This is a genomic window from Rhodococcus sp. UNC363MFTsu5.1 (genome assembly GCF_000686785.1).
GTDB lineage: Bacteria > Actinomycetota > Actinomycetes > Mycobacteriales > Mycobacteriaceae > Rhodococcus_G > Rhodococcus_G maanshanensis.
Map to the genome: position 1 here is coordinate 1 of NZ_JMLO01000024.1, position 57,671 is coordinate 57,671.

54 protein-coding genes and 2 riboswitches (1 of these 56 running past the window's edge) are annotated in these 57,671 nt (G+C 70.1%); of the genes, 37 read left to right on the forward strand and 17 right to left on the reverse strand.

Annotated features, from left to right (window positions below; translation table 11 throughout):
* The 4 genes from qcrB to ctaE form a co-directional block, all read right to left on the reverse strand.
* Nucleotides 1-1,075: cytochrome bc1 complex cytochrome b subunit (gene qcrB, locus BR31_RS0118150; RefSeq protein WP_037177185.1), on the reverse strand; the 1,075-nt coding region annotated here is incomplete at its 3' end.
* Entirely contained in the window at nt 1,072-2,208 is a 1,137-nt protein-coding gene (gene qcrA / locus BR31_RS0118155) for a cytochrome bc1 complex Rieske iron-sulfur subunit (protein WP_027502218.1), read from the reverse strand. The genes qcrB and qcrA, both read right to left, overlap by 4 nt.
* Nucleotides 2,205-3,056, reverse strand: a complete 852-nt coding sequence (gene qcrC, locus BR31_RS0118160) for a cytochrome bc1 complex diheme cytochrome c subunit (protein WP_081830564.1) — start codon at nt 3,054-3,056, stop codon at nt 2,205-2,207. Before qcrC ends, qcrA begins: the two co-directional genes overlap by 4 nt.
* A 64-nt stretch (nt 3,057-3,120) precedes the next feature.
* Nucleotides 3,121-3,732, reverse strand: coding sequence for an aa3-type cytochrome oxidase subunit III (gene ctaE, locus BR31_RS0118165; RefSeq protein WP_027502220.1), 612 nt, complete (start codon nt 3,730-3,732; stop codon nt 3,121-3,123).
* 126 nt (nt 3,733-3,858) lie between these two features.
* Between ctaE and BR31_RS0118170 the strand changes: the two genes are divergently transcribed.
* Entirely contained in the window at nt 3,859-4,341 is a 483-nt protein-coding gene (locus tag BR31_RS0118170; protein WP_037177187.1) for a hypothetical protein, read from the forward strand.
* Nucleotides 4,342-4,388: 47 nt separating this feature from the next.
* Nucleotides 4,389-5,423, forward strand: a complete 1,035-nt coding sequence (trpD, locus tag BR31_RS0118175) for an anthranilate phosphoribosyltransferase (RefSeq protein ID WP_027502222.1) — start codon at nt 4,389-4,391, stop codon at nt 5,421-5,423.
* Between the two features lie 58 nt (nt 5,424-5,481).
* Here the strand turns inward: trpD and BR31_RS0118180 are convergent, their stop codons facing one another.
* Entirely contained in the window at nt 5,482-5,757 is a 276-nt protein-coding gene (locus BR31_RS0118180; protein WP_027502223.1) for an Lrp/AsnC family transcriptional regulator, read from the reverse strand.
* Between the two features lie 97 nt (nt 5,758-5,854).
* Nucleotides 5,855-7,567, reverse strand: a complete 1,713-nt coding sequence (locus tag BR31_RS0118185; protein WP_027502224.1) for a DEDD exonuclease domain-containing protein — start codon at nt 7,565-7,567, stop codon at nt 5,855-5,857.
* Between the two features lie 195 nt (nt 7,568-7,762).
* On the opposite strand from BR31_RS0118185, the gene BR31_RS29165 reads away from it, so the two are divergent.
* From BR31_RS29165 to BR31_RS0118210, 5 genes are all read left to right on the forward strand, one after another.
* Entirely contained in the window at nt 7,763-7,975 is a 213-nt protein-coding gene (locus tag BR31_RS29165) for a hypothetical protein (RefSeq protein WP_442970225.1), read from the forward strand.
* Between the two features lie 126 nt (nt 7,976-8,101).
* Nucleotides 8,102-8,266: riboswitch (cyclic di-AMP (ydaO/yuaA leader) on the forward strand.
* 15 nt (nt 8,267-8,281) lie between these two features.
* Complete coding sequence (locus tag BR31_RS0118195) at nt 8,282-8,848, forward strand: NlpC/P60 family protein (protein ID WP_027502225.1); 567 nt, start codon at nt 8,282-8,284, stop codon at nt 8,846-8,848.
* 230 nt (nt 8,849-9,078) lie between these two features.
* A riboswitch (cyclic di-AMP (ydaO/yuaA leader) is annotated at nt 9,079-9,217 on the forward strand.
* Nucleotides 9,218-9,230: 13 nt separating this feature from the next.
* The gene (locus tag BR31_RS0118200; protein ID WP_027502226.1) at nt 9,231-10,283 is read left to right on the forward strand and encodes a C40 family peptidase; all 1,053 of its coding nucleotides are present in this window, start codon (nt 9,231-9,233) and stop codon (nt 10,281-10,283) included.
* A gap of 77 nt (nt 10,284-10,360) precedes the next feature.
* Entirely contained in the window at nt 10,361-11,647 is a 1,287-nt protein-coding gene (locus BR31_RS0118205) for a hypothetical protein (protein WP_231496552.1), read from the forward strand.
* 59 nt (nt 11,648-11,706) lie between these two features.
* On the forward strand, nt 11,707-12,834 hold the full coding sequence (locus BR31_RS0118210; protein ID WP_027502228.1) for a glycosyltransferase family 4 protein: 1,128 nt from the start codon (nt 11,707-11,709) through the stop codon (nt 12,832-12,834).
* A gap of 68 nt (nt 12,835-12,902) precedes the next feature.
* Here BR31_RS0118210 and BR31_RS0118215 read toward each other — a convergent pair whose 3' ends face one another.
* Nucleotides 12,903-14,702, reverse strand: coding sequence for an AMP-dependent synthetase/ligase (locus BR31_RS0118215; RefSeq protein WP_027502229.1), 1,800 nt, complete (start codon nt 14,700-14,702; stop codon nt 12,903-12,905).
* A 116-nt stretch (nt 14,703-14,818) separates the two neighbouring features.
* On the opposite strand from BR31_RS0118215, the gene BR31_RS0118220 reads away from it, so the two are divergent.
* From BR31_RS0118220 to BR31_RS0118245, 6 genes are all read left to right on the forward strand, one after another.
* Nucleotides 14,819-15,211 carry a hypothetical protein gene (locus BR31_RS0118220; RefSeq protein WP_027502230.1) on the forward strand — a complete coding sequence of 131 codons (393 nt, stop codon included), beginning with the start codon at nt 14,819-14,821 and terminating at the stop codon, nt 15,209-15,211.
* Nucleotides 15,212-15,319: 108 nt separating this feature from the next.
* The gene (locus BR31_RS0118225) at nt 15,320-15,757 is read left to right on the forward strand and encodes an SRPBCC family protein (RefSeq protein WP_027502231.1); all 438 of its coding nucleotides are present in this window, start codon (nt 15,320-15,322) and stop codon (nt 15,755-15,757) included.
* Nucleotides 15,758-15,798: 41 nt separating this feature from the next.
* Nucleotides 15,799-17,013 (forward strand): ArsA family ATPase, encoded by a 1,215-nt coding sequence (locus tag BR31_RS0118230; RefSeq protein ID WP_269321360.1) that lies wholly within the window; start codon nt 15,799-15,801, stop codon nt 17,011-17,013.
* Nucleotides 17,010-17,402, forward strand: a complete 393-nt coding sequence (locus tag BR31_RS0118235; protein WP_027502233.1) for a hypothetical protein — start codon at nt 17,010-17,012, stop codon at nt 17,400-17,402. Before BR31_RS0118230 ends, BR31_RS0118235 begins: the two co-directional genes overlap by 4 nt.
* A gap of 2 nt (nt 17,403-17,404) precedes the next feature.
* Complete coding sequence (locus BR31_RS0118240) at nt 17,405-18,379, forward strand: ROK family protein (protein WP_027502234.1); 975 nt, start codon at nt 17,405-17,407, stop codon at nt 18,377-18,379.
* Nucleotides 18,380-18,498: 119 nt separating this feature from the next.
* On the forward strand, nt 18,499-19,236 hold the full coding sequence (locus BR31_RS0118245) for a lysophospholipid acyltransferase family protein (RefSeq protein WP_027502235.1): 738 nt from the start codon (nt 18,499-18,501) through the stop codon (nt 19,234-19,236).
* On the opposite strand, the gene BR31_RS0118250 is transcribed toward BR31_RS0118245, so the two are convergent.
* Nucleotides 19,233-20,471: a glycosyltransferase 87 family protein gene (locus BR31_RS0118250; RefSeq protein WP_231496559.1), complete on the reverse strand. Its 1,239-nt coding sequence runs from the start codon at nt 20,469-20,471 to the stop codon at nt 19,233-19,235. The genes BR31_RS0118245 and BR31_RS0118250 overlap by 4 nt on opposite strands.
* Nucleotides 20,472-20,645: 174 nt before the next feature.
* On the opposite strand from BR31_RS0118250, the gene BR31_RS0118255 reads away from it, so the two are divergent.
* The 4 genes from BR31_RS0118255 to BR31_RS0118270 all read left to right on the forward strand — a co-directional run bounded on the left by BR31_RS0118255 (nt 20,646) and on the right by BR31_RS0118270 (nt 24,363).
* Nucleotides 20,646-21,137 (forward strand): polyadenylate-specific 3'-exoribonuclease AS, encoded by a 492-nt coding sequence (locus BR31_RS0118255; protein WP_027502237.1) that lies wholly within the window; start codon nt 20,646-20,648, stop codon nt 21,135-21,137.
* 51 nt (nt 21,138-21,188) lie between these two features.
* Nucleotides 21,189-22,574, forward strand: coding sequence for a class II 3-deoxy-7-phosphoheptulonate synthase (locus tag BR31_RS0118260; RefSeq protein ID WP_027502238.1), 1,386 nt, complete (start codon nt 21,189-21,191; stop codon nt 22,572-22,574).
* A gap of 138 nt (nt 22,575-22,712) precedes the next feature.
* Entirely contained in the window at nt 22,713-23,471 is a 759-nt protein-coding gene (locus BR31_RS0118265; RefSeq protein ID WP_027502239.1) for a VOC family protein, read from the forward strand.
* Nucleotides 23,472-23,538: 67 nt separating this feature from the next.
* Nucleotides 23,539-24,363: an HAD family hydrolase gene (locus tag BR31_RS0118270; protein WP_027502240.1), complete on the forward strand. Its 825-nt coding sequence runs from the start codon at nt 23,539-23,541 to the stop codon at nt 24,361-24,363.
* A gap of 112 nt (nt 24,364-24,475) precedes the next feature.
* Here BR31_RS0118270 and BR31_RS0118275 read toward each other — a convergent pair whose 3' ends face one another.
* Both BR31_RS0118275 and pknB read right to left on the reverse strand, forming a co-directional pair.
* Nucleotides 24,476-25,354 (reverse strand): esterase/lipase family protein, encoded by an 879-nt coding sequence (locus tag BR31_RS0118275; protein WP_051637555.1) that lies wholly within the window; start codon nt 25,352-25,354, stop codon nt 24,476-24,478.
* A 163-nt stretch (nt 25,355-25,517) separates the two neighbouring features.
* On the reverse strand, nt 25,518-27,557 hold the full coding sequence (pknB, locus tag BR31_RS0118280) for a Stk1 family PASTA domain-containing Ser/Thr kinase (protein ID WP_027502242.1): 2,040 nt from the start codon (nt 27,555-27,557) through the stop codon (nt 25,518-25,520).
* A gap of 167 nt (nt 27,558-27,724) precedes the next feature.
* Between pknB and BR31_RS0118285 the strand changes: the two genes are divergently transcribed.
* The gene (locus BR31_RS0118285; protein ID WP_027502243.1) at nt 27,725-28,093 is read left to right on the forward strand and encodes an Rv2175c family DNA-binding protein; all 369 of its coding nucleotides are present in this window, start codon (nt 27,725-27,727) and stop codon (nt 28,091-28,093) included.
* A 79-nt stretch (nt 28,094-28,172) separates the two neighbouring features.
* On the opposite strand, the gene BR31_RS0118290 is transcribed toward BR31_RS0118285, so the two are convergent.
* The 4 genes from BR31_RS0118290 to BR31_RS0118305 form a co-directional block, all read right to left on the reverse strand.
* Nucleotides 28,173-29,120 carry a phytoene/squalene synthase family protein gene (locus BR31_RS0118290; RefSeq protein ID WP_037177189.1) on the reverse strand — a complete coding sequence of 316 codons (948 nt, stop codon included), beginning with the start codon at nt 29,118-29,120 and terminating at the stop codon, nt 28,173-28,175.
* A gap of 1 nt (nt 29,121) precedes the next feature.
* Nucleotides 29,122-30,726, reverse strand: coding sequence for an alpha-(1->6)-mannopyranosyltransferase A (locus BR31_RS29170; RefSeq protein WP_051637543.1), 1,605 nt, complete (start codon nt 30,724-30,726; stop codon nt 29,122-29,124).
* 154 nt (nt 30,727-30,880) lie between these two features.
* Nucleotides 30,881-32,425 carry a phytoene desaturase family protein gene (gene crtI / locus BR31_RS0118300; RefSeq protein WP_156042540.1) on the reverse strand — a complete coding sequence of 515 codons (1,545 nt, stop codon included), beginning with the start codon at nt 32,423-32,425 and terminating at the stop codon, nt 30,881-30,883.
* The gene (locus BR31_RS0118305; RefSeq protein ID WP_051637556.1) at nt 32,425-33,540 is read right to left on the reverse strand and encodes a polyprenyl synthetase family protein; all 1,116 of its coding nucleotides are present in this window, start codon (nt 33,538-33,540) and stop codon (nt 32,425-32,427) included. The genes crtI and BR31_RS0118305 overlap by 1 nt, the downstream gene beginning before the upstream one ends.
* Nucleotides 33,541-33,674: 134 nt before the next feature.
* On the opposite strand from BR31_RS0118305, the gene metF reads away from it, so the two are divergent.
* Nucleotides 33,675-34,598, forward strand: a complete 924-nt coding sequence (gene metF, locus BR31_RS0118310) for a methylenetetrahydrofolate reductase [NAD(P)H] (protein ID WP_051637544.1) — start codon at nt 33,675-33,677, stop codon at nt 34,596-34,598.
* A gap of 58 nt (nt 34,599-34,656) precedes the next feature.
* Here metF and BR31_RS0118315 read toward each other — a convergent pair whose 3' ends face one another.
* Genes BR31_RS0118315 through BR31_RS29175 form a run of 3 tightly spaced genes read right to left on the reverse strand, consistent with a single transcriptional unit; the run spans nt 34,657 to nt 37,638 of the window.
* Nucleotides 34,657-35,355: an LppM family (lipo)protein gene (locus BR31_RS0118315; protein WP_051637545.1), complete on the reverse strand. Its 699-nt coding sequence runs from the start codon at nt 35,353-35,355 to the stop codon at nt 34,657-34,659.
* A gap of 57 nt (nt 35,356-35,412) precedes the next feature.
* A complete protein-coding gene (locus BR31_RS0118320; RefSeq protein WP_027502249.1) occupies nt 35,413-36,990 on the reverse strand; it encodes a phytoene desaturase family protein in 1,578 nt (525 codons plus the stop codon).
* Between the two features lie 9 nt (nt 36,991-36,999).
* A complete protein-coding gene (locus BR31_RS29175; protein WP_051637546.1) occupies nt 37,000-37,638 on the reverse strand; it encodes a GNAT family N-acetyltransferase in 639 nt (212 codons plus the stop codon).
* 266 nt (nt 37,639-37,904) lie between these two features.
* Between BR31_RS29175 and BR31_RS29180 the strand changes: the two genes are divergently transcribed.
* From BR31_RS29180 to BR31_RS0118415, 18 genes are all read left to right on the forward strand, one after another.
* Entirely contained in the window at nt 37,905-38,309 is a 405-nt protein-coding gene (locus BR31_RS29180) for an SAV_6107 family HEPN domain-containing protein (RefSeq protein WP_051637547.1), read from the forward strand.
* A gap of 166 nt (nt 38,310-38,475) precedes the next feature.
* Entirely contained in the window at nt 38,476-38,904 is a 429-nt protein-coding gene (locus BR31_RS0118335; RefSeq protein WP_027502250.1) for a DUF3040 domain-containing protein, read from the forward strand.
* Between the two features lie 462 nt (nt 38,905-39,366).
* A complete protein-coding gene (gene mraZ, locus BR31_RS0118340; RefSeq protein ID WP_027502251.1) occupies nt 39,367-39,798 on the forward strand; it encodes a division/cell wall cluster transcriptional repressor MraZ in 432 nt (143 codons plus the stop codon).
* Between the two features lie 168 nt (nt 39,799-39,966).
* The gene (gene rsmH / locus BR31_RS0118345; RefSeq protein WP_027502252.1) at nt 39,967-40,983 is read left to right on the forward strand and encodes a 16S rRNA (cytosine(1402)-N(4))-methyltransferase RsmH; all 1,017 of its coding nucleotides are present in this window, start codon (nt 39,967-39,969) and stop codon (nt 40,981-40,983) included.
* Nucleotides 40,980-41,720: a cell division protein FtsL gene (locus BR31_RS0118350; protein WP_027502253.1), complete on the forward strand. Its 741-nt coding sequence runs from the start codon at nt 40,980-40,982 to the stop codon at nt 41,718-41,720. Before rsmH ends, BR31_RS0118350 begins: the two co-directional genes overlap by 4 nt.
* Nucleotides 41,717-43,588 (forward strand): peptidoglycan D,D-transpeptidase FtsI family protein, encoded by a 1,872-nt coding sequence (locus BR31_RS0118355; RefSeq protein WP_027502254.1) that lies wholly within the window; start codon nt 41,717-41,719, stop codon nt 43,586-43,588. Before BR31_RS0118350 ends, BR31_RS0118355 begins: the two co-directional genes overlap by 4 nt.
* A gap of 192 nt (nt 43,589-43,780) precedes the next feature.
* On the forward strand, nt 43,781-45,391 hold the full coding sequence (locus BR31_RS0118360; protein ID WP_027502255.1) for a UDP-N-acetylmuramoyl-L-alanyl-D-glutamate--2,6-diaminopimelate ligase: 1,611 nt from the start codon (nt 43,781-43,783) through the stop codon (nt 45,389-45,391).
* On the forward strand, nt 45,388-46,947 hold the full coding sequence (locus BR31_RS0118365) for a UDP-N-acetylmuramoyl-tripeptide--D-alanyl-D-alanine ligase (protein WP_027502256.1): 1,560 nt from the start codon (nt 45,388-45,390) through the stop codon (nt 46,945-46,947). The genes BR31_RS0118360 and BR31_RS0118365 overlap by 4 nt, the downstream gene beginning before the upstream one ends.
* A complete protein-coding gene (mraY, locus tag BR31_RS0118370) occupies nt 46,944-48,023 on the forward strand; it encodes a phospho-N-acetylmuramoyl-pentapeptide-transferase (protein ID WP_027502257.1) in 1,080 nt (359 codons plus the stop codon). The genes BR31_RS0118365 and mraY overlap by 4 nt, the downstream gene beginning before the upstream one ends.
* 2 nt (nt 48,024-48,025) lie before the next feature.
* Nucleotides 48,026-49,492 (forward strand): UDP-N-acetylmuramoyl-L-alanine--D-glutamate ligase, encoded by a 1,467-nt coding sequence (murD, locus tag BR31_RS0118375; RefSeq protein ID WP_051637548.1) that lies wholly within the window; start codon nt 48,026-48,028, stop codon nt 49,490-49,492.
* Nucleotides 49,489-50,940, forward strand: coding sequence for a putative lipid II flippase FtsW (gene ftsW, locus BR31_RS0118380; RefSeq protein WP_027502259.1), 1,452 nt, complete (start codon nt 49,489-49,491; stop codon nt 50,938-50,940). Before murD ends, ftsW begins: the two co-directional genes overlap by 4 nt.
* Before the next feature lie 98 nt (nt 50,941-51,038).
* The gene (murG, locus tag BR31_RS29185; RefSeq protein ID WP_231496563.1) at nt 51,039-52,142 is read left to right on the forward strand and encodes an undecaprenyldiphospho-muramoylpentapeptide beta-N-acetylglucosaminyltransferase; all 1,104 of its coding nucleotides are present in this window, start codon (nt 51,039-51,041) and stop codon (nt 52,140-52,142) included.
* Nucleotides 52,139-53,620, forward strand: a complete 1,482-nt coding sequence (gene murC / locus BR31_RS0118390; RefSeq protein WP_027502260.1) for a UDP-N-acetylmuramate--L-alanine ligase — start codon at nt 52,139-52,141, stop codon at nt 53,618-53,620. The genes murG and murC overlap by 4 nt, the downstream gene beginning before the upstream one ends.
* A complete protein-coding gene (locus BR31_RS0118395) occupies nt 53,617-54,417 on the forward strand; it encodes a cell division protein FtsQ/DivIB (protein WP_331281144.1) in 801 nt (266 codons plus the stop codon). Before murC ends, BR31_RS0118395 begins: the two co-directional genes overlap by 4 nt.
* A gap of 233 nt (nt 54,418-54,650) precedes the next feature.
* Entirely contained in the window at nt 54,651-55,868 is a 1,218-nt protein-coding gene (ftsZ, locus tag BR31_RS0118400; RefSeq protein ID WP_027502262.1) for a cell division protein FtsZ, read from the forward strand.
* Nucleotides 55,865-56,593 carry a peptidoglycan editing factor PgeF gene (gene pgeF / locus BR31_RS0118405; protein ID WP_027502263.1) on the forward strand — a complete coding sequence of 243 codons (729 nt, stop codon included), beginning with the start codon at nt 55,865-55,867 and terminating at the stop codon, nt 56,591-56,593. Before ftsZ ends, pgeF begins: the two co-directional genes overlap by 4 nt.
* A complete protein-coding gene (locus BR31_RS0118410) occupies nt 56,586-57,320 on the forward strand; it encodes a YggS family pyridoxal phosphate-dependent enzyme (protein ID WP_027502264.1) in 735 nt (244 codons plus the stop codon). The genes pgeF and BR31_RS0118410 overlap by 8 nt, the downstream gene beginning before the upstream one ends.
* 44 nt (nt 57,321-57,364) lie before the next feature.
* Nucleotides 57,365-57,671 carry the beginning of a cell division protein SepF gene (locus tag BR31_RS0118415; protein WP_027502265.1) on the forward strand. 311 nt of this gene lie beyond the right edge of the window, so the window shows 307 of its 618 coding nt (coding positions 1-307); the start codon lies at nt 57,365-57,367; its stop codon lies off the right edge, out of view.

Below are 57,671 nucleotides of genomic sequence, written 5' to 3' on the forward strand. Positions count from 1 at the left end.
TCTCGATCCACGGGTAGGCGATCAGCACCGTGAACACCAGGCCCATGATGATCGCGACCGCGAACACCGCCGGGATCGTGTAGGTGCCCCACAGGTAGATCTCCCACGCCGGCCACAGACGCGCCATGCCGTCGGTCCACATCATGTAGATGTCGGGCTGCACGCCCGCGGACACCTGGGACGGGTTGTACGGGCCGAGGTTCCAGATCGGGTTGATCTGCAGCAGGCCACCCATCAGCGCGAGGATGCCGAAGGTGAAGGCGAAGAACGCGCCACCCTTTGCCGCGAAGACGGGGAGGATGCGGACGCCGACGACGTTCTGCTCCGTGCGGCCGGGGCCGGGGAACTGGGTGTGCTTCTGGTACCAGACCAGCGCCAGGTGCGCGCCGATCAGGGCCAGGATGATGCCGGGCAGCAGGAGCACGTGCGCCACGTACAGGCGCGGGATGATCAGCTGGCCGGGGAAGTCGCCGTCGAAGACCAGCCACTGCATCCAGGTGCCGATCACCGGGATGCTCAGCGTGATGCCGGACAGCGCGGCGCGAAGGCCGGTGCCGGACAGCAGGTCGTCGGGGAGCGAGTAACCGAAGAAGCCCTCGAACATCGCCAGGATCAGCAGCAGGCAGCCGATGACCCAGTTCGCCTCACGCGGGCGTCGGAACGCGCCGGTGAAGAAGATGCGCAGCAGGTGCACGATGATCGACGCCGCGAACATCAGCGCGGCCCAGTGGTGGATCTGTCGGACGAACAGGCCGCCGCGCACCTCGAACGAGATGTCGAGTGTCGTGGCGTACGCCCGCGACATCTCGACGCCGCGCAGCGGCTGGTAGGCGCCGTCGTAGACGACCTCCGCCATCGACGGATCGAAGAACAGCGTCAGGTAGACACCCGAGATGAGCAGGATGACGAAGCTGTAGAGCGCGATCTCGCCGAGCATGAAGGACCAGTGCGTCGGGAAGACCTTGTTGATCTGCCGCCGCATGCCGGCCGCGAGGTGATACCGCGAGTCCATGCTCTCGCCCGCCTTCGCGGCGTGTGCCGCGATCTTGGACTGGCCAACTGTGGTGGTTGTCATGACGGACGCTCCCAAAATCCGGGGCCAAGAGCCTCGACGAAGTCACCGTTGGCGACCAGGAAACCCTCTTCATTCACTGTGATCGGCAGCTGCGGCAGTGCACGGGCAGCGGGACCGAAGATCGGCTTTCCGTACTGGAGAGCATCGAACTGCGACTGGTGGCACGGGCACAGGATCCGGTTGGTCTGCTGCTCGTAGAGCGAGGTCGGGCAGCCGAGGTGCGTGCACAGCTTCGAGTACGCGAAGTAATCGCCGAAGTTGAAGCTCTCCTGGCCCTTGCGCTTGACGGCCTTGTTGGCATCCTCGGTCCGCAGGCGGATGAGCATGACCGGGTTGTCGGCGCGCTTGAGGGCGTGCGCAAGGGCGCGCTCGCTGCCACGCTCGGACTCACGGAACGGGAAGACCGTCTCCATGGCGCCCGCGTCGAGATCCTCGGGGCGGACCAGGACGACGTCATCGGTGCGACCGGTGTAGCGACGCAGGTAGATGGTCTCGCCGGGGAACGTCGGGGTCCAGCCCGAGGTCCACAGGTCGGACTTGTCGCCCTTCGCCCACGGGTTCTTGATCAGACCGCCGAGCGGCATGATCGCCATGATGCCGAGGGCACCCGCACCGAAGCCGAGGCTGCGGGTGATCAGCTTGCGGCGACCGATGGTCGAGGTGTCGAGCGTGTCGCTCAGCTCCGCGACGATCGTCTTGCGGTCCTGCTCCAGGGAGCCGCCGTCGTGGCGGTCCTGGATGGAGACCTCTTCGGGGATGAACTTCTTGGTGAACTGCACCGCACCGATACCGACACCGAGGATCGCGAGACCCATGGTCAGGCCGATCAGCGGCGTGTACAGGTTGTACGCGCTGTAGCCCTCCTCGCCCATGCCCTTGTACTCCCAGGGCCAGAAGAGGTAGATCGCGATGAACGCGAGGGCGGAGATGCCCGCGAGCGTGAACCAGATGGCCACGCTCCGCTCGGCACGCTTCTCCGCCTTGGTGCCCTCGACGGGCCACCGCTCGCGGCGGAATGCGATGTCGACGCCATCGAGGTTGGTACCGAGTTCGACGAGTTCGTCGCGACTCATCGCGGCGAGCTCTTCCTCGGTGTGCTTCTTTGGCGTATCGCCGTGACCGGCGTCGCTCATGACTTTGCTCCGATCCAGAGTGCTGCGCCAACAACCGCAACGATTCCGATGGCCCACATGGCCATGCCCTCGGGGCCGGTGCCGAACCCGCCGAGGCCGTAGCCACCGGGGTTCTTGGACTCGGTCGCGGACTTGATGTAGGCGATGATGTCCCGCTTCTCGTCCGGGCTCAGCTGCCGGTCGGAGAACTTCGGCATGTTCTGCGGACCGGTGGCCATCGCCTGGTAGATCTGCTGTTCGCTCGCCGGCTCGAGCGGCGGGGCGAACTTGCCGGAGGACAGGGCGCCGCCCTTGCCGGTGAAGTTGTGGCACGACGCGCAGTTCAGGCGGAACAGCTCGCTGCCCCTGGCCACGTCGTTGCCGCGCAGCGACGACTGGGCGATCTCGCCGTTCTCGTCGCGGACCACGGTCGGACCGCCGCCGTTGGCCTGAATGTAGGCGCCGAGGGCGTCGGTCTGCTTGGTGTCGAACTTCGGCGGCTTGCGGAGGGCCTGGGCCTCGTTGCGCACCGCGGGCATGCGGCCGGACGACACCTGGAAGTAGACGGCCGCCTCGCCGACGCCGATGAGGCTCGGGCCACGGTCCTGGACACCCTGCAGGTTCGCGCCGTGGCAGGTGATGCAGGACGTGTCGTAGAGCTGCTTACCCTCGCGGATCAGCGCTGCCGAATCGTCGGACGCGGTGGCCACCTGCGGAGTCGGTGTCAGCGCCGCGGCGAGGAAACCGGCTCCGACAAGGCCCATCATCAGGACCATGGCGCCGGTGACGCGCCGCCGGAACTTTCGCTGCCGACGGGCTTTCGTGGCAGACGCGCTACCGGCGGCTGCTGAAGGGGGGGATGAACTCATCTGTATCCCTTTGGTCTCGCGGGACGGACTGAACGGGCTTGGGCTGTGAACTGCGTTCAGCTTCTTAACGGATGAAATAGATGGTGGCGAACAGGCCGATCCACACGATGTCGACGAAGTGCCAGTAGTACGAGACAACGATCGCAGCCGTTGCCTGTGCCGGGGTGAACTTGCTGACCTTGGTACGCGCGATCAGGAAGACGAAGGCGACCAGACCACCGATCACGTGCAGGCCGTGGAAGCCGGTCGTCATGTAGAAGACCGAGCCGTACGAGCTGCTGGCGAGCGTGGTGCCCTCGTGAACCAGGTGGTAGTACTCGTACGCCTGGCCGAGCACGAAGATGATGCCCATGACCAGGGTGATCGTGTACCAGCGGCGCAGCCCGAAGACGTCACCACGCTCAGCGGCGAAGACGCCCATCTGGCAGGTGAAGGATGAAGCCACCAGCACCGCGGTTACGGGCACCGCGAGGCCGAGGTTCAGCTCGGTGGGCTCCGGCGGCCAGTGTCCGTCCGCCTGCGCGCGCGCGACAAAGTACATCGCGAACAGGCCGGCGAAGAACATCAGCTCGCTGGACAGCCAGACAATGGTGCCGACGCTGACCATGTTCGGCCGGTTCAGCGAGTGCACGCGCTGGGTGATTGCGGATCCTTGGGTCCCTACTGCGCTCGTCACAGACAGAAGTATGACGCTTCGTCGTAAGCGAGTACTACCCGGGTCCGTTCTTGGCGCGTCGCGGCCTGCGACCAGTATGCCGTGGTCTGTGATTGTGCAGGTAGTCGGGCATGCGACGCTGGTGTCATGGAACGAGTGCGGTGGTGGCGCAAGCGGTTCGGGCGGCGTCGGGCGGTGCCGCTCGACGTGACGCGGACCGATCTGGTGGTGGTGGCGTCGAGCTTCGACGACGCCGAGGCGTGCAGCAGGGCGCTGGAGCGGGCGGAGGCGTCGGAGCCCGGCTGGATGGCCGAGGCGGACGCCGTCCTGAGGCACCATCTGCTGCTGCCCGCGGATCAGGTGCCAACCGCCGTCGAGCTCGCGGGGCAGGACCGCTACACCGTCGCGGCGCCGGACGCGCCGGTGTCGGGCGGCGGCGACCCGGCCGGGGCGGAACAGGGGACCGAGGAGCTGGTGGCATTGGTCCTGCAGCGGGTGCAGCTACTCGACGCGCTGCACTGCTCGCAGGAGCGCTCCCGGATGGCGGGGCTGGCGCAGCGCGCCGGCGGCCGTGTCCTCGGATGGGATGCGCTGCAGCCGCCGCGGAAACCGGTTGCCCGTACTGACTAAGCTTCGTCCTCGATTGTGCTGACGGCGACGACAATGAGGCGGTTGCGATGGGGAGTTGGCCAGAGGTGCTCGGTGCGCTGACGGACGGACGCGATCTCGATCCGGGGACCGCGGCATGGGCGATGGACGAGATCATGTCGGACAACGCCACCTCCGCCCAGATCGCGGCGTTCGGCATCGCACTGAAGATGAAGGGCCCGACCCCGTCGGAGGTGACCGGTATCGCCGACGCCATGCTCGCGCACGCGCGCACGATCGACGTCGACGGTGACGCGGTGGACGTCGTCGGCACCGGCGGTGACCGGCAGCAGACGGTCAACATCTCCACGATGGCCTCGGTCGTGGTGGCCGCCGCGGGCATCCGGGTGGTCAAGCACGGGAACCGGGCCGCATCCTCGAAGAGCGGCGGCGCCGACGTGCTCGAGGCGCTGGGAGTGCGGATCAACCTGAGCCCGGACGCCGTCGCGCGGTGCGTGCGTGAGGTGGGGATCGGGTTCTGCTTCGCGCCGACCTTTCATCCTGCGTTCCGGTTCACCGCAGGCCCGCGCAAGGAGATCGGCATCCCGACGGTGTTCAACGTGCTCGGACCGCTGACCAACCCCGCGCGGCCGCGAGCCGGTCTGATCGGCTGCGCCTTCCAGGACCTGCAGCCCGTGGTGGCGGGGGTCCTCGCCCGCAGGGGCAGCAGTGCGCTGGTGGTGCGCGGCGACGACGGACTCGACGAGATCACCACCTCGACCACGAGCACGGCGTACGTGGTGTCCGGTGGGCAGGTGCGCGAGGACAGCATCGATCCGACGGCGCTCGGGATCGAGCGGGTGCCGCTGTCGGCGCTGCGGGGCGGGGACGCCGAGGCGAACGCGGTGATCGCGCGGGCGGTGCTGGGCGGCGAGCGGGGCGCCGTGCACGACGCGGTGGTCCTGAACGCGGCGGGCGCCATCGCCGCCCACAGCGGCCTGTCGGATGACCTGGACAGCGACCTGCGCGCGGGCCTCGAACGGGCCGTGCGCGCGATCGACAGCGGCGACGCGGCGGCGCTGCTCGACCGCTGGGTCGCGGTCTCCACCGAACTGGCGGACTGACGCCCGCCCGGTGCGGGAGCCGCCGTCGGCCGAAGCCGAACGGCGGGCCCGCGCCGAATCACTCGCCGATGGAGAAGGCGGCCTCGACGTCGGCGCTGGCGTAGGAGCGGAAGGCGATGTGGGTCGTCGTCTGCACGACGCCGTCCACCTTGTTGATCGCGCCGGTGACGACCTCGGCGATCTGGGCGTGGTCTCGGACCTTCACGATGGCGATCAGGTCGACGTCACCCGCGCACGAATAGACCTCGGACACCCCGGGGATGTCGGCCACCGCCTGCGCGGTCTCCGGGATCCGGTGCGCTTCGGCGTGAATGAGGACGATGGCGTTGATCATCTCGCTCCTTGGCTGCGGTGGCGTCCTATCTATAGGGAGGGCCGCGTGGGTGTCTCCCTATAGATGGGCGTCCGGCTCTGTTCTTTCCCCTGTCACCCTAGGCGGTGCCGGCTGCCGCGGCGGCGCCCCGCGCCACGGCGCACCATTGCAGCCAGCCGCCACCGCCGCGGGCGGGTTCGGCGTAGCCGTGGCTCGCGCGCACGATCCGGACCCCTGGCGTCTCGAGCCAGCCGGCGATGAGCGCGGCCTCGCCCGCCGTGGCGCCCCGCAGCGGTGACGGCTCCTCGATCACGGTCTCGGCCGACAGGGTCAGCGCCTCGACGACCGGCATCGGCGGCACGCCGCGCTCCGCGACCCCGGCGGAGGCGAGCCTGCCTGCCCGGATCACCGCCAGCTCCCATCCGCCGGAGGGGGAGGGGCGCGCGGCGACGAGCTCGTCGACGGCGGCCAGGCTCGCGAGGCGCTGGGCTCGCCGGAGCGAGAGCGCCAGCGCGGTGGTGCGGTCACGAAGCCGCGCCGCGCTCTCGAACAGTTCGGCGGCCGCGAGTTCCTCGATCCGGGTCCGCAGTCCGTGCAGTGGCGCGTCGTCGGTTCCCCGGATGAGCGCGTGCGCGGAGTCCGGCGCGTGGCGGTACTCGGCCGCGCTCTGTGGTGTGCCCCCGGCGGGACAACCGCCGACCGCGCTGTCGGGACAGTCGGGCCCGTGCGGCTGGTCATCGCGAATTCTCTTGGTGCACGTCCTGATTCGGCAGATGTCGGCGATCGTGGCGGCGACCTCCGCCGCGTCCGTCCGTGAACTGAACGGGCCGAGGGCGTCCTCGGTCGCTTTGCGGGAGATCGCGAGCCGGGGGAACGGCTCGGCGGTGGGGGTGATCCACCACGCCCGGCGGGGGAACTTCGAGCGCCGGTTGTACGGAGGTGCGTGCGCGCCGAGCAGCCGGAGTTCGCGCACCGACGCCTCGAGCGCGTGCGCGCACTCGACGTGGTCGACCCTGGTGGCCAGCGCCACCATCTCCTTCATCCGTGCGCGGGTCTCGGATCCCGTGAAGTAGCCACGCACCCGGCGCTGCAGATTGACCGCGGTGCCGACGTAGAGCACCTCGTCGGACGGGCCGCGGAACAGGTAGACGCCGGGGGTGCGGGGGAGGTTCGCGGCGAGCCCGCGCTTGCCGCGCTGCGCCGCGGAGACGTTGGGGAGGTAGTCGACCAGCTCCGCATAGCTGTGCACGCCCAGGTTGCCGACCCGTTCGATGAGCCCGTGCAGCACGTCCACCGTCGCCCTGGCGTCGTCGAGGGCCCGGTGGGTCGGCTTGGTGCTGACGTCGAAGAGGGCGGCGAGGGCCGAGAGCTTGACGGAGGGCGCCTCGTCCCTGCCGAGCACCCGGCGGGCGAGCTTGACGGTGCACAACACCTGGAACGGGGGCCAGGGCAGCTCGCAGCGGGCCGTGGCGGCCTTGAGGAAGCCGATGTCGAAGGGCGCGTTGTGGGCGACGAGGACGGCGCCCCGCGCGAACTCCAGGAAACTCGGGAGCACCCGCTCGATTCGCGGTGCCCCGATCAGCATGGCGGTGGTGATCCCGGTCAGCTCGACGATGTACGGGGGCATCGAGCGGCCGGGATCGACGAGGGTGGACAGCTCGCCGATGACCTCGCCGCCACGGATCTTGACCGCGCCGATCTCGGTGATCGCGTCCTCGCCTGGCGCGCTGCCGGTGGTCTCGAGGTCCACGACGACGAAGGTGGTGTCCCGCAGCGGGGTGTCGAGCTCGTCGAAGCTCAGCTGGACGTTTGGCGGACTCTGCGGGCTCACCCGGCTGAGGCTAGGGGTGGCCACCGACAGGGCCCACCTGCCGCGGTCGTCGCGTCGTCGGTGTCGGACCTGGCCGCTAGTTTCCGTCGCAGAGGCCTCCGAAACGCCGCGAGGCCACCGGTAGAGACGAGGATCACAGTGATTGTCGATTGCAACGACTGCGAGGTTCGTAATACCGCGTGCGGTGACTGTGTGGTGACGGTGCTGCTCGGGCCGCCCGGTGTCCGGCCGGGGGTGCGGGCGGTGGACTCCGCCGGGTCGGCCCGGATCAGTATTGAGCAGGACGAACGGGTTGCTCTGGACGTGCTCGCCGATGTCGGGCTGGTGCCGAGGCTCCGGTTGGTGCGGGCCGTGGATGCCACGCAGACCGGTCGGTCGTTATCTGTCCGTGACCCGGGAGTGGCGTAGCGCGCATTTCTGGGCGATATGTCCGAATCGGCCCACTGGTCGGGCGTGTTGGGTCGACAGGGGCTGGACGCTTTCGTAATCTTCCTGAGACCTAGCGGAGTCTTGCCACACCATCCGGTGCGGCATCGCCAGGTACCGCCTAATCGATCACTCGAGAGAGCGATCGTGCCGGGAACCCAAGTTTCTCTGGGGTGAATCCCGTCGGAGCGCGATATGCGTGCCGCCGGGTAGGGCTGATCTTCCCAGCCCGAACCCGTCAGCTAACTCGGTCGGCGGATGAACGGAAGAAACGGAGTAACCCTTCTCGTGGCTTCATCCACTACCCAGCGTTCCGTGCGCCGCATCGCGGTCGCCAGCGCGCTGACCTTCGGTGCCATCGCAGTCTCTGCCGGTCCGGCGCTTGCCGAGCCCGTCACGATCTCTGGCATCGGAACCTTCGACATTCCGGGTGTGCCTGCCCAGACCATCCAGGTCCCCGGCCTCCCTGTGCTGCCCGGTGCCCCCGGCGCTCCTGCCCCCGCGCCCCTGGTCTCCGCAGGTGACAAGGCCGTCCAGGCCGCCGCGAGCAAGATCGGTTCGCCCTACGTGTACGGCGCCTCCGGCCCGGATGCCTTCGACTGCTCGGGTCTCGTGCAGTGGGCCTTCAAGCAGGCCGGCATCAACCTGCCGCGCACCAGCTACGACCAGGCCTCGGCGGGCACGCCGGTCTCCACCTCCGCCCTCAAGCCGGGCGACGTGGTCTCCTTCTACGGTGGCTCGCACTCGGGCATCTACGCGGGCAACGGCGAGGTCATCCACGCCGCGACCTCCGGTACCCCGGTCAAGCGCGCGCCCCTGTCGTCCATGCCGATGGACGGCGCCCGCCGCTACTGAGCGTCGCGCACGAACCCCCGTGGTGGGCCCGAACCGTCTGTGACCGTTCGGGCCCACCACGTTTTTGTCGGTGGTCCCGCGCCCGTCGCGCGGTGCTCGGCGTGAGCGGAAATTGCCCCCACAGTTCGGGTGGACATCGCCGTATGCCATTCCGTAACCTGTCTGAGACCTTCCGAAATCTTGCCGCGTCACCCGGCGTGGCATCGGTGGTCACCACCACACCGGATCGGGCGCCGCAGGCGCCGATCCGGTACCGGGGACGCAGTTCGCCGGGGTGAATCTCCCGCTCGGACCTCGGTTCGTTGGGCAGGGCTGATCTTCCCAGCCCGACCCGTCAGCCAATCCGGTCGACGGGCAGTGGAAGAACGGAGTACCAGCTTTCGTGGCGTCACAGAGACTGAAGCGATCCACCAGCGCAGTGCTGGCGACGGGCCTGCTGTCCCTCGCGGCTGTCGCGGTCCCCGCGGGTACCGCAACCGCGGATCCCGCGCTGGAGAATCCGACAGCCGCGCTCGAGAAGCTCTCCGAACTCTCCCGCACGTCCGAGCAGACCAACGAGGCGTTGCACAACGCCCAGATCGACCTCGAGTCCAAGACCGCCGTCCAGCGCGACGCCGAGGCCAGGCACGCCGCCGACGAGCACCTGTTGACCGAGGCGAAGGCCAGGATCGCCCAGTTCCAGCCCGCGGTCGACAAACTGACGACGGCCAGCTACCAGGGCGCCCGCGTCAATCGACTGTTCGCGGTGATGATCTCCGATTCCCCGCAGCAACTCCTCGACCAGATGTCCACGCTCAGCGTGCTCTCCGCGGACACCGCGGCCCAGGTTGGTCACTTCAAGCAGGCCACCGATGAGGCCGCGACCGCGGCCGAGGCCTCGCGTCAGTCCGCCGATGCCGCGCGCACCGCCACCGAGCAGGCCAGGTCGATCAGCGACGACCTGCAGAACAAGCAGAGCGACCTGCAGGCGCAGATCGCGCAGGTCACCCAGGCGTTCGGCGCGTTGAGCAGTTCGGAGAAGTCCGCGCTCGCGGGCACCCCCTTCCCTCCGGGATTCGATCCGCAGACCATCCTCAAGGGGCTCACTCCCGGGTCGAACTCCGGCGCGCTGCAGGCAGGCATGACCCAGGTCGGTAAGCCGTACGTCTGGGGTGCCACCGGTCCGGACGGGTACGACTGCTCGGGCCTGATGGTGTGGGCGTACAAGCAGATCGGCAAGACCCTGCCCCGCTCGAGCCAGGCCCAGGCCGCCGGCGGCGTGCCGGTCTCGCGCTCGGAGCTGCAGCCGGGCGACCTGGTGCTGTTCTACCCCGACATCTCGCACGTGGGCATGTACGCAGGCAACGGCAACATCCTGCACGCGTCCACCTTCGGTGTTCCGGTCAAGGTCGCGCCGATGGACGCGTACCCGTTCTACGGCGCCAGACGGTACTGAACGCCGTACCGGACGTCCCGCCGCGGCAGCCACGGCGTCGGATCCGGAAATGGGAGGCGGCTGCGCTCGGGGGGTTGGTGCTCGCCGTCGTCGCGGTCGGCGTGTTGACGGCCCGGTCGCAGCCGGCGGAACCGGAGCTGCGTGGCTCCGGCGGTGCCGCCAGCGTCAACCCGTACGAACAGGCGCGCCGCGCGGGCGTCCAGGACCTCCTGAACCGATGGGCGAGCGCGGTCAGGGACGGTGACACCGCCGCGCTGGCCGCGTTGTTCGACCGCGCCGCCGCGCCCGAGTTCCTCGCCTCCGAGATCCGCCGCAGTGAGCATCTCGCCGACGTACCGTTGGCGGACTGGGGCTACGAGATCGGAACCGACCCCGAGACCCCGGTCCCGACGGACCTGGCCGAGCAGCTCGACGCCACCGACGTGTGGGCGGTGCCTGCGTACCTGCGCTACGCCATCGAGGGCGCGGACACCGGTTCCACGCGCAAGCCGGTCGCGCTGATCGTGGCCAGGCGAGGGGAGAACTGGACCCTGGTGTCCGACCGGTCGCTGCCCGAGTACGGGCGCCACACCTGGCGAGGCCCTTGGGATTTCGGTCCGGTGGTGGTGCGCGAGGTGGACACCGGCTCGCATTCGTCGGTGGTGCTCGGTCACTCCGATCAGGAGGAACTGATCGACGCGATCGCGGCGGATCTCGCGGATGCGGTGTCCTCGGTGACCGAGCTGTGGGGCCAGGACTGGTCGCAGCGGGCCCTCGTGGTGGTCAGCTCCTCCCAGGACGAGTTCATGGAACAGGTCGGAGCAGACCACAGCGGGTCCGATATCGCCGCGGTCGCGGTCTCGGACGTCGTCGAACCAGGGGCCGACTCCGCGACGGGCCAGCGCGTCGTGTTCAGCCCGGCCGCGTCGGAGCGGCTCAACGATGAAACCCGGCACTCGGTGCTGCGACACGAGCTCACCCACGTGGCCGCCCGCGTCGCGACCACCGACGGATCGCCGATGTGGATGCTGGAGGGCTTCGCCGACTACGCCGGTCACCGTGACGCCGATGTCCCCGTCGGTCGGGCCGCGCCGATTCTGGCGGCGGCGGTCGTTGCGCACGGGCCACCGACGCGGCTGCCCGTCGACGCGGACTTCACGGCGGGCGGGGAGCGCGCCCAGGCCGCGTACGAGCTGGCCTGGTCCGTATCGGCCTATGTCGCCGACCGTTTCGACGAGCGGACGCTCCGCGAGCTGTACGTGGACCTGGCGACGGGACCCGTCGACAGCCACGAGCTCGACGAGAAGCTGCATGAGGCCGTCGGGCTGTCCGCTTCCGAGTTCGTGACCAACTGGGGCCGCTGGGTTGCCGAGGGCCTCGACTGAGGGCCTGCCGACTCGACCCTGCGCAGCGGCCGCCCGCGCCCGGCAATTACGGTGGACGTATGCGCCGAACCCTGTTGGTGACGAATGATTTTCCGCCCCGACCGGGAGGCATCCAGTCCTACCTCCAGTCCTTTGCGAACGCGCTGCCCGCCGACGAGTTGGTGGTGTACGCCCCGCGCTGGCGCGGTGACAGCCACAAGAAGTTCGACGCGCGTCAGCCGTTCGAGGTGGTCCGCCACCCCACGACGCTGATGCTGCCGACGCCGCTGGTGGCCCGCCGGGCGGCCAAGCTGGTGCGGTCGCGCGAATGCGACAGCGTGTGGTTCGGCGCGGCGGCCCCGCTGGCACTGCTCGCGCCCGGGCTGCGCCGGGCGGGCGCCGAGCGGGTCGTGGCCAGCACGCACGGCCACGAGGTCGGCTGGTCGATGCTGCCCGGTGCCAGGCAGGCGCTGCACCGGATCGGGAACACCACGGACACGGTCACCTTCGTCAGCAAGTACACGCGCGGCCGGTTCGCGTCCGCGTTCGGGGCAGGGGCCGCGCTCGAGCACCTGCCGCCCGGTGTCGACACCGAGGTGTTCCGACCGGACCCGGCGGCAAGGGCGGAGCTGCGGGCGCGATACGGACTCGGCGATCGCCCGACCGTGCTGTGCCTGTCCCGGCTGGTTCCGCGCAAGGGTCAGGACGTGCTGATCCGGGCGCTGCCGCGGATCCGGGAGTCCATCGACGGCGCGGTGCTCGTCATCGTCGGTGGCGGCCCGTACCAGAGCAGGCTCCACGCGCTGGCGAGGGACACCGGCATGGAGGAGCACGTGGTGTTCACGGGCACCGTCCCGTCCGCCGAGCTCGCGGCACACCACACGATCGCCGATGTGTTCGCGATGCCGTGCCGGACCAGGGGAGCGGGCCTCGACGTCGAGGGGCTGGGGATCGTGTTCCTCGAGGCCTCGGCCTCGGGTGTCCCCGTGATCGCCGGTCGGTCCGGTGGCGCGCCGGAAACGGTGCGGGAGAACGAGACCGGGCATGTCGTCGACGGGCGGTCGGTTCGGCAGGTGGCCGATTCGGTGATCTCGGTGCTCGCCGACCGCGATCGCGCGGCGGCGATGGGTGCCGCAGGCCGCGCGTGGGTGTCCGAGCAGTGGCGCTGGGACGCGCTGGCAGCCAAGCTCAGCGGCCTGCTTCACTAGGCGTTTCGCGCCTGTGAGTCTTTCTGGTCCGTCTAGGGACCAGAAAGACTCACAGGCGGCGGAGCCGCCTACTTGGCGTAGATGGCTTCGATGTCGTCCGCGAAGCTCTGGTGGATGACGTTGCGCTTGAGCTTGAGGGTCGGCGTCAGCTCGCCGGTCTCCTCGGTGAAGTCCACCGGCAGGATCCGGTACTTCTTGATCGACTCCGCGTGCGAGACCAGCTTGTTGGCCTCCGCGATGGCCGCATCGACCTCGGCGACCAGGTCGGCATCGGCGATCAGGTCGGCGACGGTGGCCCCGGCCGGCTTGCTGTTGCGCTGCTTCCAGCCCGTCCACGCCTCGGGATCGACAGTGATCAGGGCGCCGATGAACGGCTTCTGGTCGCCGACAACGAGCGCCTGGCTGATCAGCGGATGCGCGCGGAGCTGGTCCTCGAGCTGCGCGGGCGCGACGTTCTTGCCGCCCGCGGTGACGATGATCTCCTTCTTGCGTCCGGTGATCGTGATGAAGCCCTCGGTGTCGACCGAGCCGAGGTCGCCGGTGTGGAACCAGCCGTCCTCGAGCGCCTCGGCGCTGGCCGCCTCATTGCGCCAGTAGCCGCCGAAGACCACCGGACCGGAGAGCAGGATCTCGCCGTCCTCGGCGATGCGAACCGCGTTGCCGGCCAACGGCCTTCCGACGCTGCCCACCTTCTGGTTGCCCGGCGTGTTCACCGCGACCGCAGCGGTCGTCTCGGTCAGGCCGTAGCCCTCGAAGATGGTCACGCCGATGCCGCGGAAGAAGTGGCCGAGCCGGGCACCGAGCGGGGCGCCGCCGGAGATCGCGAGCTGGCACTGTCCGCCGAGCGCGGCACGGAGCTTGGAGTACACCAGCTTGTCGAACACCGCGTGCTTGATCTTGAGGCCGAAGCCGGCGCCGCCGGCGTCCTGGGCCTCGCTCCACTCGATCGCGACCTCGGCGGCATTGTCGAAGATCTTGCCCTTGCCCTCGGCGTGTGCCTTCTGGCGAGCGGTGTTGAAGACCTTCTCGAACACCCGGGGCACCGACAGGATGAAGTCGGGCTTGAACGTGCCGAAGGTGGGGACCAGGTTCGGGATGTCGGAGGTGTGGCCGACGGTGGCGCCCGCATCGAAGGCCGCGAGGGAGACCGCGCGGGCGAGCACGTGCGCCAGCGGCAGGAACATCAGGGTGCGACGACCAGGGCGCAGCAGCTCGCCGAATCCGGAGGTGCTGATGCCGCGCGACTCCGCGATGAGGTTGGAGTGGGTGAGCTGGCAGCCCTTGGGGCGACCGGTGGTGCCGGAGGTGTAGATCAGCGTCGCGGGGTCGCTCGCCTTGAGCGCGTCGGCGCGGGACCGGACCTCCTCGTCGCTGACGTCGGCGCCGAGTGCGATCAGCTCAGCGACCGCTCCTGGGGCGCCCTCGATCTGCAGCACCTTGCGCAGCGCGGGGGACTCGGCCGCGACCTTCTCGAGTTCCTTCGCGCGGCCCTCGTTCTCGACGAACAGTGCGACGGCGGCGGAATCCTCGAGGATCCACCGCACCTGCTCGGGGGCGGAGGTCTCGTAGACCGGCACGGTGACACCGCCCGAGGCCCAGATCGCGAAGTCGATCAGCTGCCACTCGTATCGGGTCGACGACATCAGGCCGACCCGATCGCCCGGCTGCACACCGAGCGCGATCAGGCCCTTGGCCACCGCGGTCACCTGGTCGGCGAACTCCGCCGCGGACACATCGGTCCACGTGCCGCCGGTCAGTCGCGTGAAGACGGCCAGGCCGGGCGTGTTCGCCGCGTGGGTGAACACCGAGTCGACGGCGGACGCGTCCTCAGGGATGGTGAAAGTTGACGGAACGCTGAATTCACGCACGAAGACCTCCGGCACTGCGGGTGTACTGACGAGTAGGTTTTGCTGCGGTTCCACTTTAACCCGTGTCGATCGGCCCTGGCCCGCACCCGCCACGCGGAGTGTGTGAAGCTAATCCGGTGAGCAGCATTCAGGTCTCGGACCAGACCTTCATCGCGGCGCCGCCGGCATCGGTCGCGGAGTCGATCGGCGTGGTGTCGAAATGGCGTCGCTGGTGGCCGGATCTCCAGATCACCGTGCGGGAGGACCGAGGCGAGAAGGGGATTCGCTGGACGGTCGCGGGCGCGTTGACCGGAACCATGGAGGTCTGGCTGGAGCCGGAGCTCGACGGCACGATCGTGCACTACTTCCTGCACGCCGAGCCGACCGGAGTCGGCCCCGCGGAACTGGCCGAGCTCGATCTCGCGGCCCTCACCCGGGCGCGCCGCGTCGCGGGCAAGGTGATGACCTTCGGCACCAAGCGTGAGCTCGAGGCGGGCCGGCCTGCGGGAGAGTCGCCGACCGCCAGGTGATCGCCCGACCGACGGTGCCGTCGGTCGTTGTGCGCGCACGTCGGTTTCGTGTGTGATGGGTTCGAGTGCATTCGTGGCCGTCCTGGAGTGAAAGGAAGCGTTGGTCGTATGGCCGACAAGACCAAGAGGTCGATCAGCATCGCCGCTCCCTCGAGTCGGGTGATGGACGTGATCGCCGATTACGACGCGTACCCCGAGTGGGTGGCCGCGGCGAAGTCAGTCGAGGTGCTCGCCCGCGGGTCGAACGGTCGCGCGCGACGGGTTCGGTTCGTGCTGGACGCCGGGATGGTCAAGGACACCTACGAACTCGACTTCGACTGGGCGTCTGACGGGAAGTCCGTGCGCTGGTCGCTGGCCTCTGCCGAGATCCAGAAGTCGCAGGACGGCTCGTACACCCTCGAGGACCTGCCGGACGGGACCACCACGGTCACCTACGAGCTGACCGTCGACCTGAACATCCCGATGATCGGGTTGTTCAAGCGCAAGGCAGAGAAGGCGATCACCGACACCGCCCTCAAGGAATTGAAGAAGAGGGTCGAAGGCTGACCGGGCGCGGCTCCGATGCGAACACCCAGATCCGGTTCTTCATCGGTAAGGGTGGCGTCGGGAAGACGACACTGGCGGCCGCGACCGCGATTGCGCTGGCGCGCACCGGAGACCGGGTCCTGCTGATCTCCCTCGATCGGGCGCACTCGCTGACCGATGTGCTCGCGCTGGACCGGACGGCCGCAACGACGGGGACGGGAATCGTCGCCGTGGCGCAGGGGCTCGAGGTGCTCGAACTCGACACGCTGACCCTGCTCGAGGATCGACTGGTCGCGCTGTCGGCGCTGATCCCGAGCGGCGCCGAACACGAGCACGGTTCTGCGCTCTCGCTGCCCGACCCGCAGGAACTGACGGGGTTGCCAGGCGCCGAGGAGTTGCTCGGGCTGGCCGAGGTCGCCCGGCTCGCGCACGGAGGGGACTGGGACGCCGTGCTGGTCGACTGCCCGCCGACCGGTGATCTGCTGCGCCTTCTCACGGTTCCCGACATGGTGCACGACTACCTCGAGCGGATCTGGCCCCGGTACCTCAGGGCCACGGTGCCCGGCGCGCAGCGCTCGCAGGCGATCGCCGCGCTGCTGGTCGACCGTCTCAGCGACTTCACCCTTCCGGTCCGGGCGATGCTCGCGGACCGCCAGAACACCTGTGCGCGAATGGTGCTCACCGCCGATGCGGTTGGCGTGGCGCAGGCGCGGCGTATCGCGGCGGCGATGTCCGTGCTCGGCGTGCGAGTCGACGGCGCGATCGTGAACAAGGTTCTGCCGCAAAATGATCCGGGGTCGGACGCCGGCACGGACCATCCGGCACTGCGCTGGTATGCGGAGCGTGCGGAGCGCGAGCGTGCGCAGCTCGATTCGCTGGCTGCCGCGCTCGGCGGGCTGCCGGTCCGCACGGCCGACGAGAATGCCGTCGAGCCGGTAGGGTTTGACTCTCTTGCCGCGCTCGCCGATGCGCTGTATCCGGCCGGGGTCGATCCGCTGACCGCCGCGGACGACGATTCGACGGCGGCGAGAGTGGAACTGGAGTCAGGGTCGGGGGTGGAATCGGTGTACGCGCTGCGTCTGCGCATGCCGCTGGTCGACCCGTCCACGTTGACCCTCGGCAGGGTCGAGGACGATCTGGTGGTCGGCGCGGCAGGGGTTCGGCGCAGGGTCAGGCTGGCGTCGGTGCTCCGCCGCTGCACCACGGTCGGCGCCCAGTTCGAGGACGGCGACCTCGTGGTCCGGTTCCGGCCCGACCCGCAGGTCTGGCCGCTGTGAGCGACGATCACGCGGACCTGGTCGCCGAGCTGCGGGCGCTCACGCACGCGGCATTCGATCGGCTGGAGCCGCTGCTGCAGAAGGCGTCCGAGGCCGCCGCTGCCGCCGCGAGCCCCGACGGCGGCGAGCCGGGGCCGTACGGGTGCAGTTGGTGCCCGGTGTGTGCGCTTGCAGCGCTGGCACGAGGGGAGCAGCACGACCTGATCACGCTGCTCGGTTCGCAGGCCGCGGTGCTGCTCGCCCTGCTCCGGCAGATCCTGGACGAACACGGGGCGCATCCCGACCCCGACGGCGGGCCAGACGGGTCGACGGCCGGTCCCGGCGCAGACGCGCAGGGCGCTCGCCCGAAGTTCGTCCCGATCTCGGTTCAGGTCGAGCACAATCGGTGACCATGGGCACGCGCACCGGCGGTCGGACCGCTCTCACGATCGGCATCGACGTCGGCGGAACCAGCATCAGGGCGGCGGTGGTCGACGCCGACGGTCAGGTGCTCGACTCGGCCTTGGCGCCGACCCCGCGGTCGGCGCAGGCGCTGGAGGACGGGCTCGACCGCGCGGTCAGGGAGCTCTGCGCGCGGCACGAGATCGCCGGGGTCGGCCTCGCGGTGGCGGGCTTCATCACCCCTGACCGGTCCACGGTGCGTTTCGCGCCGCACCTGCCGTGGGTGGACGCCCCGGTCGCGCGCGACCTCAGCGATCGCCTCGGCATGCCGGTGATCCTCGAGCACGACGCCAATGCGGCGGCGTGGGCGGAGTACCGGTTCGGTGCCGCGGCAGGCGGCCACAACGTGCTGATGATGTCGATCGGGACCGGGATCGGTGCGGGCCTGCTGATCGGCGGCGCGCTCTACCGGGGCAGCCACGGGGTGGCACCCGAACTCGGTCATGTGCAGGTGATGTCCGGTGGACGGCCCTGCGCCTGCGGCAAACGCGGCTGTTGGGAGCGCTATTGCAGCGGCACCGCGCTGGTGGACACCGCGATCGAGTTGCTGGCCGCCAATCCCGCCGAGTCGACGATCCTGGCCCGCGAGGTGGCCGGGAACCCGGGGGGCCTGACCGGTCGCCGAGTCGCGGGCGCGGCACAGGACGGCGACAAGGTGGCGATGGCGACGATGGCGGAGTTCGCGCGCTGGCTGGGTGTCGGGCTCGCGATGGTGAGCGATGTCTACGACCCCGACCTCGTGGTGATCGCGGGCGGTGTCGCCAGTTCGGCTCCGCTCTTCCTCGACGATGCGCGCGATCACTACGCCACGCTCATCACCGGATCCGGGCATCGCCCCTTGGCCCGGATCAGGCCGACCCAGCTCGGCGAGGCGGCGGGGATGATCGGCGCTGCCGAACTCGCTCGCGAGGCGCTGGAATCCTGACCCCGCTCGCGACGACACCGGTGGCCGGGTGCCCCTCCGGTGGCCACATCAACCTGCCGTGAGTACAGTCATCACACGAGAAACATAGCGTGAGCACGGATGACTTCGGGAAGGGTGCCATGTGGTACTGGCTGGTCAAATACATCTTTCTCGGGCCGATCCTGCTGGTGCTCGGGCGCCCGACTATCGAAGGCGCCGAACACATTCCGACCAACGGTCCGGCGATTCTCGCGAGTAATCACCAGGCCGTGATGGACTCGTTCTATCTGCCGCTGAAGTCGCCGCGCCGGATCACCTTCCTGGCCAAGAGCGAGTACTTCACCGGTACCGGACTCAAGGGCAGATTCCAGCGCTGGTTCTTCTCCGCGGTCGGCCAGGTGCCGATCGACCGGACCGGTGCCGACGCGGCACAGGATGCGCTCAACGCCGGTATGAAGGTGCTCGGCGACGGCAAGCTGCTGGGGATCTACCCCGAGGGCACCCGCTCCCCGGACGGCCGGCTGTACAAGGGCAAGACGGGCATGGCGCGGATGGCGCTGCAGTCCGGCGTTCCGGTCATCCCGGTCGCGATGATCGGCACCGACAAGCTGAACCCGATCGGCTCGCGCTTCCCGCGTCCCGCGAAGATCGTGATCAAGATCGGCGAGCCGATCGACTTCTCGCGCTTCAACGGCATGGGTGGGAACCGCTTCGTCGAGCGCGCGGTCACCGACGAGGTCATGTACAAGCTGATGGCGCTGTCCGGTCAGGAGTACGTCGACATCTACGCGGCCACGCTCAAGAACAAGCCCGCCGAGACGGCGACGGCCGCACCCGCGCCCGTCGCCGACCGGATCCCGGACACCCGGGCCAGCTAGGCAGGGGCGGGCACCCTCGACCGCTCGTCTGCGGCGATCCGCCTCGCCCTGCCCGTGACGCCGACCGTGGCGACCAGCACCAACGTCACCAGGCCCCACCACACGTACGACGAGGCCAGGAACTGATCCCACAGCGGCCAGCCGAGGCCACTGGTCCGGCCGGGCGCCAGCCGCCAGTGCGGGGCCACCACGAACAGAGCCACTCCGCCTGCGACCCACACCGCCCAGCCGAGGCTGCGTCGCGTGTAGGCGAGGTGCCCCAGGATCAGCAACGTCGGGACCACCCAGACCCAGTGGTGTGACCACGACACCGGGGAGGCCAGGAGCCCGAACAGTGCGGTCATGGTGAGCGCGAGGGCAGGCATGCCAGCGGCCAGCGCCCGGCGTGCGGCCAGGACCGTGACGATCAGAACCGCCGCGCTCGCCAGGATCCACAGCGGGGTACGCAGCGAGGGGTCGAGGCCGAGGCGGGCGAGCATGCCGGTGATCGACTGGTTCGCGGGGTAGGCGGGCCTGCCGATCCGGTTGGAGTCGATGAGGGTGTCGGTCCAGTACTGCTTGGAATCGGTGAACGAGACCGCGAAGCCGATGGCCGTGCCTGCGAGGAAGCTCACCGCCGTGACCGCGGTGGCCCGGAAGTCCTTGCGCAGCAGGAAGTAGAGCACGAACACCGCGGGCGTGAGCTTGACCGCGGCGACGAGACCGACCAGCGCGCCGCGCGGCCACGGCGTCTTCTTGAGCAGGCAGTCGGCGGCGACCAGGGCCATCAGCACGATGTTGATCTGGCCGTAGTCGAGGGTGGAGTACACCGGCTCCAGCGCCATCGCACCGGCGAACGCCGCCCCGGCCGTCCACAGCAGGGTGCGCTCCGGCAGCACCCCGATGGAGGTGAGGGTGACGACCGCGGTCGCGAAGAGCAGTACGAGCGAGAGCGCGGTCAGGGCGGTGCTGGCTTCCCCGAGGCTGATCGCGGACATCGGACTGAACACGATCGCGGCGAGCGGGGGATAGGTGAACGGGAGCGACTTGCCGAGGGCGGTCGGCGGCATCTGACCGTAGAGCGCGACGCCGTTCGCCAGCGCGGTGCCGCCGATGCGGTACACGTCGAGGTCGATCCGGTAGTAGCTGCCGAGGTGCCGCAGGCCGGGGAAGCCGACGAGGTTGTAGATCACGCCGATGGCCGCGGCGATCAGGATGCCGACGCGGGCCGCCGGCCCGTCGACGAGGCGACGGATTCGCGCCGCTGAACCATCCGGCTCTCGATCGGCGCCTGCCGCCGCTGTTTCGGCTGCCGTTGTGTCGGTGCTCACGTGCTCGCGGGGAGCGGTCTGATCCTGGCCAGGCACCAATCGTCCTTCGGGTCGGGGGCGGTGGTCGTGGGGAAGTGCCGGGCGGCATAGTCTGCCCGGGTGCGCTACTTCTACGACTGCGAGTTCATCGAGGATGGTCGCACAATCGACCTGGTTTCGATCGGCGTGGCCGCCGAGGACGGCAGAGAGTTCTACGCCGTCTCCACCGAGTTCGACCCCACAAAGGCGGGCAAGTGGGTGCGGGCCAACGTCCTGCCGAAGCTGCCGCAGCCGTCCTCGCCGCTGTGGCGCTCGCGCGCCCAGATCCGCGACGACCTGCTGAAGTTCCTGGTTCCGCGCCCCGGCGTCACGCCGGAGCTGTGGGCCTGGATCGCGGCATATGACCACGTCGCGCTCTGCCAGTTGTGGGGGGACATGACCGCGCTGCCGCGCTCGCTGCCGCGGTTCACCCGCGAGTTGCGTCAGTACTGGGAGGACAGCGGGTCGCCGGCCCTGCCGTCGGCTCCCGCCGACGCGCACGACGCGCTGGCCGACGCCAGGCACAACCTGGTCAAGTACGAGGCGATCCGTGCTTCGCTCACGATTCGCTGACTAAATGGCCCCTTTGCGCACCGCGATCGGCGTAGCGAATATCCTGTACTGGTGAACTGGACTGTCGATGTTCCGATCGACCGCTTGCCCGAACTCCCGCCGCTGCCCGCTGCGATGCGCCAGAAGCTCGACGAGGCGCTGAGCAAGCCTGCCGCTCAGCAGCCGACCTGGCCCGAGGACGTGGCCGCCGCGATGCGCACCGTGCTCGAGAGCGTCCCGCCGATCACGGTCGCGAGCGAGGTGGAGGCGCTGCAGAACAACCTCGCCGAGGTTGCCCGCGGCGAGGCCTTCCTGCTCCAGGGCGGTGACTGCGCGGAGACGTTCGCGGACAACACCGAGCCGCACATCAAGGGCAACATCCGCACCCTGCTGCAGATGGCCGTCGTGCTCACCTACGGGGCGAGCCTGCCGGTCGTCAAGGTCGCGCGGATCGCCGGCCAGTACGCCAAGCCGCGTTCGTCGAACATCGACTCGCTCGGGCTGCAGTCGTACCGGGGCGACATGGTGAACTCGCTCGTCGCCGAGGAGTCGGTGCGGGTCCACGACCCGTCCCGGCTGGTCCGCGCGTACGCGAACGCCAGCGCGGCGATGAACCTGGTGCGCGCGCTCACCGGCGCGGGCATGGCCGATCTGCACAAGGTGCACGACTGGAACCGGGAGTTCGTCGCCTCGTCCCCCGCGGGTGCCCGGTACGAGGCGCTCGCCGCCGAGATCGACCGCGGCCTGCAGTTCATGAACGCGTGCCGGGTCACCGACCCGAGCCTGCACCACGCACAGATCTTCGCCAGCCACGAGGCGCTCGTCCTCGACTACGAGCGGGCGATGCTGCGGCTCGACAACGACGACGACCACCCGAAGCTGTACGACCTGTCGGCGCACTTCCTGTGGATCGGCGACCGGACCCGCCAGCTCGACGGCGCGCACATCGCATTCGCCGAGCTGCTCGCGAACCCGATCGGCCTCAAGATCGGCCCGAGCACCACCCCCGAGATGGCGGTCGAGTACGTCGAGCGGCTCGACCCGACCAACAAGCCCGGCCGGCTCACGCTGATCTCGCGGATGGGCAACGGCAAGGTGCGCGACCTGCTGCCCGCGATCATCGAGAAGGTGCAGGCCACCGGTCACCAGGTGATCTGGCAGTGCGACCCGATGCACGGCAACACCCACGAGGCGTCCACCGGCTACAAGACCCGCCACTTCGACCGGATCGTCGACGAGGTGCAGGGCTTCTTCGAGGTGCACAACGGACTCGGCACCCACCCGGGTGGCATCCACGTCGAACTGACCGGCGAGAACGTCACCGAGTGCCTCGGTGGCGCTCAGGACATCTCCGACCTGGATCTGTCGGGCCGCTACGAGACCGCGTGCGACCCGCGGCTCAACACCCAGCAGTCCCTCGAGCTGGCCTTCCTCGTGGCGGAGATGCTGCGCGGCTGAGCCGTCCGATTCCGCACAACGGCCCGCACCCCGACCAGGGGTGCGGGCCGTTGTGTCACGCCGAGATGGTGTCGGTGGCCGGCGTTACGGTTGGGCCGATCGAATCGCGTACCCAACCATCGCAGTGAGGGGCACATCATGAAGATCACCGAACCGACGCTGGGGACCCCGTGCTGGGCCGAGCTCGGCACGACCGATGTCGCGGCGGCGGGAGAGTTCTACGGAGCGCTGCTCGGGTGGAAGCCGGAAACGGATCCGAACCCGGAGGCAGGCGGTTACACGATGATGCTGCTCGAGCAGGACCCGGTGGCCGCGGCCAGCCCGCTCTACCAGGAGGGTCAGCCCGTCGCGTGGACGGCCTCGATCGCGGTGGCCGACGTGGATGCGACCGCGCGGGCGGCCACGGCAGCAGGAGGTTCGGTGATCGCCGAGCCGATGGACGTGTTCGATCTCGGCAGGTTCGCGGTGCTCGCCGACCCGGCGGGTGCGGTCATCTCGATCTGGCAGGGCCGCAAGTTCCACGGCGCGGGCCGGCTGAACGAGACCGGGGCGCTGTGTTGGATCGAGCTGCGCACCCGCGACACCGCGGGGGCGATCGAGTTCTACCGCACCGTGTTCGGCTGGACGGTCACGCCGGGCGACGGATACACCCAGTGGGGCCAGGGCGGCACGGATTTCGGCGGCATGATGGCGATGGGCGAGGACTTCCCCGAGGGCATTCCGCCGCACTGGGCGCTGTACTTCGGCGTGGACGACGTCGACGCCGCGGTCGAGGAGGCGACGGGCCTGGGCGGGGCCGTGCACGTGCCGGGCACCGACATCCCCGGGACCGGGCGGTTCGCGGTCCTGACGGACCCGCAGGGCGGCGCGTTCGCGGTCTTCCGTCCTCAAGACTGAGAAAGGCGATGCAGGCCCGGATGGGCGGGCCTGCATCACGCGGGGGACGGCTGGCATCATGTCGGAAGTGACCGGTATTCGACTCCTCGCCACCGATCTCGACGGCACCCTGCTGCGGTCGGACCGATCCATCTCACGACGGACCACCGAAGCGATGTCGGCGGCGGCCCTGGCCGGGATCGAGATCGTGTGGGCGACCGCGCGGGCCCGTCATTCCGTCCACGAACTCGCGCTCGAGTGCGGCTTTCGCGGCAAGGCGATCTGCGCCAACGGTGCGGTCGTGCTCGACCTCGCCGACGGCACTCCACGCATCACCGCGACGACCTCGATCACGACGGCCGCGGCGACGACGGCGATGGGCCGCGTGCGGACGCTCATGCCGGGTGTGGTGTTCGCGAATGTCGGCCCCACGAGTTTCGTCGCCGAACCCGAGTACGCGGCACTCTGCGAGTTCGCCGACCATCACCGGCATCCGCACGAGATGTCGCTCTCGGAGCTGCTGCCCGCCCTGGAGGAGCCGATGGTCAAGATCGTCGTGCGGCACCCCGAGGTGTCCAGTGCGGAGCTGTACCGCGCCGCCGTCGCGGCGGGCGTCGACGGAGTCGAACTGACCCATTCGGGCGCGCCCTACGTCGAGATGGCCCCGTCAGGGGTTTCGAAGGCGAGTGCCCTCGCGGAGCTGTGTGCGGCCGACGGAATCGGGGCGCACGAGGTCGCCGTCGTGGGCGACGGGATCAACGACATCCCGATGCTGTCGTGGGCCGGTACCGCGCTGTGCCCGTCGAACGCGCTGCCGGAGGTGGTCTCGCTCGCCGACCGGGTCCTGGCAGGCAACGACGACGACGGTGTCGCCCGCTACCTCGAGGAGCTCGTGGGGGCGTCCGGCCGGTGAGCGGTTCCGGCCGCGGGCGGACCGCGGTTACCGGCATCGCGCCCTCGTCGGGTGTTCAACGGGGTGCCTTGGCGTCAGAAGGAGTGCGCACCCGTGCGGGCGGTGCGGCGATTCACTCTCGTCCGCACGGCACCTCACGCTGATTGGCCGGGTCGAGGGCATTGAGCACCATGTAGGCCGCCCGCTTGGTGCCGGTGAGCTCGAAGTGATCCGACGTGTCCTGTTCGCAGCCGTCCTGGACGACGATGTTGGTGACGTCGTAGCCCGGCAGACCGGGGACCATGCCCTGGGTGTACGGCACAACCTGTTCGTCGTATCGGGTGCCGATGTTGGTGTACTCGATGCCCTTGAGGTAGGGGGTCCCGTCGGCGTTGACCTCGTTGATCAACTCGGACCCGGCCACGAACTGGCCGCATGCCTGACAGATCGGGAACGCGGTGTCCGGAAGCCCCAATCGTTCGAAGAGTGCGGGTAGCCCGTCGCCGCCGGACACTCTCGTTCCCAGCCACAGGGGAGCCAGAGACACGTAGTTGGTGATCGTCGACCGCCCGCCGAGGACCTTCGCGTAGTACTCCGGCATGAGCGTGCCCTGCGAATGACCCACGATGTCCACTGTCGAAGCCCCCGTCGCGGTCAGGATCCGATCGACGAACTCTCCGAGTTGTCGGGCGCTGCTCTCGATCGGATTCATCGCGCCGATCGCGGATACCGGCCACGGTCCTGGAATGGCGCCGTAGGTCAGGTTGAACACGCAGAATCCGGCGTTCTTGAGCATCGGGACGTAGGCACTCCAGGTGATCTGCTCTCCGCCTGCCGTTCCGTGCACCAACACGACGGGTCGCGGGTGGGCCGTGGTGGGCTTGCATCCGAAGTCGTTGGACCCGGGCAGCGAGCCGCCCGGATTGGTCCGTTCGTTTGCGAAGCCCGCGGAGTAGCTGAAGTTCTCGGGAAGCGGATCGGCATCTGCCACAACCGTTCCGAACGACGACATCAACGCGATCAGCGAGCACGCCAGGACCGCGGCGCGCGGTGCTCGGAACAATTTGCCTCCGACTGTTTTACGAGGCACCGAACATATCGATCGTTTTGTTGTTTGTACTGGCAATAGTCGAATTGTGGTGGCCCGCTGTCGCAGTCGTGCGGAGCCTTCCGTGCTACGGCACCGCGACGAGTGACACGGTGGTGCCCGCCTCGACGCGGGTTCCCGGTCCCGGGCTCTGGGTGAGGACCAGTGACCGGTCGGAGTCGGTGACCTGCCTGATCTGCGGCACCATTCCGAGGCCCGTCAGTTCCTCGCGGGCGGAGCCAACCGTGCGCCCGAGCATCGAGGGCAGTCGCACGGCAGTCGACACGATCAGCGTGACGCTCGATCCGGCCCCGACCTCGGTGCCGGTCGACGGATCGGTACCGATCACGTCGCCGCCGTCGACGCCGCTGTCGAACTCTTCCCTGGTCTCGCCGACGGTGATGCCGACGGCGTCCAGCGCGGCCCTGGCCTCATCGGCGGACTTGCCGCGCACGTCCGGCATCCGGACCGGCGGCGAACCCTTGCTCCGGATCATCTGGACCTGCGACCCGACGTCGAGCACGGTGCCAGGACCCGGCTTCAGCGCCGCCACACCACCATTGGGCACCTTGGTGCTGAACGCCTCACCGCCCTCGACAGGTACAAAGGTGCGCTCGCGGAGCACCCGCTCGACCTGGTCCGGGTCGCCGCCCGCGGGCAGCTCGGGTACCGCGGGCCTGCCGAGCGACACCAGCAGGGCCACCACCGACTCCTTCGGCACGCGAGACCCGGCGGCGGGATCGGTGCCGAGCAGGGTATCGACCGGGGCGCTGTTCGAGTACTCGCCGCGGATCTCGGTGCTCAGCCCCGCGGCCTCGATCGTCGATGTCGCCGACGCGCGGTCAAGGCCGTCGATGGAGGGCACCGCCGCGTACCGGCCGGACCCCATCCACCAGCCGCCGAATCCGACCGCGACCCCGAGCAGCAGGATCACGAGCAGCCACACCATGATCGTGCGGCGCGAGCGCTGACGCTCGGCCGCGAAATCGGGGAACTCGTACTGGGCGGGGTCGCGGCGGTGCTGTCGGGTCGCAGCGGGGTCGAGGTCCGGCTGCGGGAACTCCGGCGGGCGCGCGGTCAGGTCGGTGACCACCTTGGTGGGCTGCGGGCCCGCGTGCTGGATGCCGGGGTGCACCGCGGTTGGCGCGGCCGAGGCCAGTGCCGTCGTCGCGTCGTCGCGTCCGGCCGTTGCGGTTGCAGGCGGCGGCAGCGCGCCCGCGACCTGCATGGCCGCGCTGAGGTGCTGCGCGGACCGTCGCGGTGCGGGTACCCGGTAGGCGGGCAACTGCAGCTGGTGGCTCACCGAACGCAGCGCCGCCGCCATCTCGCCGGCGTTGGTGAACCGCTCCTCGGGGTCACGGGCGGTCGCCTCGAGCACCAGCTGGTCGAACTCCTGCGGCACCCCTGCGATCTGGGAACCCGGGCTCGGCACGTCGGCGTTGATCCGCTGATAGGCGATCGAGAGCGAGGTGTCGCCGGTGAACGGCGTTCGGCCGGTGAGCATTTCGTACAGCAACACGCCGGTCGCGTACACGTCGCTGCGGGCGTCGGCGTTGCCGGTGGTGACCTGTTCGGGGGAGAGGTAGGCGGCGGTCCCGAGGATCACGCTGCTGGAGGTGGCGTTGGATCCCGCGACCGCGCGAACCAGGCCGAAGTCGGCGATCTTGACCTCGCCCGAGTCGGAGATCAGCACGTTCTCCGGCTTGATGTCGCGGTGGACCAGTCCCGCGCGGTGCGCGACCGCGAGCGCATCGAGCACCGGTCCGGTCACCGCGGCAGCGGCGTGCGGCGGCATCGGGCCGCGCTCGCGCAGCAGCTCGCGCAGCGTCCCGCCCGCGACCAGCTCCATCACGAGGAACGCGTGTTCGCCGTCGATGCCCTGGTCGTACACGGCGACCAGCCCGGGATGGGTCAGCCGGGCCACCGCGCGGGCCTCGAACTCGAATCGGGCGACGAACTGGGGGTCGTGCGCGAACTTCGGGTCCATGACCTTGATCGCGACCGGCCGGTCGAGCCGCATGTCGAGGCCGCGGTAGACCATCGACATCCCGCCGCGCGCGATCGGGGAGTCCACCCGATAGCGGCGGTCGAGCAGTGTGCCGATCAGCGCCTGATCTCCTGGCCCCACCCGCGCTTACCCCGTTTCTGTTCTGCTCGGTGATCCACCGCAGCAGTTTCGACAATGTCCGCATCGATGGTAGCCAGCGGGCCGCCCGCCCGGTGCCGACGGCGCGGCGGCCGCGGTGCGCGGACCGCCCATGACGTACCGCGCACCGACCCGATACCGTTACCGGTGTGAGTGCAATCCCTTATAGCGACGACGTCCTCGATCCCTCGGTGGAGCTGCTGCAGCTCGCGGATGTGGCCAAACTGCTCGGAATCGTCGTCACCCGGGTGCACCAGATGCTCCGCGACGGCGAGCTGATCGCGGTCCGTCGCGATGGCGTCATCGGCGTTCCCGCGACCTTCTTCACCGACGGCGGCGAGGTGGTCCGGCTGCTGTCCGGTCTGCTCGTGGTCCTGCGCGACGGCGGATACAGCGAGGAGGAGATCCTGCGCTGGCTGTTCACCGAGGACGAGACCCTGCCGGGCGCCCCTGTCGACGCGCTGCACACCGACCTCGCCCGCGAGGTGGTTCGCCGCGCCCAGGCGATGGCCTTCTAGAGCGCTTACCCCAGGTGATGTCGAGGTCGCCGGGTCGGGCCGCTCGTCGAGCGCCCGCAACCCGGCGGCTCGAGAAGCTCTAGCCGCGGGCGGCCGCGACCGCGGACTCCAGTAGCCGCGGCGCGACGAGCGTCAGACGACGCCGCCTCGGCACAACCGCCCGGCGGTCGAGCACCAGGTAACCGCTCGTCTCGATCTCGTCGAGGATCGCGGAGTACAGGTCGAACGCGGCGGTGATCGCGGGCCGTGCCCGCGGATCGAGCATCGCCAGTCCCGGCCGGGCATCGCGGTAGCCCGACCGGTTCAGTGCGACGAAGTGGGCGAGGGCCCGCCTGACCCGGGGGTGCGTTGCGCCGGTGGACTGGCAGTGGCGCAGGAGGTCGCCGTCCACGTCGAACGCGGACAGCTCCTCCGACGGCAGGTAGATGCGTCCACGCCGGAGGTCCTCGCCGACGTCGCGGATGAAGTTGGTGAGCTGGAAGGCCTCGCCGAGCGCGGCGGCCGCGGGCTCGGCCTCGGCGCGCGCGGTCACCGTGCCGAGGATCGGCAGCATCTGCTTCCCGATCGCCGCGGCCGAACCGTGCATGTAGCTGCGGAGCTCGTCCATCGAGGTGTAGACGGCCCGGAAACCGGGCGCGCCCGGCAGGTCCATCCGCATGGACCCGAGGAACGCGGTGAAGTGCTCGAGCGGGATGGAGTACCGGCCGATGGTGTCGGCCACCGCGAGCACGACCGGCCGGATGTCCCCGGTCCTGGTGCCAGCGACGGCGGCCGTCAGCTCGGATTCGATCCTGTCGAGTTCGGCAAGGCAGTCGCCTGCGGGACGGCCACCGGGCGCGTCGATGTCGACGAGGTCGTCCACGGTGCGGGCGAACCCGTACAACGCGTACACGGCCGGCCTGCGGTGTTCGGGTAGCAAACGGGTGGCGAGCGCGTAGCTGCGGCCGTGCTCGGCCGTCAGCCCCTCGCAGTATCGGTAGGCTGCTCCGAGATCGCTCGCCGCCGCGCGGTCGTCCAGTGTCGTCATCTCAGTCCCGGACGGGGGCCGCGCCCTGGTGGGTGTCCCAGGCGTCGGCGACGGCGGGCGCCGAGCGCAGCCGCAGCGGATCGACGGTCACCAACGACTTGGCCGCGACGACCGCCGCGAAGGTCGCGAGCAGCACGTGGACGAAGGTGTACAGCCCGATCGAGCCGTCGGGCTGGAAGACCAGCATCAGCCAGGTGGACAGGCCGACCAGGATCATCAGAGTGGTGGTGGACATCGCGAAGCCCGCCGCGATCGCCAGCGGCCACGAGTAGTACCAGGGCAGCGCAGCGGGGGAGAGCACCACGATCGCGACCAACGCGACCAGGATGCCGAGCACGGCCTGCTTGGGCGTGGTGCGGAACCGCCACCACACCGTCAGCAGGATCGCCACCAGCGCGATCGCGCACAGCATCCGGGTCACCTCGAGTACCGGGGCCAGCCGCAGGTCGGCGAACGGGGAGGTGCCGACGGTGACGAAGTGCGCCAGCATCGTCGGCAGCGAGAGCCAGTTGATGATCTTCGCCGAACCCTGCAGCGCGGTCAGCCATCCGATGCCGACGCCCGCAACCGCCGAACAGATGGCGAACACGGCGGCGAAGATCGCGAAACCGGCGCCCGCGGTGCGGGCGAACAGGGCGAACGGAGCCGCAGGCTCACGACCTTCGGCCTTGGCTTTCTCGCGCTCGTGGTACATCCAGATCCACACGATGAACGGCAACGCGATTCCGGCCATCGCCTTGACCGCGACGCCGAGGGTGACGATCGCGATGCCGGCCGCGTGCTTGCGGTCGAGCGCCAGCGTCACGCCTGCGACCATCAGGCCGACCATCAGCAGCTCGTTGTGCACGCCGCCGATCAGGTGGATCAGCACCAGCGGGTTGAGCACCGCCAGCCACAGCGCGATCGCCGGGTTGCCGCCCAGCTGACGGGCCAGCCGCGGCAGCGCCCACACCATCAGCGCCAGGCCGGGCAGCATGGTCAGCCGCAGCATCATGGTCCCGGCGATCACGTTGTCCCCGGTGATCGAGGTGATGCCCTGACCGAGCAGCAGCGACACCGGTCCGTACGGGGCGGTGGTGGTGGTCCAGACGTTGCTCACGTTGTCGAGCAGGATGCCGGGGTTGACCACAGGGCCGACCGCGTACGGGTCGAAGCCGTCGCGCAGCAGCGCGCCCTGCGCCAGGTACGAGTACGCATCCCGGCTGAACATGGGCACCGACAGCAGCAGCGGCGCCGTCCACGCCGGGACCACCCAGCGCAGCTCGTGCAGCGTGGTCGTGCCGCGGAGCGTGCAGCGGCCGAGGCGGACCCACGCCGCGATCATCAGCAGCACACCGACCCATACGAGGATCGTCGACAGGATCAGGCCGTGCCCGAAGCGCAGCCAGGACAGGTGCAGCGCCTCCAGGAGCGGATCCTCACGCCGAACGCTGCCCGAGCCGAAACCGCCGAAGGTGATCATCGACGCGCCGACCAACCCGAGGATCGCGGCGTGCCCCGCCTCGCTGCGCGCGAACCCGGCGACCGCGCGGAGACGCCCGGCGTCCTTGGCCCGGTCGTGGCTGTCGCCGATTTGCCTGTCAGCAGCGGAGAGTGGGGACGTCATCGGTACGGATCTTCCCCCATGGCTGTGCGTTGAGCGCGGTCCGGCCGGGCGGGGCCGGTCTGCGGAATGCGTGGACAGCTGGTCAGTTTAGTGGCTCGGTGTTCCGCAGCGGGAAACGCCTTGATCCCGCGCGGTGTGTCTGTGACCTGGCGCGCTATTCGCCCGCGATCCGCTGGGCGGCCAGCTTCCCGGAGACGAGCACGGTCGGCACCCCGACCCCAGGGGTGGTTCCTGACCCGGCGAGCACCACGTTCTCGGCTCCGGTGTCCAGGTTCCCCCGCCGGAACGGTCCGGTCTGGGCGAAGGTGTGCGCTGCCGCGAACGGGGTGCCGGCGGACATCCCGCGATCGGCCCAGGTCTGCGGGGTGTCGATCAGGTCGACCAGGAACGACTCGGCGATCCCGGTGTATCCGCGCCGCTCCAGCTCGACGAGCAGTTCGCCGACGTAGGGCCGCCCGAGGGCGGCCCAGTCCAGTGGGGCGCTGTGCAGGTTCGGGCACGGGGCCAGCACCGACAGGGGTTCGTGGGGTTCGCCGTCACGGTCGATCAGCAGCCCCGGGTCGGTGACCGCGGGTCGGGTGAGCAGCAGGGACGGGTCGCTCATCAGCCTGCCGCGGCCGCGGCGCGCGGTGATCTCGGCGAACGTCTGCTCCCAGGCCGCCCCGAAGTCGATGGTGTGGTGGCCCGAATCGGGCCAGCGCGCGGCGACGGCGGCGGGGATGGTGCCGTGCGCGACGACCGCCGAGGGGGAGTACCGGACCGGCCGACGCGGCCAGGTCCGACGGGGGAGCAGGGCGCTCCCGCCGCCGAGGTCCGCGGTCAGGACGACCGCGTCGACGTCGAACCCCGACCCGTCGGCGGTGATCACCCGCCTCGCGCGACCGTTCCCGTAGTCGATCCGGCTCACCTCGGTCCCGAGCGCGAGGGTGCCGCCCGCGGTGGTGAAGGCGTCGGCCATGGCCTCGGCGATCGCCCGCATGCCGCCGTCGGGGAAGTACACGCCCATCGAGGTGTCCATGTGCGCGATCGCGCCGTAGATGCCGAGCGCCCGCGCCGGGCTCAACCCGGCGTAGAGCGACTGGAAGGTGAAGATGCGCTGCAGCCGGGGGTCGCGGAGGTACCTCTCGACGCGCGGCCCCAGCCTGCCGAAGCCGCCGATCCGGACCAGGGTCGACAGGTCCGCGATGGCCGCGCGCGAGCGGACCAGGTCGAGCGGCGAGTCGAAGTTCGCGTCGATGAACCGGTCGAACTCGGCCGTGAAGATCCGCTCCAACCAGGAGCGCAGCCGGCGGTATCGGCGTGCCTCGTCGGGACCGCACGCCCGGGCGACCTCCGCCGCCATCGCCTCGGCGTCCGAGTGCACGGCGATCGCCCCGCCGTCCGCGAACCGGGCGTGATATGCCGGGTCGAGCCGGCGAAGGCGCAGTGGCGGGGACACCGACCCGAAGTCGGCCCCGACCGCGGCGAGCGCTTCGGCGACGAGCTCCGGCATGGTGAGAACGGTTGCGCCGCTGTCGATCTGGTAGCCGGGGCCGTCGTACACGCCGACCCGGCCGCCGACCGACCTGTCGCGTTCGAGGAGGGTGACCGTGCGGCCGCTGCCGAGCAGGTGCAGCGCCGCCGACAGTCCGGACAGGCCTGCCCCGACGACCACGACGTGATCGGTGCGACCGGGGACCGTGCGCAGGCTCACGCCGATCAGGCCGTGCGACGGGTGGCGGCCAGCGCCATCGCGCGCAGGCTCTGCTTGGCCGTCTCCGTCGCGGTGCTCGTATCGAGGGCGCTCAGGCCCCTGGCGGTGAGCTCGTCGATGCGGCGCTCGACCTCGTCGACCGCGCCGAGATCGGTGATGATCGCGCGCAGCCGCTGCACCTGCTCCTCGGTGAGGTCGGTGCCGATGCTGCGACGCAGCACGTCCGCGGTGCCCCGGTCGGTGGCGTCGGCGCGGAGCAGGGCCTCGGCGAACAGCACGGTCCGCTTGCCCTCGCGCAGGTCGTCGCCGGAGGGCTTCCCGGTGACCGCGGGGTCCCCGAACACCCCGAGCAGGTCGTCGCGGAGTTGGAAGGCGATGCCGATGTCGGTGCCGAACTCGCGATAGGCGGCGATCAGATCCGGATCGGCCGCGGCGAGGGCGGCACCGAGGTGCAGCGGTCGCTCGATCGTGTACGCCGCCGTCTTGTAGCGGTTGATCCGCAGCGCAGCGGCCACCGACTCGTCGGCGGTCACCTCGGTGCTCACGTCGAGGTACTGGCCCCCGAGGACCTCGGTGCGCATCGCCGACCACACCGGACCGAGCCGGGACTGGGCGGCCGCGTCGACCCCGGACTCGCGGACCATGTCGTCTGCCCATGCCAGTGCGAGATCGCCGAGCAGGATGGCGACGGATTCACCGAATTTCGCCGGTTCGCCGGACCACCCGCCCGAGCGGTGCCGGTCGGCGAACTCGACGTGCAGGGTGAGAAAGCCCCTGCGGGTGCGGGAGGAGTCGATGATGTCGTCGTGCACGAGTGCGCAGGCCTGGACCAGCTCGAGCGCGGAGCAGGCCCGCAGCACCGCGGCGGCGTCGGGGCCGGTCGGATCGCCGCCCGCGCCCAGCCAGCCGGTCCAGGCGAACGCGGGCCGGACCCGCTTGCCGCCGCGCAGGACGAAGGCCTCCAGTGCGGTCGTGGCGTCGGTGAACGTGCCGCCGACGGCATCGGTCATCGGCCTGCGGCTGTCGAAGAACTCGCGCAGCGCCGTCTCGACGGCGGCGGGCAGCGACTCGGTGGCCTCGGGGGAGGCGGCGTGGGCGGACAGGGTGTCCTCCTCGGTGATTGCCCCGGGAAATTGCCCTGGGAACGTGATCGTCTCCCTCACCCTAGTGGTCCGTCGAAGTCGCCCTCATCGCCCGCCACTATGATTGTCGGGTGACATTCGATGCCGTCAGGGGACGGTCAAGCGAGGGCTGGGTGACCCAGACCCCGTCGATCGTGGACCGGATCGGTTCGAGTGGCGGGCGGATCCCATTCTCGGTGGAGTTCTCGCCGCCGCGCGATGCCGATGCGGAGGCGCGTCTGTGGCGCGCGGTCCGCGAGTTCGAGCAGATGCAGCCCGCGTTCGTCTCGATGACCTATGGGGCGGGCGGATCGACGAGGGACCGGACCGTGCGCGTCACCGGTGCCCTCGCCGAGGAGACCACGCTGCTCCCGGTCGCCCACCTGACCGCCGTCGGCCACAGCGTCGACGAACTGCGTGCGATGGTCGGGGCCTATGCGGACCGCGGCATCAGCAACATCCTGGTGCTGCGCGGCGATCCGCCTGGCGATCCGCTCGGCGAGTGGGTCCGGCATCCCGAGGGCGTCGAGTACGCCGAGGAGCTGGTCCGGCTGGTCCGCGACCTCGGCGACTTCCACGTCGGTGTCGCGTCCTTCCCGGAGGGGCACTTCCGCGCGCCGGACCTCGACCACGACACCAGGTACCTCGTCTCCAAGCTGCGTGCCGGCGCCGAGTACTCGATCACCCAGATGTTCTTCGACGTCGAGGACTACCTGCGGCTGCGCGACCGGGTGTCCCGGTACGACGCCGAGCAGGGCGCCAAGCCGATCATCCCGGAGATCATGCCGATCACGTCGCTGCGCTCGGTCAAGCGGATGGTCGAACTGTCCGGATCGCAGCTGCCGCGCGAGCTCGCCGAGCGGCTCGATCGCGCGGCGGGCCACGGACCCGAGGAGAACCGCGCCGCGGTCCGTGAGATCGGCATCGAGCTCGCCACCGAGATGAGCGAACGGTTGATCGCCGAGGGTGCTCCCTGCCTGCACTTCATCACGCTGAACTTCGCCCGCGCGACCCGCGAGGTGCTGGCCCGCCTCGGACTGGCCAGCTCGGTCAGGTAGCGCCCCGCGCCCGTGCGCGTGTTGCACCCCACCCGGGGTGCAACACGCGCACGGTGCGTCAGCGCCTCGGGTGGCGGCTGAAGTACGCCATCGCGCCGACCACGAGCGCGACGCCGAGCGTGACGCCGGCGACGATGCCGGCCCAGCCGGCGAAGCCGCGGGTGCTCGGGTCGGCGTAGCGGGTCTCCGCGCGGAGCGTGCTGACTTCGCCGGGCGGCAGCTTCCAGGTGACGATGGAGTCGGCGTCGCGGGTTCCGTTGGTGGTGTTCACCCGCGCGGGGAAGGCGACGCTGAACTGGACGTCGCTGCCGTCGGGGACCGACTTGAGGTCCGCCTTGCCCTCGAGGACCACGACGTCGCCGTTGCGCCGGAAGTCCAGCTGGATGGAGCTGCCGGTCTGGCTGGACATCGCCCCGAGCTGCTGCACCTCGCCGAAGGTCAGGTCGCTGAAGAAGGCCTGACTGCCGACGAAGCCGTCCTGCTTGTACGCCTGCACCCGGACCTTCTGCGTCAACGAGTCCGGCGGGATCAGCTCCGGGCCCTTGTCGTTGTCGTCCGTGGGAACCGTCGCGGCGACGATCTGTCCCGACACCCTGTCGTCGGGTGAGACGCCGAGTGACGCCTGGACCCTGAGGCACCCGCTGAGCAAGGGGATGCAGATCAGGAGGAGTACGGACAGGGCGAACAGTCGGACGCGGGATCGACTTCGGACATCGGAGTGGGGCTGCTGCACAGCGTTATCGTGCCAGGCAGCCATGCGAGTGTCAGGCGGTAGGGGTGCGCGGCGTGGCGGATCCGGCGGATCCCGGCCCGCTCATCGGCGCAGTACCCGGCGCAAGCCTCCGAACCGGGCGTCGGACAACGCGATCCGCGCGGCGCTGCGCCCGCTCGAGCCGGACACTCCGCCACCCGGGTGGGTGGACGCGCCGGTCAGGTACAGCCCCTTCGCGCCCGGCACCCGGTGTCCCGACAGTTCCGGAAGGGGGCGCCACATGAACATCTGGTCCAGCGACATCTCGACGTGCATCACGTTGCCGCCGATCAACCCCATCTCGGACTCGAGGTCCGCGGGGGTCTGCACCAGCCGGTGTCGCACCGAGTCCGTGAATCCCGGTGCCAGCCGCTCGATCTCGGCGACGATCCGGTCACCCTCGGATTCGGCGAGGTCCGCCCAGTCGCGTCCGCCGGTGAGGGCGTAGGGATGCCACTGCGACCACAACGTCGCCTGGTGCTCGCCTGCGGGGGTCAGGCTCGGGTCGATCCCGCTGAAACTCATGGCGAGGACCGCTGGAACGGGTGGCAGCTCGCCAGCCAGCGCCGCGCCGTGCGCGAGCCTCAGCTGTGCGCGATCGGAGACCAGCAGCTGCAGCCCGGAGGTGACGGTGTCGCCCGCAGGGGCGCTGGGATAGGAGGGGAGCGAATCGGTTCCGAGCCGGACCACCATTCCGATCCCCGGCCCGACCCGGATCCGGCGGCGCCACCCGTCCAGTTGCGTCCGGTCGTGGCCGCCGCGCTCGAGCAGGTCGAGGGTGGTCAGGATGTGGCAGCCGGCCACCACCGTCCTGGCGCGTACCTCCCGGCCCCCGGCGGTGCGGACCGTCCAGCCGTTCGGCGTGCGGCGCAGCTCGGTCACCGCGTCGCCCAGTCGCACCGATCCACCGTCCGCGGCGAGCCGCGACGCCAGGGCCCTGGTGAGGGCGCCGCTCCCGCCGACGGCCCGGCCCGGCGGCAGGGTGTGCATCAGCGCCGCGAACCCGACCATCGGGGCGGTGCCCGGCTCGGACATCGGTGGACCCGACTGCGCACCGAACCAGGCCAATGCCGCCTTGAGGCGCTCGTCGTCGAAGTAGTTGTCCAGCAAGCTGTCCCCGGAGGCGAGAAACTCCCGCGAGAAGGCCGCGGCGCCTGCGCCCCGGTCCAGGGTGCCGAACGAGCGGGCCAGCCTCCCGCCGGTCGGCGGACCGGCGAACGCCCGCATCACGCCCGCGGTGCGCGGACCCCAGGTCTCGACGAATTCCCGGTACGCCCTCGCGTCGGCGGCCCCGCAGGACGCGGCGATGGAGGCGCAGGTCCCTTCGAGGCTGCGGTGGAAGACGATGCCCGGCCGGCCGGATTCGGGCGGAGCGGGCGCGAATGCCCATGGGTCGCAGTCGATATAACGCAGCCCGTGCGAGGCGAGGTCGAGGTCCTCGATGATGGCGGTGTGCCGGATCATGATGTGCGCGGACGAACCACGGTCCACCTGATGGCCGGGGAACCGCTCGACGGTGGACACCGCGCCGCCGAGCACGGTGTCGCGCTCGAGCACCTCGACCGACCAACCCGACCGGGCGAGGTAGCACGCCGACACCAGCGCATTGTGTCCGGATCCCACCACCACCGCGTCGATCATCTGTCCAGGCTATCGGCTGGGGGAGTGTGCGTTCTCGGTCGCTTCGGCGGGGAGCGGCAGCAGGCGTCCCAGTACCGCGAACGGCCTGTTGTCCCCGGTGAAGGTGAAATGGCGCACCACATCGGTGAATCCGAGCCTGCGATAGAGACGCCAGGCGCGGTTGTCCTCGTCGTCGACCTCGGGGGTGGACAGCAGTACGTGACTCTCCGGCCTGTCTTCGAGGAGCCTGCGGAGCATCGCCTCGCCGGTGCGGTGCCCCTGCGCGGCCCGTGCCACGTGGAGTTCGGTCAGCTCGAAGTAGTCGCCGAGGACCTCGTGGATCCGCCGTTCGTCGGCACCGGAGCGGTGCATCCCCTCGCGCACCTGCTGGTGCCACCACTGGTGCGGGGCGCCCCGGTAGCCGTAGGCGATGCCGACCATGGTGCCCTCGCTCGAGCCGGGATCGTCGCCGGGGAGGATCGCGGCGACCGCGCGCCAGCCGGGCCGATGGGTGTGTTCGGTCCACATCGGGGCCCGGTGGAACTCGGTCCCCTTCGGGTAGTCCATCGCCTCGACGTAGATGGCAAGAGCCTCGGCAAGGCGGTGCCGTAGTTCCTGCGCGGACAGCTCGACCAGCAGCGGTGTCGTGTTGATACCGACCGGACTCACCCTCTCTCTTGACGACGTGTCGGTGGGGGCAGCTATATTGAATATGTCGAACGGATGTTCGATGTCGGCAATCCGGCGAAGCACGAGGGAAGCGGGCTTCGCCGGATTCCGACCCTAAGGCCTGACCGGTCGTCGCGGCGGGTTGGCGTGGGTGCGCAGGAGGTGTTCGGAAGATGGCAAGTCAGGCAGTTCAGGCAGCGGCGGCCCTCCGAATGGGGGCTCCGGCGTCATCGGCACGACACACGGTGTCGCGGGTCGGGGCTCCGGTGTCGCGCCGTGCGCGGGCACTGCTCGACAGGGCGGATGCGCTGCTGGCGGAGGCGGTGGGGGCCAGGGACGCGTCCGACCGGTTCCGCTGCGCGTACCTCGCCGCGCTCCGTGGTGCGGGGGCCGCGCTCGGGGGTGAGCAACGGCCACGCACCGGATCGCGTAGCGCCTGGGTGCTGCTCGCGCGCGCCGAACCGTCGCTCGCCGGTTGGTCGGAGTTCTTCGCCGGGTACTCGGCCACCAGGGCGGCGATCGAGGCGGGAATCTCGCGCACGATCACGCTGGGCGAGGCCGATGAATTCCATCGCGAGGTCTCTCGATTCCTCACCGCGGTCGAGGATCATCTCGGTGGCGACAATCACCTCGATGGCGTGCCGCACACGTTGGTGGGGAGGTCTGCCTAGCAGGGGATCTGCGGTGCGAGCGAAATAAGTCGGCATCTCGTCGATGGACTAGGTGGTACGGCGCCACGTGTACTCGTATCATTGACGACAGGTAGCCGCCATCGTCGGAAACCCGCCGCTTCGTCCCAACGGATCGGTCGCCACCTTTAGTGCCGGGGGAGGTACCGTGCCACTCTCCGAGCACGAGCAGCGGATGCTCGATCAGATCGAGAGCGCGCTTTACGCCGAAGATCCGAAGTTTGCTTCCTCCGTGAGGGGAGGCCGTATGCGTGCGGCTTCGAGCAAGCGTCGACTCCAGGCGGGAGCGCTCTTCTTTCTCGGACTCGTCCTGTTGGTCGCGGGCGTTGCGCTCCCGTTCAAGCCGGGCGGTTTCCCGATCATCAGCCTGCTCGGATTCGTAGTGATGTTTGGAGCCGGGGTCCTGTTCCTCATGCGGGGATCGAAGAAGGGCCTCACGGCAGTGCCCGACGAGGCCGGCAGGCCCGCGAAGGGGTCGGTCGCGGGCAAGCGTTCCGACGGCCGCAAGGGCGGCAGCAGCGGAGGGTTCTCCTCGCGTATGGAGGACCGCTTCAAGCGGAGATTCGAACAGGAGTAGCCGAAACGCCGCCGCGGAGGCAAGAGTCCGGGCGGCAGGCAAAAGCGGAGCGGCGTGACACCGAAGGTGTCGCGCCGTTTTTGCGTTGGCTGTGCCGCGTGCCGGCTGTGTCGCCTCGGATCCCTACGTTCATCCCGCCTTCCCCCACTTTTCCCCCACAATTCCCCCCGGGTCGGTCCGGCTCGGGGGGGAGCGTCTCGCTGCGGACCTCTGACCTGGGATTTCGGTGCGGGCAAGTGGTGAAGCTCGCCGTGACGCCCCGGCAGTGGGGAAGATCGCACAGCTTTTCCCCACATTGCACCACCGCTGTGAACTGGTCTTTTCATGCGAATTGCGGTCGTGGAACCCAAAATTGGCATTGAAAGTGGAGGAAAGTGGGGTAACGTGGTGCGCAGCGGAACGTGCAGACGGGCCGCAAGGGCCTAGGACGTTCGAATCGGAACGCAGGGTGGAGGTGTCGAGATGTTTCTCGGTACCTACACGCCGAAGCTCGACGACAAGGGGCGACTGACGTTGCCCGCGAAGTTTCGAGATGCACTGGCGGGAGGGTTGATGGTCACGAAAGGGCAGGACCACAGCCTCGCGGTGTATCCCCGAGAAGAGTTTGCAGCTCTCGCACGCCGAGCCGCCGCAGCATCACGCAGCAACCCAGAGGCCCGCGCGTTCGTGCGCGGCCTGGCGGCAGGCACCGACGAGCAGCATCCCGACGCCCAGGGACGGATCACCCTCTCCGCCGACCACCGCCGCTACGCGGGGCTGTCGAAGGAGTGCGTGGTCATCGGATCGGTCGATTTCCTCGAGATCTGGGACGCGCAGGCGTGGCAGAGCTACCTCGAGGAGCACGAAGAGAGCTACTCACAAGCCAGAGCCGAGTCACTGGGCGAGATCTTCTAGCCCAGCCAGAGCCATACGGCGAGTGCCGCGAGGCCTCTGCCCGAACGCCGACCCTGACGCACTTCCCCAGCGCCAGGTTCGATCAATCGGACAGGGACCTCGAGGCATTCGCCACTCTTCCCCTTCGCGATCGGAAATTCCCGAAGCACTCAAGACCCGGAGGCAGCAATGGTGGACGATGAGGCAAACGGCCCCGCCTCCACCGGCGAGTTCGGGCACGTCCCCGTCCTGCTCGGTCGCGCGGACGAACTGCTCGGACCGGCGCTGACGGCGGTCGCGCCGGATGCCGCGGGCGCGGTGATGATCGACGCGACACTCGGCCTCGGTGGCCACTCCGAACACTTCCTGCGGACCTACCCGGGTCTGCACCTGATCGGACTCGACCGCGACCCGAACGCACTCGAGATCGCCGGCCGTCGGCTGGCACCGTTCGGCGACCGAGTCACGCTGGTGCACACCAGGTATGACGGAATCGTCGCGGCGCTCGAGCAGGCTGGACTGCCGCCGGTGGAATCGGTGCACGCGATCCTGTTCGACCTCGGCGTCTCGTCGATGCAGCTGGACGAGGCCGAGCGCGGCTTCGCCTACTCGGTGGACGCTCCCCTCGACATGCGAATGGACCCCACCAAGGGGTTGACCGCGGCCGACGTGCTCAACACCTACAGTCACGGCGATCTCGCCAGGGTGCTCAGCACCTACGGTGAGGAGCGCTTCGCAGGCCGGATCGCATCAGAGATCGTGCGCCGCAGGCAGATCGAGCCGTTCACCACCAGCGCGCAGCTGGTCGAGGTGCTGTACGCCTCGATTCCCGCGGCCACGCGGCGCACCGGCGGTCATCCCGCGAAGCGGACCTTTCAGGCCCTTCGGGTGGAGGTCAACGGAGAGCTCGATTCGCTGCGCGCGGCGATCCCGGCCGCGCTCGATGCCCTGGCGATCGGTGGGCGCGTGGTCTTCATGTCCTACCAGTCGCTGGAGGACCGAATCGTCAAGCAGGAACTGACACCTCGCACCAAGTCTCGTAGTCCGGAGGGGCTCCCGATGGAGCTGCCGGGCATGGGTGCGGAGTTCGCATTGCTCACCCGGGGGGCGGAACGGGCGAGTGAGCAGGAGATAGAGGAAAACCCGCGGTCGGCCCCGGTCCGATTGCGTAGTGCCGAACGGATTTCCAGGAGGGTGACGGCATGACAGTTCCCGTGAGGCCGGGCGGTTCTCGATCCACTGATGCCGGTGTCGTCAGGCCGAGGGGGCGCGGTCGCGCGGCGGCTGCCGCGGGCAAGCGTTCGACCGCGGCGCAGCGCGCATACGAGCGTCGGCAGCAGCGTGCCGCGATCCAGCCGGCCGGTGAGGTGCAGGACCGTCGTCGTGGTCACTTCACGGCGCGAATCCCGTTCGTCGCCACCATCATCGGCATGCTGTCCGTCGGCCTGGCATTGACCCTGGTGCTGACCACCCGGGCCGCGGAGGACTCCTATGAGCTCAGTGCGGCCAAGGCGCACAACCAGGACCTGCTGGAGCAGCGCTCCGCGCTCGAGCGCGATGTCCGGGAGGGCAACTCCGCGCCGGAACTGGCCCGCAAGGCGACCGAGCTCGGCATGATCCCCGCCAAGGACGTCGCTCGGCTCGTCGTGAACCCCGACGGCTCGGTGGACATCGTCGGCAAGCCGACCCCGGCGCAGGGCGCGCCTGCGGCGCCGCTGAACCCCCAGACGCCTGCGCAGTCGAGCGGGGCGCCGCGGACCGGCAACACCGCGGCCCCTGTGCCGACCACCCGGCCCGCGACCCCGACCGCGACGGCGCCCCGTCCCGGCGCGCCGTTGGCGGCCAATCAGCCGCAGCTGCAGGCGCAGGGTGAACAATTGGTACCCATGAGCAGGCCCACCCCGGACACCGGACAGGCAGGTAACGCGGGCGGTCGCGGGTGACCCGAGGTACCGCGCCCGCACCCGCACCGCGTCGTGCGCCGGTTCGACGCGGTGCCGCCCAGGACGACACCTCCTCGTTCCGGTTCCGGTACCGGACGGGCCGGATCACCATGTTCATCGCGCTCGGGATCGCCTCGGTGCAGCTGCTCTGGATCCAGGGCATCGAGGCGCCCAAGCTCTCGGCCGAGGCCGCGAATCAGCGTTCGGTCACCGTGATCGAACCCGCCGTGAGGGGCTCGATCACCGATCGGCGCGGCAACCCCATCTCCTTCACGATGGAGGCGAAGGCGCTGACCTTCCAGCCGACCAAGGTGCGCAAGGAGCTCGAGGCGGCGCGCGCGAAGAGTGACAAGGCGCCGACGGTCGACGAGCGGCTCGAGGCCATCGCCAAGGGTGTCAACGCCAAGCTCGGCGACTCGGCGCCGAAGAAGGATCTGCTCGCCCAGCTCAAGAGCAACGAGACCTTCGTGTACCTGGCCCGCAGTGTCGACCCCGCCGTGGCCGCGAAGCTCAGCGAGGACTTCCCCGAGATCGGCCTCGAACGCCAGGACATCCGTGAGTACCCCGGTGGCTCGCTCGCCGCGAACCTGGTCGGCGCGACCGGCTGGGACGGTCACGGCCTGCTCGGGCTCGAGGATTCGCTCGACTCCACCCTTGCGGGCACCGACGGTTCGCAGACCTACGACCGGGGTTCGGATGGCGCCGTCATCCCCGGCAGCTGGCGCGACAAGCAGCCCGCCGTCGACGGCTCGACCGTCGAGCTCACGATCGACTCGGATCTCCAGTACTACGTGCAGCAGCAGGTGCAGCAGGCCAAGAACCTGTCCGGCGCGAAGAACGCCTCCGCGGTGGTGCTCGATTCGCACACCGGCGAGGTGCTCGCGATGTCGAACGACAACACCTTCAACCCGTCGCTCGGCGTCGGCAACAACGGCAAGGCCGAGCTCGGCAACCTACCGGTGAGCACGCCGTTCGAACCCGGTTCGGTGAACAAGATCGTCACCGCGGCCGCCGCGATCGAGTACGGGCTCACCAAACCCGATGAGGTGCTTCAGGTTCCGGGCTCGATCCAGATGGCAGGCGTGTCGGTGAAGGACGCCTGGCCGCACGGCGTCGCGCCGTACACCTCGACCGGCGTCTTCGGGAAGTCCTCCAACGTCGGCACGCTGATGCTCGCGCAGCGGGTGGGGGAGGACCGCTTCGCGGACATGCTGACCCGCTTCGGTCTCGGTCAGCGCACCGACGTCGGTCTGCCGGGCGAGAGTGCGGGCGACGTGCCCAGCCGCGACCAGTGGTCGGGCGGCACGTTCGCCAACCTGCCCATCGGCCAGGGCCTGTCGATGACACTGCTGCAGATGACGGCCATGTACCAGGCGATGGCGAACGACGGGGTCCGGATCCCGCCGCGGGTCGTGCGCGCGACGATCGACGCGGACGGGGACCGCACCGAGACCGAGCGCCCGGAGGGCATCCAGGTGGTCAGCGCGCAGACCGCCGCGACCGTGCGGGACATGTTCCGGGCGGTCACCCAGCGCGATCCCATGGGATACCAGCAGGGCACCGGCGCACCTGCAGCCGTCGACGGCTACCAGATCAGCGGCAAGACCGGCACCGCGCAGCAGGTGGACCCCGCCTGCAAGTGCTACTCGAACTCGAACTACTGGATCACCTTCGCGGGGATCGCTCCTGCGGACAATCCACGCTTCGTGGTCGGCATCATGCTCGACGCCCCGGTCCGCAGCGCCGACGGCTCGGGCGGCCAGTCCGCAGCGCCTTTGTTCCACAACATCGCCTCCTGGATGCTGCAGCGGGACCGCGTCCCGTTGTCGGCCGATCCGGGGCGGCAACTGGTGCTCCAGGCCGACTGACGGGCCAGGTCGGGGAGCGCCGCGGGCCCATCGCACCGCGTCGTCGACAGCGTGGTCGACGACCGAGTCCAGTCTGTGACAGTTCGCCGGTAACCTGACACGTCGGCCAGCAGCCCAGCCACCGATCCGAACCCCGAGAGGAGCCACCTGCCCGTGCAAGGGACGAACACTCCGCAGCACTCGACGGGAGAGGTGGCAGGCTCCGCAGGCTCCGCGCCTGGTGGCCTGCGTCCCGAACACCCCCCGCAGACGCCGGTGACCGCGCTGGCTGAGCTGATCGGCGCGCAGGTCCACACGGTCGGGGGTCCGGCTCTCACCGGAGGCGACGCACCCGTATCCGTCACCGGGGTCGAGCTGCGCGCCCAGGGCATCGAGCCGGGCGACCTGTTCGCCGCACTGCCCGGCGCCCGTGCGCACGGCGCCGAGTTCGCCGCGGCCGCCCTCGAACGCGGCGCGACCGCCGTGCTGACGGACCCCGCGGGCCTTGCCGCGCTGGCTGCGCTCGCCCCGGACACCGCGCTGCCCGTACTGGTGCACCCGGATCCGAGGTCGGTCCTCGGCGAGGTCTCGGCCGCCGTCTACGGACGGCCCGCGGATCGGTTGCAGGTCATCGGGATCACCGGCACCTCGGGCAAGACGACCACCGCGTACCTGGTCGAGGCCGGTCTGACCGCCTCCGGCCGTAGGGCCGGACTGGTCGGGACCATCGAGACCAGGATCGAGGGTCGCCGCGTGCCGAGCGCCCTGACCACCCCCGAGGCGCCGCAGTTGCATGCGCTCTTCGCGGTGATGCTCGAGCGCGGGCTCGACACCGTGGTGATGGAGGTCTCGAGCCACGCGCTCTCACTCGGCCGGGTGGACGGAACGGACTTCGCGATCGGCGCGTTCACCAACCTCTCCCAGGATCACCTGGACTTTCACGACGGGCTCGACGACTACTTCGGGGCCAAGGCCCGGCTGTTCGCCCGGGACTCCACCGTTCGCGCCCGCAGGGCCGTGGTGTGCGTCGATGACGAGTGGGGCGTCCGGATGGCGGAGATCGCCTCGGCCGAGGCGCCGCCGACGACCGTCTCGGCCACGACTTCCGGAGCGGACTGGACCGCGTCCGATGTCGTCGCGTCCGAGGACGGTTCGCAGCGGTTCGTCGCGCACGGACCCACCGGATCGCTGCCCGTCGAGCTGCGCCTGCCCGGCCACTACAACGTGGCCAACGCGCTGCTGGCCATGGCGACACTGGCCGCGGCCGGCGTGGACCTGGAGCGGGCGGCCGCCGGCATCGGGTCGGTGGACGTGCCAGGCCGGGTGCAACGGGTCGAGCGCGGACAGGATTTCCTCGCCGTCGTCGACTACGCGCACAAGCCGGCCGCGCTCGAGGCGGTCATCGCAACCCTCCGCGGACAGTCGGCAGGTCGGCTGGCCGTGGTGATCGGCGCGGGCGGCGACCGTGACCAGGGCAAGAGACCGATGATGGGCGAGGTGAGCGCCAGGGGAGCCGACCTGGTGATCATCACGGATGACAACCCGCGCACGGAGGACCCGGCCGCGATCCGCGCGGCGGTCCGCGAGGGCGCACTTGGCGTGCCCGATGAGGCGCGCGCGCAGGTCCGCGAGTTCGCGGACAGGGCGGAGGCCATCGCCGACGCCGTCCGCTGGGCCGAGGCGGGGGACGTGGTCCTCGTCGCGGGCAAGGGACACGAGATCGGACAGGAGATCAACGGGGTGAAGCACCCATTCGACGACCGCGAGGTCCTCGCCGCTGCGATAGACGCGGTCGGCCGGAGCGACGAAGGGGGAGTCCGATGATTCCGATGAGCCTGGCCCGGATCGCCGAGATCGTCGGCGGCAGCCTGCACGACGTGCCCGATCCCGACGCCATGGTGACCGGCACGGTGGAGTTCGACTCCCGCAAGGTCACCGTGGGCGGACTGTTCCTCGCGCTGCCAGGCGCCCGCGTGGACGGGCACGACCATGCGGCCGCTGCCGTCGCCGCGGGGGCGGTGGCGGTGCTCGCCGCACGCCCGGTCGGCGTGCCCGCGATCGTGGTGGCCCCGTTGCCGCCCGCGCAGACCAACGCGATGGCCCTCGAACACGACACCGACGGCTCAGGGGCGGCGGTGCTCAAGGCGCTGGCCGCGCTGGCCAGGGCGAGCACCGATGACCTGGCGGCCCGCGGCCTGACGGTTGTCGGGGTCACCGGGTCGTCGGGCAAGACCTCGACCAAGGACCTGCTGGCGGCGGTGCTCACCCCGCTCGGGTCGGTGGTCGCACCGCCCGGATCGTTCAACAACGAACTCGGCCATCCGTGGACGGCCCTGCGCGCGGACGCGGACACCGACTTCCTGGTCCTCGAGCTCTCCGCGCGGGGCACCGGGCACATTGCCGCGCTGGCCGAGACGGTGCCGCCGCGGATCGGCGTCATCCTCAACGTCGGCACCGCGCACCTGGGTGAGTTCGGCTCCCGCGACGCGATCGCGCAGACCAAGGGTGAGCTCGCCGAGGCGCTGCCCGCGGCGGACGAGGGTGGGGTCGCAGTGCTCAATGCCGACGACCCGCTCGTCGCGGCGATGGCCGAGCGGACCCGTGCCCGGGTGGTGCTGGTCGGGCAGTCCGAACGCGCGGACGTGCGGGCCGTTGACGTGCACCTCGACGCCGAGGCGCGCCCCGCCTTCACGCTGGAGTGCCGCTACCCGGCGGGTTCCGCCCACGAGGGCGACATCGCGACCGTGCCGATCCAGCTCGGCGTGCACGGTGAACACCAGATCGGCAACGCGCTGGCCGCGGCCGCGGTGGCACTGGAATGCGGCGCCACCGTCGCGCAGATCGCGACCGCGCTCGGCGCCGCGACGGCCGCGTCCGTGCGCCGGATGGATGTGCGCCACAGGGCCGACGGCGTCACGGTGATCAACGATTCGTACAACGCCAACCCCGATTCGATGCGCGCGGCGCTCAAGGCCCTGGTCTCGATGGGACGTTCGGGCGAGGGCGCGCCGCGCCGTACCTGGGCGGTGCTCGGGGAAATGGCCGAGCTCGGTCCAGAATCGGTGATCGAACACGACGCGATCGGGCGGCTGGCGGTGCGCCTGGACGTCAGCAGGCTGATCGTGGTCGGCACCGGCAGGCCGTCCCGCGCGATGCATCAGGGCGCGGTCATGGAGGGTTCCTGGGGCGAGGAGTCGATCCTGGTTCCCGACCAGGCGGCCGCGATCGCCGTGCTCGAGGCGGAACTGGCAGGCGACGACATCGTCCTGGTCAAGGCCTCGCAGTCGGTCGGATTGTGGGCGGTGGCGGACACACTGCTGGAGGGCCCGCGTGCCGATCAGCAGGGCGAGCAGCGGACTAACACGGAGGAAGACCAGTGAGACAGATCCTCTTCGCGGGAGGGATCGCGCTCGCTGTGGCGATCCTGCTCACCCCCGTCCTGATCAAGGCGTTCTCGCGCCAGGGATTCGGTCAGGAGATCCGGGTCGAGGGTCCGGCCAGCCATCAGTCCAAGCGCGGCACCCCCACCATGGGCGGCGTCGCGATCATCGCCGGCCTGTGGGCGGGCTACTGGGGCTCGCACCTGATCGGGATCGGCTACGACGCGGACGGCCCGAGCGCCTCCGCGCTCCTGGTCCTCGGATTGACGACCATGCTCGGCGGCGTCGGCTTCCTCGACGACTTCATCAAGATCCGCAAGCAGCGCAACCTCGGTCTGAACAAGACCGCGAAGCTGGTCGGCCAGCTGATCGCGGCCGTGCTGTTCGGAATCCTGGCGCTGCAGTTCCCCGGCGCGACCGGCCTGACACCCGGCAGCACGAACCTGTCCTACGTCCGGGACATCGCCACGGTCTCGATGGGGTCGGTGGTGTTCATCCTGTTCTGCTACCTGCTGGTCAGCGCCTGGTCGAACGCCGTGAACCTGACCGACGGCCTGGACGGCCTCGCCGCGGGTTCGATGACCCTCGTGCTCGGGGCGTACACGATCATCACCTTCTGGCAGTACCGCAACTCGTGCGAGCGTGATCCCGTCACGGGCTGCTACGACGTCCGCGACCCGCTGGACCTGGCGCTGATCTGTGCCGCGGCGGCGGGTGCGTGCATCGGCTTCCTGTGGTGGAACGCCGCGCCCGCGAAGATCTTCATGGGCGACACCGGCTCGCTCGCGCTCGGTGGCCTGCTGGCCGGGCTGTCCATCGTCACCCGCACCGAACTGCTGATGGTGGTCGTCGGCGCGCTGTTCGTCGCCGAGGCGGCCTCGGTGGTCGTGCAGGTCGCCGTGTTCCGATCGAGCAGGCGGCGGGTGTTCCGAATGGCGCCGTTCCATCATCACTTCGAGCTGGCCGGGTGGGCGGAAACCACGGTGATCATCAGATTCTGGTTGCTCGCCGCCATCGCCTCGGCCATCGGACTCGCGCTGTTCTACAGCGAGTACCTCGCCGACATCGGGGGCTGAGCTTGTCACTCCAAGGCGCTGCCGCCGATCTCCCGCCCGAGTTCGCCCGCCTGCACGGCAGCCGGGTCCTGATCGCGGGGTCCGGGATCTCCGGCCGGGCCCTCATCGAACCGCTCCGCGAGCTGGGTGCCGACGTCACGGTCACCGACGGCAATCAGGCCTCGCTCGACGAGCTGGCCGCCGCCTCCGGCGTCGCGGTCGTGGCGCCCGACCGGGCCGCGGCCGAGATCGGCGCGTTCGCGCTGGTCGTCACGAGTCCCGGCTGGCGTCCCGACGCGCCGGTGCTGTCCGCGGCCGCGGGCGCAGGCGTCCCGATCTGGGGTGACGTGGAGTTCACCTGGCGGCTCGACCGCGCGCAGGTCTACGGACCGGCCAGGCGGTGGCTGGTGGTGACCGGCACCAACGGCAAGACGACGACCACCTCGATGCTGGAGTCGATCCTGCGGGCCGCAGGGATCGCGACGGTCGCCTGCGGGAACATCGGCCTGCCCATCGTCGACGCGCTCCGGGCCGACAGCCCCCGCAACGAGGTGCTGGCCGTCGAGCTCTCCTCGTTCCAGCTGCACTGGGCGCCATCTGTGCGCCCGACAGCAGGGGTGATCCTCAACATCGCCGAGGACCACCTGGACTGGCACGGCGGCATGAAGGGCTACATCGACGCGAAGGCGCAGGTGCTGACCGGGGACGTCGCGGTACTCGGTCTCGACGACCCGGTCACGGCCGGACTGTCGCGGGTGTCCAGCGCAGGGCGGACCACCGGGTTCAGGCTGGGTGTGCCCGCGCCGGGCGAGCTCGGCGTCGACGGCGACCGCCTCGTCGACCGCGCCTTCGCGGACGACGAGACCCTCGCCCTGGTCGACGAGATCACCCCGCCAGGGCCTGCGGGTCGGATGGACGCGCTGGCCGCGGCCGCGTTGGCCAGGTCGATCGGCGTCGGCGCCACCGCCGTCCGGGAGGGGCTGCGCAGCTACCAGGTCGGCCCGCACCGCGCGGCGCTCGTCGCCGAGGCGGACGGCGTCACGTACATCGACGACTCGAAGGCGACGAATCCGCACGCCGCGCGCTCGTCGCTGCTCGCGCACCCTCGGGTGGTGTGGGTCGCGGGCGGTCTGCTCAAGGGCGCCAGCGTCGACGAACTCGTCACCGAGGTGGCCGATCGGCTCGTCGGCGCGGTCCTGCTCGGCCGCGATGCGATGCAGATCGCACAGGCACTCGCGCGACACGCACCCCAGGTACCGGTCGTGCGGGTGGATGCGGGAGACGATGCAGGGGTGAGTCCCGCGCCGAGTCCGGAATCGCCCGATGCCGTGATGGCGCGCGCGGTCCGTGCCGCCGCGTCGATGGCCCGGCCCGGGGACACCGTGCTGCTGGCGCCCGCGGCGGCGTCGCTGGACATGTTCACCGACTACGGTCACCGCGGCCGTAGCTTCGCGCAGGCCGTGGCGGAAGTGGCGGGTCGGTCGCGATGAAGCAGGCCGCGGGACCCCGCACCCGCTTCGGCGCCTGGCTGGCGCGCCCGCTGGCGTCCTTCCACCTGATCGTCACGATCACCGGCCTGCTCACCGTGCTCGGGCTCGTGATGGTCCTGTCGTCCTCGAGCGTGGAGTCCTACGCCGACACCGGCTCCGCCTACGGCACCTTCACCACGCAGCTGATCTTCGTCGCACTCGGCGCCGTCCTGTTCTACGTGGCGCTGTTGCTGCCGGTCCGGTTGATGCGCACGATGGCCTTGCCCGCGTTCGCCGTGTCGGTGGTGCTGCTGGCCCTGGTGCTCATCCCCGGCGTCGGCACTCTGTCGGGCGGCGCCCGACGCTGGTTCACCTTCGGCCCGCTGTCGTTCCAGCCGTCCGAACTGGCGAAGGTGACCCTGGTGGTCTGGGGCGCGCACCTGCTGGCCTCCCGCAGGCAGAACGCCTCCGTCAAGGAGATGGTGGTGCCGCTGGTGCCCGCGGCGCTGGTGGTGTGCGTGCTCATCGTGCTGCAGCCGAACCTGTCGACCACCATCGCGTTCGGCATCATCCTGGCGTCGCTGCTCTGGTTCGCGGGATTGCCCCTGCGCCTGTTCCTCGGCATCGTCGGGGCAGGCGTCGCGGCGGCGATGGTGCTGGCGTTGACCGCCGGCTACCGATCGGACCGCGTCAAGGCCTACCTGAACCCCGGCGCCGACCCGCAGGGCATCGGCTATCAGGGCAGGCAGGCCAAGTTCTCCCTCGCCGACGGCGGCCTGTTCGGTCGCGGGCTCGGACAGAGCCGGGCCAAGTGGAGCTACCTGCCCAACTCGCACAACGACTTCATCTTCGCGATCATCGGCGAGGAACTGGGTTTCCTGGGCTGCATGGCGGTGATCGGGCTGTTCGCGCTGTTCGTCTACGCGGGTCTGCGGATCGCGATGCGCTCGATCGACCCGTTCCTGCGACTGCTCACCGCGACCGCGACCACCTGGATCCTGGCCCAGGCGCTGATCAACATCGGCTACGTGATCGGCATGCTCCCGGTCACCGGGCTGCAGTTGCCGCTCGTCTCCGCAGGCGGCAGTTCGATCGCGATCACCCTGTTCATGTTCGGCGTCATCGCCAACGCCGCCAGGCACGAGCCGGAGGCGGTTGCCGCCCTGCACGCCGGGCAGGTCGGGCGGTTCGGCAGGATGCTGCGGCTGCCCATGCCGGAGCAGTACTCGCCCGCAAGGGCGGAGGCCGCACGCAAGGCTGCGCAGGCGAAGGCGGCGCAGAAGCGCGCGGCCCAGCAGCGGGCCGCCCAGCAGCGGGCCGCCGCCCCGCCGCCGCGCAGGCGGGCGGTGGCGGGCAGGCCGGGCGCCGACCCGCGGCGCGCGGATCCGCGACGCGGACGGGCACTAGCATCAGACGAGCGGACACGACGGTCGAACGGCCGCGCAGGAGAGCGAGGATTTCGTAGGTGAGCGGCACTTCAGAGACTTCCCCCGTCGCGTCGCGCGCCTCCACCGGTCCGTCCGTCGTCGTCGCGGGCGGGGGTACCGCCGGGCACATCGAACCCGCGATGGCGGTGGCCGACGCGCTGCGCAGGCTGGACCCCTCCGTGACGGTGACCGCGCTCGGCACCGAGCGTGGGCTCGAGACGACCCTGGTCCCCGAGCGTGGCTACCGCCTCGAACTGATCCCGCCGGTGCCGCTGCCGCGCAAGCCGTCCAAGGATCTGCTCCGGCTGCCCGGGCGGGTCGTCCGTTCGGTGCGACGCACCCGTGAGGTGCTCGAGGAGACGAACGCCGACGTGATCGTCGGGTTCGGTGGCTACGTGGCGCTGCCCGCGTACCTGGCGGCAGGCAAGGGGCTCACCCGCCGCCGTCGACGCGTCCCGGTCGTCGTGCACGAGGCCAACGCCAGCGCAGGCATCGCGAACAAGATCGGTGCCAGGATCGCGGCCCGCGTGCTCGCCGCGGTACCCGGTTCGGGGGTCGCCGCACGAGGCGCCTCGGACGCGGAGGTCGTGGGTATCCCCGTCCGCGACTCGATCACCGGGCTCGACCGCGCCGCGCTGCGCGCCGAGGCGAGGGCCCATTTCGGTCTGCCCGCGGACGGCCCGGTGCTGCTGGTGTTCGGTGGATCCCAGGGCGCGCGCTCACTGAACGAGGCCGTCTCCGGCGCCGCCGAGGCGCTGGCCGCGGCAGGCATCTCGGTGCTGCACGCGCACGGTCCGAAGAACACGCTCGAGGTGGCCCAGGTGAACCCGGCCGCGCCCTACGTCGCCGTGCCGTATCTGTCCCGGATGGATCTGGCCTACGCGGCAGCCGATGCCGCGATCTGCCGCTCAGGGGCGATGACCGTCGCGGAGGTCTCCGCGGTCGGCATGCCCGCGGTTTACGTGCCGTTGCCGCACGGCAACGGTGAGCAGGAGCTCAACGCCAAGCCGCTGGTGCGGGCGGGCGGTGGCATGATCGTCGCCGACGCGGACCTCACGCCGCAGTTCGTGGCGGATACGGTGGTGCCGTTGCTGGGCGATGCCGCCCGGCTGAGCGAGATGGGCAGGTCTGCCGCCGATGCCGGGCACAGGGACGCGGCGGATGCGGTGGCCCGGATCGTGCTCGACGTGGCGAAGGGACTCGGGGTGTCCGGGCAGTCGGAGAGGTCGGAGGGCGGTCGATGACCGAGGTGCGCGGGGCGCAGTTGCCCCCCGAGTTGCAACGAGTCCACATGGTCGGCATCGGCGGCGCCGGTATGTCCGGCATCGCCCGGATCCTGCTGGCCAGGGGCGGTCAGGTGTCCGGCTCGGATGCCAAGGAGAGTCGCGGGGTGCTCGCGCTGCGGGCCCGCGGCGCCCAGGTCCGGATCGGGCACGACGCGAGTGCGCTCGACCTGCTGCCCGGCGGCCCGACGGTGGTGGTGACCACGCACGCGGCCATTCCGAAGGACAACCCAGAGCTGGTGGCGGCGCGCGAGCGCGGCATCCCGGTGCTGCTGCGCCCCGCGGTCCTTGCCTCCCTGATGCACGGCCAGCGCACGTTGCTGGTCGCGGGCACGCACGGCAAGACCTCCACCACCTCCATGCTCGTGGTCTCCCTGCAGCACTGCGGTGTCGATCCGTCGTTCGCGGTCGGCGGCGAGCTCAACGAGGCGGGTACCAACGCCCACCACGGAACCGGGGACGTCTTCGTGGCGGAGGCCGACGAGAGCGACGGCTCGCTGCTGCAGTACGACCCGGACGTGGTTATCGTGACGAACGTCGAGGCCGATCACCTCGACTACTTCGGGACCACCGACGCCTACGTCCAGGTCTTCGACGACTTCGCCGAGCGGATCGCGCCCGGTGGCCTCCTCGTGGTGTGTCTCGACGACCCGGGCTCGGCGGCACTGGCGCAGCGGGTGGCCGCACGCGAGCTGCCAGGCGTCCGGGTCCTCGGTTACGGCAGCGGTGACGTCTCGGTGGACGGGATCGAGCTCGGTGCGCGCCTGCTGAGCTGGCAGGCCCGCGACACCGGGGGTGTCGCCGAGTTCGAACTCTCCGGTGAAAAGGACGTGCGCACACTGCGATTGGCGGTGCCGGGTAGGCACATGGCGCTCAATGCGATGGGCGCGATCCTCGCGGCGCGCGAGGTGGGCGCGACGGTCGAGGAGGTCCTCGAGGGCATTGCCGGATTCGGTGGCGTGCATCGGCGTTTCCAGTCCACCGGCCGCGAGAATGGCGTGCGGGTGTTCGACGACTACGCCCATCACCCCACCGAGGTACGCGTCGTGCTCGGGGCGGCCCGCGAATTGGTCAGGCCGGGAACCGAATCGGCGAACGGCCGGGTGATCGTGGTCTTCCAGCCACACCTGTACTCGCGGACGCTGGCGTTCGCCGAGGAGTTCGGTGCCGCGCTCGACCTCGCGGACGAGGTGGTGGTGCTGGACGTGTACGGCGCGCGGGAGGAGCCCCTGCCAGGGGTCAGTGGCGCGCTGGTCGCGCAGGCGGTCACCAAGCCGGTGCACTACCAGCCGGATCTCTCGCTCGCCCCACGGCAGATCGCCGCGCTCGCGCGGTCCGGCGACATCGTGATCACCATGGGCGCAGGCGATGTCACCATGCTCGGCAAGGAGATCCTCGGCGCCCTCGGGGCCACACCCGCCGCGGGCCGACCGCGGTGACGACGGACAGTCAGGGTCGCGCGCGCCCCACTGCCGTGGGCGAGGAGCGCGCCGCAGGCCCCGACCGCAAGGGCAGCAAGCGGGCCGCCAAGGGCAGCAAGCGGGCCGCGCGGAAGACTCGTCGGGTCACCCGCCCTCGCAATCGCAAGCGGCCGTTGATCATCGCCCTGTCGGCCGTCGTGCTGGTCGGCCTCGTCGCGGCGGCCTGGTTCACCCCCGTGCTCTCGGTGCGCAAGGTCTCGGTGGTCGGCAACGTCGGCGTCCCGAGCGACGAGGTCATGACGGCTCTCGCGATTCCCACCGGCAAGCCGCTGCTGCAGGTCGATGTCGATGCGGCCGCGAGAAGGGTTGCCGCGATTCCCAAGGTCGATCATGCGCGGGTCGAACGCCGGTATCCGTCCACGGTGCGGGTCACCGTGGTCGAGCGGGCACCCGCCGTCTTCTACGACACTCCTGAGGGCACCCACCTGATGGACGCGGGCGCGGTCGCTTATGCGATCGAACCGCCGCCGCCGGGGGTGCCGCGCCTGAAGGTCGAGCGGCCCGGTCTGGAGGATCCGGTGACGGTCGATGCGTTGAAGGTGCTCACCTCGATGCCGCCGCCGCTGCGGGCCCAGGTCGGGGAGATCGCGGCCGGCTCCATCTCCGATATCCGGGTCACCTTGACCGACGGGCGGCAGCTGGTGTGGGGGAGCGTGGAGAACACCGAACGCAAGTCCGCCATCGCGCTGCCGTTGCTCGGCCAACCGGGCAAGGTGTACGACATCTCCAGCCCCGATCTGGTCACCGTCAAATGAGCGCGATGACAAATCGTGTCGCCCGTCGGCGCGCCTGCTGGCGGATCGGACCTGTCGTGCATAGCGTTTCGTTTCAGTCAGCTACTTGACATAACTCTAAGCCTATGGTTGAGGTTTAGGGTTTGCCCAAGAAGTATTGCATCACCAGCAACATCGGCCCCACCAGCAAGACGCATTTTCAGTATTTCGAGCATCACCCCGAGCGCGTTCACACACACGGAAGGCGAGAGCCCATGACGCCCCCGCACAACTACCTCGCCGTTATCAAGGTCGTCGGCATCGGCGGCGGCGGCGTAAATGCGGTCAACCGCATGATCGAGCAGGGACTCAAGGGAGTCGAGTTCATCGCCGTCAACACCGACGCCCAGGCGCTGCTGATGAGCGACGCCGACGTCAAGCTGGACGTCGGCCGTGAGCTCACCCGCGGTCTCGGCGCAGGAGCCGATCCCGAGGTGGGTCGCAAGGCCGCCGAGGACCACAAGGACGAGATCGAAGAGGTGCTCAAGGGCGCCGACATGGTCTTCGTCACCGCGGGCGAGGGCGGTGGCACCGGCACCGGCGGCGCGCCCGTCGTCGCCAGCATCGCGCGCAAGCTCGGCGCCCTGACCGTCGGCGTGGTAACCCGTCCGTTCTCTTTCGAGGGCAAGCGGCGCGGCGGCCAGGCGGACAGCGGCATCCAGGCGCTGCGCGAGTCCTGCGACACCCTCATCGTCATCCCCAACGACCGGCTGCTCCAGCTCGGTGACGCCGCGGTCAGCCTGATGGACGCGTTCCGTTCCGCGGACGAGGTCCTGCTCAACGGCGTTCAGGGCATCACCGACCTGATCACCACCCCGGGTCTGATCAACGTCGACTTTGCCGACGTCAAGGGCGTCATGTCGGGCGCGGGCAGCGCCCTGATGGGCATCGGTTCCTCGCGCGGCGAGGGCCGGGCGATCAAGGCCGCCGAGTCCGCGATCAACTCGCCGCTGCTCGAGGCCTCGATGGAGGGTGCGAGGGGAGTGCTGCTCTCGATCGCGGGCGGGTCCGACCTCGGTCTGTTCGAGATCAACGAGGCCGCCTCGCTGGTGCAGGAAGCCGCACACATCGATGCCAACATCATCTTCGGCACGGTCATCGACGATTCGCTCGGCGACGAGGTCCGGGTGACGGTCATCGCGGCGGGCTTCGACGGTGGGACGCCGACGCGTCGCCCGGTCGAGCCGGCCGCCGCCGCTCCTGCGGGTAACGGCGCGATCGGAGCAGGCCGCGCGGGCGAGATCGGTCGGCCGCCCCAGCATCAGGCGCCCGAGCCCGCGCCGGTTGCCCAGAGCCGCGAAACCCGTGAGGCACGACCGACTTCCGGCTCGACCCTGCCCCCGATTCCCGTCGGTTCCCCGGCCCGCGCGGTCCCGGTCGCCGACGAGGAGGGCGAGGACGAGGTCGACGTGCCCTCCTTCATGCGTCGGTGACGGGCGGATTCCGGGTTCGTCGGGTCGTCACCTCTCGAACCGGGGGCGTCTCGGCGCCCCCGTATGACTCCTTCAATCTCGGCGACCACGTCGGCGACGACCCGGCCGCGGTCGCCGCGAACCGGCGCCGGCTCGCGGACGGCATCGGATTGCCGTTCGAGCGGTTGGTCTTCATGGAGCAGATCCACAGTCGAAACGTCACGGTGGTGGACGGCCCCGTCGACGGTGTCGTCGAGGCGACCGATGCGCTGGTCACGGACGTGCCCGATCTGGCGTTGGTGACGCTGTCCGCGGACTGCGTGCCGCTGCTGCTCTCGGACGACCAGGCCGGGGTGATCGCCGCGGTGCACGCGGGCCGGGTCGGTGCCCGGATCGGGATCGTGCCGCGGGTGCTGGACGTGATGGTGTCGAAAGGCGCAGCGGTCGAACGGATCGGCGCCTTCCTCGGTCCCGCCGCGAGCGGCCGCCAGTACGAGGTACCCGCGGCGATGCGTGCGGACGTCGAGAAGCACCTGCCGGGCAGCGCGACCACGACGGTGCGGGGCACCCCGGGGATCGACCTGCGGGCCGGACTGCGCCGCCAGCTGCTGCAGGCGGGCGTGTCCGGGGTCGCGGAGGATCCGCGCTGCACGATCGAGGACCGCGCCCTGTTCAGTCATCGTCGGGGAGCCCCGACCGGGCGGCTGGCGGGTGTGATCTGGATGGAGTCGACGCGCGGTGAATGAGGCGCCGTCGCCGCGGGCAGCCGAGATCGCGGCCGCACTGACCGAGGTCGGCGATCGGCTGGGGCGGGCCTGCCTGGCCGCGGGCCGCAACCCGGACGACGTCCAGTTGCTGCCGGTGACCAAGTTCTTCCCGGCCTCGGACGTCGCGATCCTGTACGGGCTCGGCTGTCGCGAGTTCGGCGAGTCGCGCGAGCAGGAGGCCGCCTCGAAGGTCGCGGAGTTCGGCGCGCTCACCGCCGACGTCCGGTGGCACATGATCGGCAGCGTGCAGCGGAACAAGGCCCGCTCGATCGCGCAGTGGGCGTACGCAATTCACTCGGTGGACAGCCCGAGGCTGGTCGATGCCCTCGCGAAGGCCGCGACCGTCGCGCTGGCGGAGGGCGGCAGGGAGCAGTCGCTGCGGGTGCTGCTCCAGGTCAGTCTGGACGGCGACCCGCTTCGGGGTGGCGTTCCGATCGACGAGCTGCCCGAGCTGGCTGACCGTGCCGAATCGGCCGCCGGGCTTGAGCTTTCGGGGCTGATGGCTGTTCCTCCGCTCGGGTCCGATCCGGAGCGGGCGTTCGCGGAGCTCCAGGCCGTGCACGCGAACCTGTTGCGCAGCCATCCCGCGGCGACACAATTGTCGGCGGGGATGACCGGCGACCTCGAGGTCGCCGTGCGGTACGGTTCCACCTGCGTGCGTGTCGGAACCGCACTGTTGGGTTCCCGGCCGATAGCCTCGAACTGATCGGCGCACCGCCCGATTGTCCGCCGCGCCAAGGAAGGTCGACGATGAGCACTCTGCACAAGTTCAAGGCTTACTTCGGCATGGTCCCTCTCGAGGATTACGAAGACGATTACCTCGAGGAGCCGCGTCGCGCACCCCGCGGTGGACGTTACGAGGGTGAACTGGACCGTGAGTACGACGACGCCGGCTACGTGCCCCGCGACGAGCTCGACGAGCTCGACCGGCCGGCCGCGCCCCGTCGGATGGAGCCGCTGCCCGCGCGCAGCGCCCGTCCCGGTGCTCCCGTCGGAGCCCGCCCGCCCGCGACCCGCGGCGCGCTCGCGGTCGACACCCAGCCGCGCATCGAGAGCC

Excerpts from the sequence above, each read along its gene's own strand:
- BR31_RS0118275 (WP_051637555.1), bottom strand. The coding sequence starts at position 25,354 with ATGTCGTCGTTCGGAACGGTTGTGGCAGATGCCGATCCGCTTCCCGAG.
- qcrC (WP_081830564.1), bottom strand. The coding sequence starts at position 3,056 with ATGAGTTCATCCCCCCCTTCAGCAGCCGCCGGTAGCGCGTCTGCCACG.
- murC (WP_027502260.1), top strand. The coding sequence starts at position 52,139 with ATGACCGAGGTGCGCGGGGCGCAGTTGCCCCCCGAGTTGCAACGAGTC.
- BR31_RS29170 (WP_051637543.1), bottom strand. The coding sequence starts at position 30,726 with ATGACGTCCCCACTCTCCGCTGCTGACAGGCAAATCGGCGACAGCCAC.
- BR31_RS0118170 (WP_037177187.1), top strand. The coding sequence starts at position 3,859 with ATGGAACGAGTGCGGTGGTGGCGCAAGCGGTTCGGGCGGCGTCGGGCG.
- BR31_RS0118320 (WP_027502249.1), bottom strand. The coding sequence starts at position 36,990 with ATGATCGACGCGGTGGTGGTGGGATCCGGACACAATGCGCTGGTGTCG.
- trpD (WP_027502222.1), top strand. The coding sequence starts at position 4,389 with ATGGGGAGTTGGCCAGAGGTGCTCGGTGCGCTGACGGACGGACGCGAT.
- ftsZ (WP_027502262.1), top strand. The coding sequence starts at position 54,651 with ATGACGCCCCCGCACAACTACCTCGCCGTTATCAAGGTCGTCGGCATC.
- BR31_RS0118180 (WP_027502223.1), bottom strand. The coding sequence starts at position 5,757 with ATGATCAACGCCATCGTCCTCATTCACGCCGAAGCGCACCGGATCCCG.
- rsmH (WP_027502252.1), top strand. The coding sequence starts at position 39,967 with ATGGTGGACGATGAGGCAAACGGCCCCGCCTCCACCGGCGAGTTCGGG.
- BR31_RS0118315 (WP_051637545.1), bottom strand. The coding sequence starts at position 35,355 with ATGGCTGCCTGGCACGATAACGCTGTGCAGCAGCCCCACTCCGATGTC.
- ftsW (WP_027502259.1), top strand. The coding sequence starts at position 49,489 with ATGAAGCAGGCCGCGGGACCCCGCACCCGCTTCGGCGCCTGGCTGGCG.
- BR31_RS0118245 (WP_027502235.1), top strand. The coding sequence starts at position 18,499 with ATGTGGTACTGGCTGGTCAAATACATCTTTCTCGGGCCGATCCTGCTG.
- BR31_RS0118225 (WP_027502231.1), top strand. The coding sequence starts at position 15,320 with ATGGCCGACAAGACCAAGAGGTCGATCAGCATCGCCGCTCCCTCGAGT.
- BR31_RS0118290 (WP_037177189.1), bottom strand. The coding sequence starts at position 29,120 with ATGACGACACTGGACGACCGCGCGGCGGCGAGCGATCTCGGAGCAGCC.
- qcrA (WP_027502218.1), bottom strand. The coding sequence starts at position 2,208 with ATGAGCGACGCCGGTCACGGCGATACGCCAAAGAAGCACACCGAGGAA.
- BR31_RS0118210 (WP_027502228.1), top strand. The coding sequence starts at position 11,707 with ATGCGCCGAACCCTGTTGGTGACGAATGATTTTCCGCCCCGACCGGGA.
- BR31_RS0118240 (WP_027502234.1), top strand. The coding sequence starts at position 17,405 with ATGGGCACGCGCACCGGCGGTCGGACCGCTCTCACGATCGGCATCGAC.
- BR31_RS0118265 (WP_027502239.1), top strand. The coding sequence starts at position 22,713 with ATGAAGATCACCGAACCGACGCTGGGGACCCCGTGCTGGGCCGAGCTC.
- mraZ (WP_027502251.1), top strand. The coding sequence starts at position 39,367 with ATGTTTCTCGGTACCTACACGCCGAAGCTCGACGACAAGGGGCGACTG.
- BR31_RS0118350 (WP_027502253.1), top strand. The coding sequence starts at position 40,980 with ATGACAGTTCCCGTGAGGCCGGGCGGTTCTCGATCCACTGATGCCGGT.
- BR31_RS0118365 (WP_027502256.1), top strand. The coding sequence starts at position 45,388 with ATGATTCCGATGAGCCTGGCCCGGATCGCCGAGATCGTCGGCGGCAGC.
- murG (WP_231496563.1), top strand. The coding sequence starts at position 51,039 with ATGGCGGTGGCCGACGCGCTGCGCAGGCTGGACCCCTCCGTGACGGTG.